Raw genomic sequence first — 57,671 nt, 5'->3', positions numbered from 1 at the left:
AAGTTAATATCGGTCAAGGATAATGAGAGACTACAATGCACGATGAAGAGTTAACACTTTTTCATGGCATATTTGTGGTCTCTTTTTTCTTATTAAAATAAATCACGAGGTGACGAGATATGGCATTTTCAGCGTTCCAACGTTCAGATTTTTTAAAACAAATGGCAAGTCAAAAATTGGATTTATTAGTGATTGGCGGCGGCATTACAGGTGCAGGGATTGCTTTAGATGCCAGTGTTAGAGGCCTTCATACTTGCGTCATTGAAATGCAGGACTTTGCAGCAGGAACGTCAAGTCGTTCGACCAAACTCGTTCATGGCGGTCTGCGCTATTTGAAACAATTCGAAGTCAAGCTTGTTGCAGAAGTGGGAAAAGAAAGAGCCATTGTCTATGAAAATGCACCCCACGTGACGACACCAGAATGGATGCTGCTTCCTTTATATAAAGGCGGAACGTTTGGTAAATTCACAACATCGATCGGACTCAGAGTCTATGATTTTCTAGCCGGTGTCAAACACAGTGAACGCCGATCGATGTTAAGCAAAAAACAAACGTTAGAGAAAGAGCCTCTTCTCGACCCTAATAGCTTAAAGGGCGGCGGATACTACGTTGAATACCGAACGGATGATGCAAGATTAACCATCGAAGTCATGAAAGAAGCCGTCAGCAAAGGAGCTAAAGCGGTAAATTATGCCAAAGCTGAAGATTTAATCTATGACGGTGATCACAAATTAATTGGCGTGAAGGTTATTGATCAAATCACAAACGAAAGTTATCCTATCTATGCTAAAAAAATTGTTAACGCCACAGGACCTTGGGTCGACACACTAAGAGAAAAAGACCACTCAAAAAACAACAAACATTTACACCTAACAAAAGGGATTCACATTGTGATTGACGGCGAACGTTTTCCTATGAAACAAGCCATCTATTTTGATACAACCAATGGGGATAAACGGATGATCTTTGCGATCCCCCGTGATGGAAAAGTGTATATTGGGACGACAGACACCACTTACACCGATGATCCCATTAATCCACGCATGACAGTTGAAGATCGGGATTATTTACTCGAAGCCATAAATGGCATGTTTCCAAGCGCAAAATTGACGCCATCTGACGTTGAATCAAGCTGGGCAGGCGTTAGACCACTCATTCATGAAGAAGGAAAATCACCTTCTGAAATTTCGCGTAAAGATGAAATCTTCTTATCAGATTCTGGACTCATTACCATTGCTGGCGGAAAATTAACAGGTTACCGAAAAATGGCTGAACGTGTGGTTGACCTCGTTGCAAGTGAACTCGAACAAGAAACAGGAACCCATTATCCAGCAAGTACAACGAAAAAAGTCAAGCTTAGCGGAGGACACGTCAATGGTTCTGCTCATTTTCCTAAATATATAGAAGAAAAAGTGAAAGAAGGTGTAAACCTAGGATTATCTTCTGATCAATCTGAGGCACTCGTAAAACGATATGGTTCAAATATCGAAGCACTATATGACATCATTAGAACAGACATAAACGAAGCTCAAAACTATCAACTACCTCTCGATATTTACGCTACGATTAAATATAGTATTGAACATGAAATGACAGCAAAACCCGTCGATTACTTCAATCGACGAACCGGTTCAACTCTATTCTCCATCGAATGGGCTAAAAAATGGAAATCACCGATCATTGACTACATGGCGGATGTATTCAAATGGAGTGATGACGAGAAACATACCTATACACTAGAATTAGAAAAAGCTTTTGAGGAAGCTGTGGAGGCGGAAACAGCAAAAGTAAGGGAGGAATTAAGTAAGGTGGAATGATTATTTAAATGATGTATAAATATGCCCTAAGGTTAGATTCAAATATTTTCTACCTTAGGGCTTAACTTATTTTAAATTTCGTTGATTTTTTCAATTAAAAGTTTTTTTATCTCAATTAACCCAATAATCTCTTATTCCACTAATAATGGAACAAATTCCTGAACATTTACATCTACTAAACCAATGTCTGTCATTCTCGCATTTGGAATAACAGCTAGAGTAATTGGGATAAGTCTAGATATGGGATTATTATCAGGCATAATTGTTTCATTTAATGTTCTTTCAAACAAATCAATTTTCGGGGTTAAATCATATGCTGATTCTAAACTCATAAGTCCGGCCAACGGTAAAGGCAACTCAGCTATTATTTTACCTTTTTCAACAGCTACCATACCGCCATTCAATTCTTTAATACGTTTTGCGGCTATTACCATATCCTTCTTATTGCTACCTAACACAACCAAATTATGGCAATCATGAGCAATTGTCGTTGCTATAGCGCCTCCTATAATCCCAAATCCCGAAAGAACACCAATAGCTTGATTATTGTTTCTTCCATGCCGATGGAATACTCCAATGTAAATAAGAGGATCTTTGGTTCCCTTATCTTGTTCTAAACTAACTTCTCCGTTTTCTACTGGAACTGATACTTTTATAAAGTTTGTAATATTATTTGAATAATCAATGACATTTATTTTAATCTCTTTTGCTGCCGGATCATTCACTTTTATAGAAAAATCTTTCTCGCTAATTTCAGGAATATTGACAGTTTGCAAAAATTCTTGAGGAGGTTCTATTTTAGTCTGTTCTACCTGGAGTTTTCCCTTTTCTACAATGTGCTTACCGGATGTAAAGACATCAGAGATCATCATAGACTCTAAATCATCCAACAATACTATATCGGCAATTCTCCCAGGTGAAATTGCCCCTAAATCTGACCTACTTAATCTTTGGGCTGCATTAATAGTACCAAATCTTATAGCGTTAACTGGGTCTATTCCCTCTTTAATTAATTGCCGAATAACATGACTGATTGTGCCTCTTCTAATTAAATCACTTGCCTTTACATCATCTGAGCAGAGGGTTACATTAGGTACATAATCTTTATCATTAATAGCTTTAGCTAAATCATTAACATTCATTGAAAATGAACTTTCCCTTATTTCTACATACATTCCTGATCTAATTCTTTCAATTGCTTCTTCAGTTGTTCTACATTCATGATCGGAGTCTATCCCAGCAACTATATATGCAGATAAGTCTCTACCCATAACAAATGGTGCATGCCCCTGTATAGTTTTGCCGGTTTTTTTAGCTGCCTCTACTATTTTTAACATTCGATCATCTTGTTCAATCACACCCACGTAATTCATCACTTCTGCCAATCCAGCTATATTCTCCCACTGAATCAGTTTTTGCACTACATCAGGAGTAAAATCTGCCCCAGTAGTTTCTACACCTGGAGCTGATGGTACACATGAAGGTAAAAATGTAAGAATTCTCAAGTCTAAATCTTTACTAGCTTCAATCATAAATTCTATACCTTTTTCTCCTAATACATTTCCAATTTCATGGGGATCAGTCACAATAGTAGTCGTTCCATGTGGAAGGATTGCCTCCGCATAGGCACCAGGTGTAATCATACTACTTTCAATATGAAGATGTGTATCAATCAATCCTGGAATAGCATACTTACCTTTACCATCAACAACTTCCTTTGCTTTTAGATCTTCTTTTCCAGTATGATCAACATGTACGATTTTATCTTGGTAAATCCCAATATTCGCTGGATATATTTCCCCACTAAATACATTTACTAGTTTAATATTTTCTATGGCTAAATCTATCGTTATGTCACCTTTTGCTGCTGAAATATATAAATTTTTATCCATTCAAAATTCCCTCCAATTATATCTAAGTATATGATTATGGCGAATCATAGTATTTTTACTAATGACATCACTTAATAACCATCCTAGAATTCTCTTTTATTATGCTAAAGTTAAATAATAGACAAGAGGAATAGCTAGAAAATACAAACCAATTGGAATTTCTTTAATCTTTCCAGCTATAAGCTTAGTGGTTATATAAGTTAAAACTCCAAATACTATTCCATCAGCAAGATTATTTGAGAAACCAGTAATTAGTAACATAATAAAAGCTGGAGCAAGTTCATCCAATTTATCATATTCTAATTCTTTTAACGTTGAAAGCATTGATAGGCCGATAACAATTAAGGCTGGCGCTGTAGCAATACCGGGAACCATTAAAAATAAAGGCGTTAAAAGGAGACTAATTAGAAAAAAGAATCCAACAGATATTGAAGTTAAACCCGTTCTCCCTCCTGCTTCTACACCACTAGCAGATTCGACATAAGTGGCAACTGTCGTTACTCCCATTAATCCACCACCGATTGTTGCAATTGAATCAACTAGAAAGGGTTTTTGTATATTAGGTAAATTCCCATTTTTATCGAGCAGTCCCGCTTTTCCAGAAACCCCTAATACTGTTCCTAATGTAGAAAAAAATTCTCCTGCGAAAAAAGAAAACATGAGTGGAAAAAAGGATAACTTTAACGCTGAAAGCCAATCCACTTGGAAAATAATACTTGATGGATTTGGTGGCAGTTGTATTAACGAGTGAGGAACCTTGGTAATTCCAAATGGAATACCTAATAGTGTTACTATAGCTATACCAATAAGAATAGCTACTTTAACTTTTCTTACCATTAATCCTAAAATAACTATGACTCCGATAAGTGAGAGAAGGACATTTACACTATTTATATCCCCTAAAGTTAAGCCGCTTTTTTGAGCATTTACGACAATTATCCCTGATTGTGAGAATCCAAGTAATGCAATGAACATACCTACTGCAGCACCAATTGATATCTTTAAACTCTTAGGTATAGAGTTCACAATTGCCTCACGGATTCCAAATAGAGTCAATATTAAGAAGGCAACCCCTGCTATGAATACCATTCCTAATGCAGTCTGCCATGTAGCTAATCCACCTGCAACAATAGTCACCGCAAAAAATGCATTCCCTCCCATTCCAGGTGCCATACCAAATGGTAGGTTAGCATATAACCCCATAAGAATTGAAGATAATGCAGAAATTAATATGGTTGCGACCATGACTGCACCTATCGGCATACCTGACTGGGCTATGATATTTGGATTAACTATTATAATATAAGACATAGTAATAAACGTCGTTAGCCCAGCGATTATCTCAGTCCTTAAATTTGTATTAAGTTTTCTTAAATTGAAATACCTGTCCAAAAAACCTTCTCTTTGGATATCCTCTGACACCTGTAAGTTTTCCATATTATATCTCCTTTTTGACATGAATTTTTATCCCGTAACTGTCTAAGAAGTATGTACTAAGGTGAATTAATTATTATATTGTCTACCTTTTCAGTAATAAATATCTATTAAATTATTAATTTACCACTTTTTTGACTTACTAAGTGCAATAAGAATTTAATCTAGCCCTAACAAAATTGTTTTTTTGTACTTTTTTTTTTTGATATTGTACACATTATATATCTGACTATTTTCAGAACAATTAGTTGCATTATTCTATTATATTTTTCCGAATTTATAAATATGGCCGAATATACAGACATTTTATTTCGCATCGTTTGACATAAATAACTATCAGAACTTATATCCATATCTATACAATCCATATCAAACATCATTTGATCAAGGCTTCAAAACAGGTGGGTTATGATAGTCCTTTTCTAACAGTGATGCTGCTGCGTAGTCTATGATAAATGTAACGTTTGGATGTGCTCTTAAGATAGAAGCCGGACAGTTTACATTGATAGGTCCTTCAAGTGCGGCTTTAACTGCCTTAGCTTTCCTCTCACCTGAAGCAGTCAAAAGTATTTCTTTTGCTTCCATGATATCAGCCAAACCTAATGTAAACATTTTAGTTGGAGCTTCTTTACGAGATAAATGATGGTATCTAATTGTACTCTCAATTGTAGATTCTTCACTATCGGCACAAAATAAGCGAGAATTAAAGGATGTCCCTGGTTCATTAGCACCTAAATGTCCGTTAACCCCTAATCCCAGGATCTGTAAATCTCTCGGAAATTTTTTCAATACCTCATTATAACGGATTATTTCTGATTGTAGGTCTGATACACTACCGTCTAATAATTCCACCAATTTAGGTTGTGTCTTAATCCGGCTATAAAATTTCTCCTGCATATACGTATAGACTGTAAAAGATTTATCTCTATCAGCTATATACTCATCTAAATTCATAACAATTGCATTCTTTATAGAAAGCTTGTTATTATTAATGGATTCAACTAACAAATTAAAAACATCATCATAACTTGCTCCGGTTGTTGTATTAATAACAGCATTCTCATTTTTGTTTATGACATTAAAAATAACATTGAAGGCTTGTTTAGACATTTCTTCATAATCTTTTGTTTGTATAACACGCATATAGGTAATTCTCCCATTATAGTTAAGTATTTTTAATCTTCATTAGATTTTTATTTTTGATGAAACGGATTTATTATTTAGTTCACGCATGGATAAATTGAATATTCTGACAAAGTTATTTGAATGTTTCAAATGTAGGTCTTAAATATTCATTTAAAACAAGAGCACTTGCTCCGATAACACTGCTATTTTTACCAATTTTTGGTTTTATTATTTTAAATGAATCCTTTAAAGGATACCAGACATATTCATTAGATACATCTTCAACCCCATCTATGAGCTCTGGAAATTGTTGAATCATTGGTCCTGCCAGTAAAATAGCTTCAGGGTTATACATACTAACAATATTAGATATGGCTATTCCTAAATAGTCCCTTGCTCTTTTTATAATTCTTATAGCGCTGTATTCTCCTTTATGATAATCCGTATAAATTTCTTGAATTGAAATTTGCATTTGCTTTTCTAGTTCTGATGAGCAAATGAATGTTTGAAGACAACCTAATCTCCCACAATCACACATGGCCCCATGGGGATCTAGGGTAATATGTCCAATTTCCCCAAGTGTATTACGATGGCCTCTTAATATCTCACCATTAATCATAACAGCACTGCCAACTCCACTACCAATATAAAGACAAACAGAATTACCATATTCCCTCATATTTCCAAAAAGACTCTCAGCCAATAATACTGCTCTAACATCATTATCCACGTACACTACAAAATCCAATTTCTGTTCAAGATAGGCCCTAACTTGAACGTTTTTCCAATGGAACTGAGGAACCATAAGAACTTCTCCATCCGGCCATGAAATTGGGCCAGGAATACTAACACCTATAGCCATTATTTTTTCAACAACTTTTGGATCAGCACGGTTAATTATGTCTAAAGTACTATACACTATTTGATCAAGCACATTTTCTGCTTTTTGTTTCATGTCACAAACTATGTTTCTTTGTTCAATTACCTCTCCATTTAAAGTTACAATAGCAATTTGAGCTGAATTTAAATCGATATTGATACCGATTACGTAAGAACCTTCTGGATTAATCTCTAATAGTGTAGCGCTTTTTCCTACCACCCCTTTCAATTTTCCTACTTCAATAACTAACTTATCTTCAATTAATTGCTTAACAATCTTTCCTACACTTGTATTACTCATTTGAGTAATTTTAGCTAACTGAGCTCTAGAAATTTGTTTCCTTTTTTGAATTAAACTAAGAAGCAAAAAGTAATGGTATTTTCGAATAGAATTTTTATATTTCAGATTATAAGACATTAAGCCACTTCCATATTATTAAACTAAATTTAGTTATACATATTATTATCTTGCTTTTTTAAAGTTATTTTTAATTATTACTATTTATTAGGCTGAATTAATAACCTAAGTTTAATAATTATTATATTATTTTTTTAAAAATTTTCAATACTTTTTTATTTTATTTTTCATTAAATTCACATTCTTTTGTTGTTATTGTGATGGATATAATGGACTATTTTGTATATAGAACTTGATTCTTTTTATAAATCCTCCTCATTACAAAAAAAGTACTGTATCTTCTGGAACTTCTATAGGAAGATATAGCACTATTTTCAGTATTAAATTTGACCGATTAATAATGAAACCTAAAGAATGATCAACAAACAATCTTCCCCCTTTCATAATAGGATTGTAATGAAAAATAAGACCTAACAGATCATAATTAATGGAATGAGTAAAATCCATGCCTGCCCTGTTATCCATGACACTTAACACATTAAACCATTTATTATTAGTGTGTTCTAATACTGTCCTTTCAGAGTGAACGTATCAAAGAAAATGTCTTTTTGCGGTGCCTGTCACCGTAAAAAGAGATGCTACCTCTTTTAAATCCTTTGATACATGTGTTAATCGATGAATGTCCAGTGATATATCTTCAACCGTTTGATCCACATGTTCCATAGAAGTCGAAATCTGCAAAAACCCGGCATGGGTTTCCTCAAACATCGCGGCATTTTGTTCTATAGAAGAATTAATGTGTTTTCCATTGAGATTAATATTGATTAGCCGTTTCGTTATGTTCTTTATTTTATCTCCCAAATTGAACATAAATGCTTTAATATCGATAAATTGTTGATTAGTAATCTGCATCTGTTGAGAACTTTCTTTTACATGACGATTCACCCGTTCAAGAGATTGGCTCACTTGATCTACATTCTCTTTCACTCCAAGAATCATGTCGGTTATCATTTTAACATTTAATTGGGATTGCTCGGATAAGGCACGAATTTCGTGTGCAATAACATCAAAACCCTTGCCATCAATTCCTGCTCTAGCTGCTTCAATCGATGCATTTAAAGCTAATAATTTTGTTTTTTCTGAGATATTCTGAATTAAAGACACGAGTTTTGACATATCTTGTGTACGCTGATTCAAATCTATCATTTTAGAAAGAGATTCATCCACTAAATTATCTGTTTCTTTCATATTTTTCATGGCTTGATCAATTAAGAATCCTCCCTTACTTGTAAGTTGAATCACTTGGTGAGAAATATCTTCAACTAGTCTAGCATTTGATGTTTCATTCTCAAGGTCATGCATAAATTGAGACGTCAAGGTAGCCACATTCTGTGTATTTTTCGTTTGATCATTAAGTCCTTTAGATAGTTCATTCATCGTTTCGGTAATATTGTGGCTGTTAAGGGTAACCACTTGAGTGGAATGCAATAAGTGCTCACTATTCTTACTTACTTGATGGGATGATTTTACGATCTCTTGGATTATCCTCTTCATATTTATTCTCATTTTATTGACGGAATCTGCCACTTGTCCAAATTCATCATGACTGTGAATGTTAATAGGTTTTGTATCTAAATCTCCTTCTGCCATTCTATCGGTAACATGCAGTACTTGTTGATAATCTTTTTTCATTAACCGATGAATAATACAAAAGATCATCAGGCTTAAACCTAGTGATACAATAATACCTAATATAATAACGTTAATTGTATTTTGAATATGTCCTTCCGCCGCTTGACTAGATTTCACTGACCTTTTTAATTGATCTAGTAATTGAATAGTCTCATTTCTTAATTGAGCTTCTTGTTCTTTTATTTCTTGTATTTTAACCGTTTTTTTCATGAGAACAGCAGGAACGAACTCATTTTGAAAAAGATTATAGAGACGTGAATCATACTGGATAATTTTATTATATTTGGATTTTTGTAAACTCGTATTCATGTAGGGACCGATTTTTCGTTCTAATTTTGTTAGTTTTGCTTGGTCTTTTGTTAACAATTCAATAATATCATCACTGGGATTGATCAAATAATCAGCCACATACATCCCTTTACTTCTAAAAAGGGCACTCATTTCCGAAATATCATTAGACCTAACACTCTGTCTTCCCATGTTGTCGATACTTTTTTCTACTTGTAGTAATAAAATACAGCTAATCACAGTGGATATAATCCATAAAACAAATATAGCAATAAGGCTAATACTGTATTTTTCATTTAGCTTTAAATGTTTCCATTTCAGACGATTCATGTTAGCTTCACCTCTTAATAGGACATATTATCTATTTGTTTAATCCTATTATCTCGTCGAATCGTTAAGAAAAGAGACGAATATTGTAAAGTAAATGTAAAAAAGTAGTCATCCTAAAATGAATTTTACATAACTCCAACCTTAAGCTTAGGAAAAAAAGAAAAATCCGATCAGTCGTAACCATCGACCCTGATTCAGAGTTAATATCAAAATTGTAACGACTCCACGGGTAATCAGCTAAATCAGATACCATCTTTGCTCGCACTGGATTTAAATGGATATATTTATTCACCTCCAGCTCATAATCTACTGAATCTAATATCTCTGCTCCATAACGACTTTCAAACATGTGGCCTGTATAGTCATACTTTTTATTGAAATACTTTCTATATTTAAAATGAAGATGTTTAAATGATGGGACTTGTTAAATGATTGAGGGTTTCAATTTGAAGTTGGACGTGGTTTGTCATAAGACAAAAGGAGTGAAGATAAAATGGGATTTGGCATTTCGATTATTCTAATGTGATAGATAATGGGGATAATCCAAAAAGGGTGCTATTGGAGAAGTGGATAATAATAGATTCTTGAAATAATTAAGAAACTCCTCCAACTTCTAATAAAAAATTTGGATTCCCCACTGTCCTTTCACCGTGAACAAATCAATCAAAATGTCTTTTTGCGGTACCTGTCACTATTGTTGCGTTTGCTACTTTTTTCTTATCGTTACTCAAGAAGAAGATCGAGAAAATGGTAAAAGCAAAGACGACAGAGCCAATCGTGATGAAAGTAAAATTAAAACCAGATCGATCGTATAAAGAACCTATTAAGGAAGAAAAAGCAATAACGCCGATTTGTCCTGAAATTTGAAACCCAATTAAATAAATGGTGGCAGATAATCTTGAATCAAAATTCCTAGCAATATATTTAAACACTGCAATAACCAAAAGAGGCGTTTCAAATCCATGTAAGAGTTTGATCATTGATAATCCGATTGTACTGTCAACCATGGCTGAACCAACTATACGTGACCCCATAATCATTCCAGCCAAGGCAAGAGACCGCTTTGCACCAAGTTTATTGACGATAAATGGGGCAACAAACATCACCGCAGATTCAAGGAAAACCTGGAAGGAGTTGAGATATCCATAAAAATGATAGCCCGTTTCTGCATCGGGAAAATGTTTTGTGAAAAATATCGGAAATAACTGTTGATCATAGATGGTGTAAATACAAGAAGTTCCAAATAAAAAAACAATAAATAACCAAAATTTTTTAAGTTTAAATGTTTTGACAATGCTTTTTAAATCTAATTCCGATGTTTCCTTTTTTTCTTTTTCACTAATCTCTATTTTATAGAAACAATTGATAATGAAGAATAAAACGCCGGCTGCCGAAGCTAGCCAAAAATTTAAATGTGGATTGATACCTAACGCAATACCTGCAACCAACGCACCAATAGCGTATCCGAGAGACCCCCACATTCGTGAAGTACCGTATTCGAAATGAAATTTACGGCTTAACTTTTCTGTGTATGATTCAAGTAAACCAACCCCTCCAATAAAAGCTGCACCTAAATAAATAGCACCAAGTATAGCTCCAACAATAAAGGTTGAGTTTAACAAAGGTTCATAGACATAAATTAGAAATGGACCCGTACCAATCAGAAGAATATTCTGAAACCATATTAAGTGTTTCCTTGTTCCAAGTTTATCTTCAATCACCCCATAAATGAGCATGAAGATTAAAGCTACCGTTGAATTTATTGAATAAAGGGTTCCTGTTTGAAACCCAGATAAACCAAGACTCTCATTAAGCCAAATTGCATAGAATGCCCACCAAACAGACCAGGAAACAAAAAAGAAAAATAGATATCCAGACGTAAACCAATAGTTTTTACTTCTTATCATATTCATAACATCTTGCTCCTTCCGTTGATTAACCTAAGAGTATTAAATAAAATTGTAATAGCAATAATGAATGCGGTTACAAAAAACTTTAACCTATAATTCTTTTAAAACTCCTTTTCGAAGATTAAATCGGTGGTAAACAATTTTAAATCTCATTTGGTAGCGCTTCCACAAATTTATCATACATTAGCCGCATCAATATGTCAACGGGTTGACACACCATTAAAAAAAAAGAATTTTCTAAGGCAAGTTTTTAGCCTATCAGGGATGCTGATAATAACAGATAATACACGTTAGAACTTAATCCAGCTAACCATCACAATTTGGTTGGACTTCAAGATGTGGTGCCATGCCTTGTACGAATCCATTCAGTTTGTTTATTATTCTTCAAACAAATGTATTAATATAGTATTAAAAGAATTGATTATTCGACAAAAAATGAGACTCCTAATTTAACCGGAGTCCAATTCAGCGCTATCTATTCATTTTTATTTCATCCTTTTGTCCCCGTTTTCCTGCGATAAAGATACTGTTGCCATTGAAAACGGATAAAACACCCAATACAAAAACCTAAAATAGCGATAAAGGCCGCTAAACCCACCATGGCTGTAAAGATAATGGCTACAATGTTCCAGTGTAATAAATAACTAATATATCCGATAGTTAAACAGGAAACTGCAATAACTTGGTTAAATTGTTGTTGATCCCGATCTTCTGGAATATACTCATTCATTGGTCGTTTCAAGAAAACCTTCGCCCATTTCATAATTGGGTTGTAATGAAACAAAAGTCCAAGCAAACCACATATTAAAGGAATAAGCAAAATCCATGACTGCCCTGTTATCCAGGTTGCAACGACACTCAACAAAATAAACCATTGATTCGTTCTAACTAGTGGTCTTGGAATTGACCTTGGATTGTGACCCATTTCAAATCACATCTTTCTGATTGGATTAATCATATTTTACTTTATTTTTCATCATTTGTTAAATATGAAATCCTATGATTGCACTCCAATATCATGTCCTTGTAGCGTGAACGTATTAAAGGAAAATGTCTTTTTGCGGTACCTGTCACTCAAAAAGGAACTTTACATAACTCTCAATCTTCGGCTCAGGGAAGAAAGTTAAAATCCTGTCAGTCGTAACAATTGACTCTGATTCCGGACTAATGTATACGCCATAACTACTCCATGGATAATCACCTAAATCTGACACCATCTTAGCTCGAAGGGGATTAAGATGAATATATCTATTCACCTCCAATTCATAATCCAAAGAATCAATTAACTCTGCTCCATAACGTTTGTCAAAAGCGTGACCTGTGAAATCGTATTTTTTATTAAAATATTTAGCGTATTTGACGTTAAGGTATCTGAAAATAATGCTTGTTGGATGATTGAGGGTTTCAATTTGAAGATGAATGTGGTTTGTCATAAGACAATAGGCATGTAAATAAAATGGGGTTCGACATTTCGTCTCTTCTAATAAACGCAAGTACTCTTTCCTATCTTCATCGTCATAAAACAAGGGCATTTTACGAATACCGCGACTTGTAATATGGTACTTTGCTCCAGGAAACCAAACACGATTCTTTCTTGCCAAATAAGCACCTCCTGTCTTGCTTTAACCTTGATAGATAATAGATAATGGGGATAATCCAAAAAAAGGGAGCTGTCGGAGAATTGGAGAATTAGGATAATAATAAATTCTAGATTAACTAAGAAACTCCTTCAACTTCATAAAAAAATTTGGATTCCCCACTGTCCTTTCCATATGAACAGATCCGACAAAATGTCTTTTTGCGGTGCCTGTCACCGTTATTTCACCCCTATTTAATAACATACCCTCCATCTACAACAAGAGCACTTCCTGTCATGAAGGATGCATCATTACTGCTTAAAAAGAGAATAGGCTTTGCGATTTCTTCTGGCTTTCCTAGTCTTCCTAATGGATGCATAGCCACAAGGTCAGCCATCGTTCCTTGTGGTCCTCGCTTACCATCTTCAAATTGTCTCTGCAACAGTGGTGTGTCAATGGCACCAGGGCAAACCGCATTGACTCTAACGCCATATTTAGCTGTTTCTAAAGCAAGGCTTCTTGTAAAGTTTAAAATAGCTGATTTTGATGATGTATAAGCGATAAAATAAGATGAACCCACTAAAGCCAACTGCGAGGCCGTATTGACAATCACCCCTTTTGTCTCTTTGAGATAGGGAAGAACTGTTTTAGAGACCAAAAATAATCCTTTTAAATTGGTGTCTAATACACGATCCCAATCTTCCTCAGTTGTCTCTTCAATAGGGGCCACAAATTCAATTCCAGCATTGTTTACTAAAATATCAATTTTTCCCCATTCACTCACTAATTGCTCAACCGAAGTTAGAATTTGCTCTGAATGACGGACATCCACTTGATATGATAGATAGTTATTGTATGTATCATCATTATTTAAATGGTAGTCGAAAACGGCGACTTTCGCTCCTTCTTTAAGGAATGCTTCCACTGTTGCTTTTCCGATACCTGAACTCCCACCTGTAATAAGTACGACCTTGTCTCTGAACCTCATCCGGATACCCCTCTTTCATATATTAATTTACTTTTATTAAACTTCTAATGGAATCTGTACCAATTTCTTTACCTTTTTTCCACACACAAAGTCTCTTTGGACGGTCCAATAAGACATTACGAATATCCTTTGAATCAAATAAAACTAAATCCGCATCCTTACCAATTTCTATTCCATAAGACGTTAACCCTAAAGCTCTCGCTGCCCCATATGTCGTCATCTCGAGAAGTATTTTAGCGTCGTCAAAAGTTCCCATTTGTGCTGAATGAGCTAAAAGTAAAGCAATATCTAATGGATTTCCTGTACCAAAAGGAGTAAATGGATTCCGAATATTGTTCGTTCCATAAAGAACATTAACTCCTTCTTCTAACAATAGTTTAACTGGTGTGAGCCCTCTACGAACTCTTTCTGTATCTCCTCGACCATTCAAGTACAAATCGGTGGCTGGAAGTGAGAAGACATGTATATCCTCTTTGGCCATTTTTGAAGCGATCTGTCTCGCTTTTTCATGTTCAACTGAGCCCAATGATGTTAAATGTCCCACCGCAACTCGGCCTTCCATTTGGTAGAGATGGGTGAGCTTGATAATATCTAAAATGGCTAATTGATTCGGATCATCAGAAAAATCAACATGGAAATCTAATGGCTTTCCAAATTCATTGGCTAACTGATATACAAAATTCAGATGTTCAATCGGATCTCGGTCATTATATGGAATACCCCCTACAACATCCGCTCCCATTATCAAAGATTCCCTCATTAAATCCGCTGTTCCTTTTTGCTTAAAAATGCCTTCTTGAGGAAAAACAACAATTTGTATATCGATTAAATCTTTTAATTGCTCCTTTAATTCCAGGTGTACTTCCATACTTTTCATTTGAATAATAGGATCAACTTCAACATGACATCGCATATGTGTCACACCATAATCCACACACCGTTTTAAAACCTTTAATGATCGTTCTCTAATATCTTCTTTTGTGAATCCTTGTTTCAACTGAGCGGTGAGTTTAATAGCTTCATTTAAATTTGTCGCATCTTCATTCATCTTATCTAACAAAAAAGCCTTATCTAAGTGAATATGTGATTCAACGAGTCCAGGGAGTAAGACATTTCCGTTTCCTTCAATTATTTGTTTGGAATTAGGTACCTCACTCTTTGAATGAGATAAATAAACGATTTTTCCATTTTCAATACCTACATCTAATAAAGAATCACAATGTAGGCTTTTAACATTATGTAGTAATAAATCTATCATATGAATCCTTCTCTCTATAATCTATTGATGTTATTGAATGAGATAACTTAATGCAATAGATCACTATTTAGAAAATAGCGATCTATTGTTAACCCTATTAAAAATGTCCCTTTTCATCATTTAATCGATTTCTTTACTATAATGATTGCTTACTCAGAAACAGATTGACGTTCCTCATTTATCTCTACTGATGATGACATCGTATTTTTCATAAGTAGGGTATACACAATGAACCCGGAGATAACACCTAAAAACCAAGAATAGGCATACAGCGAACTTAATGCTGGTACAAACAATCCTATGAGAGAAATGACTGTTCCTATAGCCATCGCATAGAGCGCATTAAGATTCCAACCATCCTTATAGGTATATTGTCCTTGAGTTAAATAAAAACTATCGAGATCATAATTTTGCCGGCGCACAAGATAAAAATCAGCAAACATAATACCAGCAACCGGTCCGAGTGCGCCCCCTACTGCCCCCATAATGGAAAAAATGGTATCTGAGTTATCGAACCAAAGCCAAGGAGCAAAGAACAAAGATAGAACAATAGCGATAACGCCAGCTTTAGTGAAAGTTAATTTTTTTGGAAACAAATTAACCAAGTCGTACGCTGGTGAGACAACATTAGCAGCTATATTTACTGACAATGTAACAATAATGAGAGTTGCCGCTCCTAATACTAAAATGAACGGATTTCCAAACTGTTGGAGAAGTTCCACTGGATCCCATATTGGTCGGCCAAAAGCAATGATCGTACCAGATGTTGTAATAATACTCATAATGGCAAAAAGAATAGCAGTACCTGGTAAACCTATAAATTGACCGATGGATTGGTCTTTTTGACTTCTAGCGAATCGTGTAAAATCCGGAATATTCAGAACCAGCGTGGCCCATATACCTACTAAACCTGTTACAGATACAGGAAAAAGGCCCCAGAATTCCGCATTAGTTAATTTACTATGTTCTGCAAAAAGAGGACCAAAACCATGAGAGACAAATAATGCCCAAACAACCAAACATAACCCTAAAACAATGACTAGTGGACCTGCCCACAATTCGAAAAATTTGAGTCTTTCCATTCCATGTGACGTAATCCATGCATGTAATAACCAGAACAGTGTTACCGCGATCGCACTATTTAATCCCATACCAAGAATATTAATTGAACTTAAGCTATTCCAACCTGGTATCAATGCGCCAAATATAGCATCAATTGCTTTACTCCCTGCATAAGCTTGCACAGCGAACCAAAATATAGCCACAAAAGCTCTCAAAAGAACTGGAATATGTGCTGCTTTATGTCCAAAAGATGCTCTAATTAATACTGGAAAAGGCGTTCCATATTTTGCTCCTGCTGTCCCATTCAACCACATCGCAATGATGAGTACAATATTGGCGACAATAACAGTTAATAACGCCTGCCAAACGCTCATGCCCATTCCGATTAAACTACCTGCACTCTCATAGGCTACGATATTGTGAACCATTCCCATCCAAACGGTCGTAAAATTAAGCCATGTCCAATTCCTCTTTTCTTTCTTAACAGGGGCTAAATCACTATTATAAAGGCCTGCATCATAATTAACGACTTGCTCATTTGCATGTTTTGGGATTGCCACTTCTCTATCACCTCTTGGTTATATTTTGAATTTTCCGTTTTTTAAAGGTATACGTTTACCTTTCACTAAAAAAACAATCTATACAGTTAAGGGTTATGGATGTGAGTCAATTTCAAATATCGTATACACCCCACTTTTTTATATTTTGACAACTTCTAAAAAACGTTCTTACTCAATCACCCCCATCTCTGAAAGCATTTTTTTATAATTTAATTGTACATCTTCAATATGTCTTCTCATGAGAATACTGCTCCTTTCTGAATTCCTATTTTTAACCGCTTTTAAGATTTCCTTATGATAATACAAAGCATGTTCAACATCATCATTAATAGCCATTTCTATTCTTACTTTTTTAAAAAATTCCACTAATGTTGAGTAGACTTGAACAATTAATTCATTCATTGTGGCTTTGGCTAATGTCCCATGAAATAACAAATCAGGTGCAATAATAGATGTTCCATTGTTTATACAATCTTCCAGGTCTAAAATAGATTGTTCTAAAATATGAATACAATCGTCACTTCGATTTTTTGCAGCCAAATAGGCGATTTCTGATTCAGTTCCTATTCTAAATTGGAGTAAATCAAGAGATGAATGAGTATCCATAGATGGCATTAACGACTTAACATTTCCTAAATGATTATGAAAAACATTGCTTTTTAAAAACGCCCCTTTGCCTGGTTGTTTTTCAATGATTCCTCTCTCTGACAGCACCTGCAGAGCCTCTCTGACCGATGATCGTCCAACTTCCAATAATTGAACCAACTCTCGTTCAGAAGGCAATTTGTCACCCGGTTGAAGATCTTTTTTTCTTATATAGTCCAGTAAAAACTTTTGTACTGTTTCGCTAACAACAATCATCACGACTTCTCCTTGATGTTTACTTATGCATTTCAAACTGGTCATACCAGTATGTTTATATATAACCTAACACCTATTTTCTAAATTGTCTAAACAAATGTTATATTTTCTGACATGGTTATTCTGCGTCAATCTAAACCAGTTCATAGACTGAAGTTAAAAACGCAATCAACCCCCTTGCTGATCCCGTTGTCCTTTCACCGTGTACGGATCAATCAATAATGTCTTTTTGCGGTGCCTGTCACCGACATTCTGCGAAGGGTCCATTGATGAAGTAACAGCCAACGAAGAAGTGGCTAGAGTCTACTTGGGTCAGGGGGAAAAACATGTTAACTATTAATCATTTAGAAACAGGCTACAAATCTTCCACCGTTCTAAGAGATCTTAGTTTGAAAATCAAAGAACATCAGGTCGTTGCCATTGTCGGAAGAAATGGAGTAGGTAAAACAACTCTAATGAAATCGATCATTGGCCTCCTCCCTACTTTCTCTGGAGAAATAGCCTATCAAAATCAATCAATCCACCACATGCGCCCTGATCAACGTGTCAGACAAGGAATCGCCTTTGTCCCACAAGGAAGAGAAATCTTTTCTAACCTCTCTGTATTAGATAATCTTCTACTAGGAAACGAAGCTCTTCCCAAAAATAAACGATCTAAAAAAGTCAGCGAAGAGATTCTTTCATTGTTTCCTATTTTAAAAGAAATGCTTTCTCGTAAAGGCGGCGATTTAAGTGGTGGCCAGCAACAACAACTTGCGATTGCACGTGCTCTTATGAGCAATCCGAAACTCTTATTACTTGACGAACCTATGGAAGGGATCCAACCTTCTATCGTCAAACTCATCCAAAGTGTAATCAAACAATTAGTGAAAGAAAAAGGGATCTCAATTATTCTTGTCGAGCATAACCTGGACACAGTTATTGATTGCGCTGACTATGTATACGTGATTGATCGTGGAACGGTTATTACCGAAGGAGAGGCAACAGAGGAGAATAGGAAAACGTTTGAGCGGCATCTTGTTATTTAAACTTTCCTCAGAACTAAACATTTTTCATGACAAAAGACGCTTTTTTCAGCGTCTTTTTTATTTTTTACCAATCTTTTACTTTCGCGTAGAAATATATTGAAAAAATTTTTCAAAAATTTCCCCCTTCCTCTCACCATTTCCCCCTCTTCCCTGCGACTTATAGTATGAGGAGGTTAGAATGATGGATCAATGGATCGCTATGACAAAGGTTGTCGGTTTCCCCATCATGGTGACCTTATATCTGCTTTACCGGATTGAAGGAAAACTTGATGAACTGAACCGCTCTATCCAAGAGCTTGCCACCTACTCCAGAGACTATCAAATGATAAAGTATCATAAATCAAGCCTCACGTTCAAACGTGTGGCTAAAAAATTTTTGTATTAATTCACCATTTTAGGTTGCTTAATGCGATTTATAGATTGAGAGGAAAACGGATCCCTTCCATTATTGTTCTTCATAAAGAATAGAAGCATCAAAAAGAACGACATCTCCTCCTTAGGATAATGTCGTGCTTAGTCATGTATCGACTATTCAAATGTCTTCCTAGAGTGGCCATATCCATCAAAATGTCTTTTTACGGTACCTGTCACCTATTGGATATTCTTAGAGTAAATATCCTCAACCTCTTTTAATGAATTGTCTAGATTCTTATCTGTATTATTTAAAAGTTTTTCTTGGAGATTTGTCACTTGTTTAATTTGTTTTTGATAGTAACTAGATACTTTTTTCGTTAATTTCGTATATTGATCATAAGTAATTTTGTCATCTTTTAGTAAAGATTGTAAGGATCGTTGAATTAAGTTTTGTTCTTTATAGTTTCTTGTTGTCCAACGACTGGTTAATTGGTAGATATGGATTTGTTGGGAAACTGTTTTTTGCAAGAGATGGATGTTTTGATTGCTTTTCCACGCCAACCACTTCATCGAATTTCCTGTAGTTTGATTGAATTCACTTGTCAATTGCTCTTGATTTTTTACATTGACATATTTCCCACCTGCTGCTTGTGCTACTTCTTTTAACTGTGACTGTCCTTTTTGATCAACATCATAGCCAATGATATTTACGACTGGGGAAAGAGTCGAACTTTTAATTCCTTTTGCCGCTTTTACAGGATCTCCCCCACAAGTTTCGATACCATCACTTACAAGATAAATAATATTTTGATTTTTTTCACCAGTATATTTTCTTAAGTCTTTTTTGGCTTCTTTTAAAGATTGGGCTAATGGAGTCCATCCAGCGGGAGCAATTTTATTTAAAGAATCATTTAACTTTTTTTCTTCATAAGGCTGAACATCATACACTAACTCGCTAGATTGACAAGACATTTTCTTATCTGCTTCTGATCCTGTTCCTTTATGTCCATAGACTCTTAAAGCAATATTAGACTCTTTCGGAAGGGATTTCGCAAACTCTTTAATGGCTTCTTTCGCTAAATCCATTCTTGTCTTTGTACCTATTTTATTCGCCATACTTCCACTTGAATCAAGAATGATTTCGACGTTAAATGTATCAGTTTTCATTTTATTAGGTAAATCACCCGGAGATTTTCCAATGGACAACATATCGACAACAATCTTAGGATCTTCGTATTCCATCTTATAAAGAGAATACAAATAATAGAGTAATTGGTTTATGTCATCTTCTCCTGCATTTTTAGGATAAGTGGGAATAGATTCTAAAGTGGTTTGAACTTTTTTATCTGTGATGGAGGTGTCTTTACCAGCTAAATCTCCTACAGGGTACTTGACAATTCCCTCAATGGTTTGGGGCATTTCCTTTTGATGTTGAATGATTCCCGTTTCTTTAACGTCTTCTGTTTCTGTTTCTTTTTCTGTTTCTGTTTCTTCTTGTAGACTTTTTCCTTTATCCGTTTCCTCTGTTATGTCTGTTTTACTGGTACTTTGTTCTTTGTCCTTTTCAGAATTACAGCTTGTTAAAATAATCACGGACGTAACAAGTAAAATAACTTTTAGCAACTTTCGCACAATATTCCTCCCACTTATGTATTGTAGAAAAATACTCAATACACTTCAGTTTATTATAATTTTATTATATAGCTGGTTTTTTTACTTATCACTCCATCTTATTTCATATAACTTTTGTTCTGTTCAAAGAGTAAGCGGGTTTGTTCCCTATTCTATTAATACTAATAATGTGGTAAACTCCGAGTCACTCAAATTTAATACTCTCATATAGGCTACAAAAAAATAAGCCCAATTAAGGGCTATGTGTGGGGGACTACAAATGAACTTACTTAAGTATTACCCCTTTTCTTCTTAATTTATTCTTTTTGTTTATGGTTGGAATTCGTAGATCTCTTACGTAGGGATGCTCTTTGGCATTAATGTCCTTTCCACGTGGAATATGCGATCAAAGTGTCTTTTTGCGGTACCTGACACCGTATTTATTTCACTTTCACATACCTATATTTACTTTTGTTCCCAGCTTTATCTTTTGCATAGATTTTGAGAGTTGAGTTTTTCTTTTGTCTCTTCATCTTAATACTGTAGGTACCTTTTGAGCTGACTGTTGCTTTACCAAGATATTTGCTTCCGTTGTAAAGATAAACAGTGGCGCCTTTTTCTGCTTTTCCTGTCACTTTTGTTGATTTATAGGTTACGTTATTGGCACTTGGTGTACCCGGAGCAGTTTTGTCAGCGACTTTAAATGTTGTTCCAGAGCTTTGATTTTTGGCCTTGTCTGTTGCATAGGCTATTAGTAAAATGCCGGCTTTTTGTTTGGATTTAATCTTGACTGTAAATGTCCCTTTATGACTTGTTGTCGCGTGGCCTAACACTGTTTTCCCTGATTTAATCGTAATACTAGATCCTGCCTCAGCTTTTCCTGAAATGGTCGTTTGATTATCACCAAAGCTATAAACTGTTGGTTTTGATGGGGCTGTATTATCAACAACTTTTACTATCGTTGCTGAACTTGTATTTCCTGCTGAATCAGTGACATAGACAGCGACGGCTACCCCCGCTTTTTGTTTGGCTACTTTTGCTTTGTAGGAACCTTTTGAATCTGCTTTCGCTGAGCCAATAACTTTATTTCCAACTTTCACCGTAATTTTGCCATAGGCTTCCGTTTTACCTGAGAGATACGTATCTTTATTTCCAAATCGATAAACTGTTGGTTTCGATGGGGCTGTTTTATCAATCACTTTAAAAGAGGTGCCTGAACTTTGATTTTTAGCCGCGTCTGTCGCATAAGCTATTAACGTGGTTCCAGCTTTTTGCTTAGATTTAACAGTGACTGTAAATGTCCCTTTGTTACTTGTTGTGCCTTGCCCTATGATGGTATTACCTAATTTAATTGTAATACTAGATCCAACTTCAGCCTTACCTGAAACCGTTGTTTGATTATCTCCAAAGGTATATACTGTTGGTTTCGATGGGGCTGTTTTATCAATCACTTTAAAGGAGGTGCCTGAGCTTTGATTTTTAGCCGCGTCTGTCGCATAAGCTATTAACGTGGTTCCAGCTTTTTGCTTAGATTTAACAGTGACTATAAATGTCCCTTTGTTACTTGTTGTGCCTTTCCCTATGATGGCGTTACCCAATTTAATTGTAATACTAGATCCAGCTTCTGCCTTACCTGAAACAGTCGTTTGATTATCTCCAAAGGTATATACTGTTGGTTTTGATGGGGCTGTTTTATCCCTTACTTTAACATTGACTTCTTCACTTTTATTTTCACTGGCATCTTCGGCATACACGGTTAATGTACTTCCCGCTTTTTGTTTATTTATCGAAACTTTAAATGTGCCTTTTTCATCAGCCGTACCGATTCCGAGCACATCGTTTCCATTTTTCACGATTACTTTTGCGCTCGCTTCAGCGGTTCCGCTAACAACTGTATCTCGATCACTCACACTGTTTACAGTAGGTTTTGCAGGTGCTGTCTTATCTACAACAGTTACGGTCGTCACATCACTTTTATTTCCAAAGGCATCTTCTGCAAAGACATTTAGTACAGTTCCTGCGGATTGAGTTGGAATTGAAACATTGAAATGACCATTTCCATCTGCATAACTATCACCAATCTGACTTCCCTTTACAGAGACAGTGATTTTATCATTAGCATCAGCTGTTCCTGTAACAATTGTATCGTTGTCATCAACAGAATTTACGTTAGGCTTTTTTGGTATAGGTGTGTCAGGATTATTCTGATTTGCTGAAAGCAGCGTGTACGTTACATTTGGGCCTTTATCTACAGGTATCGTAAAATCAGCTGGTGAATTTATAGATTTAACATAGGCCCCTCCGCCTCTGAGTGAAGTTGAAGTGCCACTATAAAGTCTAGCCTTTAATTGATTAAATGCTTGATCCCCTTTAAATCCATATAAACCTGAATTTTGTTTCAAGAGTAATGCTGCTCTAAAATCAGTCATAAATTTTCCAAACGTCAAAGTTGGATCAATATATTTTTTTACGAGATCCTCTACCGCTACATAATCACTATTCGGATCATTGATAAGTTCTGTAAAAATACGATTCCCTTGGCCACATTGAATTTTTAAATACTCCATAAACAAGTAGGATAAAGAATAATTAGCTAATGTATCTCCATTATAATCCCAATAGAGTAGAGAATGACCTGCGGCAATTGATGAATCATAATTGTAGTAATCAATCCGATCATTGAGAACTTGTCCTGAGTAAATTTGTTCGGCCGCCATTGATAACCCTTCATTCATCCATGTATCCATTTCACTATGACCTTGCACAAAAACCTTTTGATTGTAATTAATCATATGTTGAAATTCATGAGCAAGCGTTGAATAGGCAGCAGATACATCTTTTGATGAGCTCGTTCCCATCAATGGGTTCGTATCAATGTAAAATATCTCTGATTGATTGGAGTGAGTGGTCGCATATAAATCTCCTGAATAAAAATAACCTGCTACATAACCACCGCTCCCGCTAAATCCATCTTGGATATCATAACAAAGAATGTTGACTTTACCGTTTCCATCAACGTCAGATTCGTTTCCAAAATTGTCAACGTCTGACGGATGAATTTTATCATCAAATTCTTTACCTAATACTTCAGCTCCCTGTGAAGTAAGTTGGTTATTATTGACCCAAACATTAGTTTTTTCCCCGCTATAAAGTAGTGTGGCATTAATTTGATAATCAGTATTTGTTTCAAGATTAGAAACCCAGAAGTCTTTACTATCACCTAAAACACTTTGCGATTTAATAGATTTTGTATTTCTATTTCTCACTTTACTTTTATCTTTAGCATCAAAAGGTTTAATGTAATCTAACTTATACGCATCTTTCCCTATCTTTTTGTTAAAGGCGTATTTGTTATTATTCAATTCAAAAGTACCCGAACTCTCACTTTGTCCTCCATCTGTTGATTCATTGCTGACAAGAACATAATTACTCGAGGCATCCGTTTCCGTGCTCCCTTTATAAAAAGGATTCGATACCTTAAAATATGTCACATCTGAATAGTAACGATCATCATAATCCGCCAATGTACCAACCCGCATGTAAATATAAGGATCATTTTCATAGATTGATTTATCCATTGGGGTGCCTAGAATCGCATAGGAGGAATTACTGACGTCAAACGTCGAGCTACCTAAATAATCCATCGAGCCATTATTATTAGTGTAAAATTCAATATATAAGTATGGATCTTTATAGTATGTAGCATTCTGATACCCAAGAAGCACCTTCATTTGATCAGTTGAAGACTCAATGGTTGAATTATATGTAATCTGATGACGACTTCCATAACTATCAATCAATGTCCCAGCACTACCTCCAGGACTTATCAATGGATAGTCGTTTGGATTAAGGTAATCCATATCCCCTTTTTTTTCTTTTAATGGCACCGTCTTTTGATTTAAGTTTGACTGTTTTGTAGATTTGTAGACTGAATGGCTTTTAGCAAAAACACCCATTGGAAATGAAAAAACCAATAAAGTAGCTAAGAAAATATATAATATCCTTCTAATGGTAACCAAAACTATTCCCCCCTCTTTAAGAGTCTCCTTTATTTTACCCCTAGCAGGATATATTCACCATCTATTTTTGTATATATTAACATCTATTTTGGAATTAATTAGATAATCTACCTATAAAAATTCTTGATATTGTATCAAAAAAGAAGATAGCATATAAACCCTTGTTAATTATTGAACCTATTAATTAATTCTGGTTCCCGCGTGTCCATATGGAGTGGACTTTGGTGTAAAAATGTCTTTTTACGGTGCCTGTCACCGTAAACTTGTCATCTAAACTATAAAAACTATGTCAGATAATTTAACATATTTCGACAACTATATTGACACATTTAATCGATTAATGTATCTTTTTAGATAAATAGTTTGTTTATACTTCGAACAAACAAACTTCCAAAAAATAAGGAGTTGATGTATCCTATCAATATATATTCTAGAATAATGTGAAAGTAGCGTGGTCTGTGTTGAAGAAAGGTAATTTAGATCTCATTAAAAAAATGAATAGAGCTTTAGTTCTTGAAACGATTCGCCGTGACCAACCCATAAGTAGAGCAAGTATTTCAAAAAAATTAGGGCTCAGTCGATCGACAGTGACTCTCGTTGTAAATGAACTTTTGGAGAAAAAATTTGTTTTCGAACTGGGATTAGGTGATTCGACCGTTGGTGGTGGACGAAAAGGGATGAAACTTGGTTTTAATCCAAAATCTGGTTACGGTGTTGGTGTAGATATTGGTCGATCTAATATCATCATTATTATTACAGATATGGACAGCGACATTGTGTTTAAGGAAATATATCCTTCAACAAAAGATGTTGAAAGAATAGCTGATTATATTTCAACATCAATGAGTAAATCTGGAGTAGACACTAAGAGAATTTTTGGGATCGGGATAGGTGTTCCAGGTCTCGTTAATACAAGATCAGGAGAAATTATTGAATTATCTGCTTTAGGTTGGAAGAATTTCAACTTACTAGAACAAATGCAGCCCTACTTTAAATGTCCTATTTTTATAAATAATGATGTGAATTGTGCAGCACTTGGCGAAAGATCGATTGATAAGACCGATAATATGATATTTCTAGCTATTGGTTCCGGGATTGGGAGTGCCATCATTGCAAACGGTGAGTTGGTTGAAGGGCATCATTTCTCTGCTGGTGAAATCAACTTATTTGTTGATAGAGAAGATACCAAACATGGCAGAGTAAATAATTCTAAAAGTATTGGTGTTTTTGAACAACAAGTTTCAGGTTTGGCATTTGAAAAACTAGGTTATTCTGCGGAATTTGTTCTTTCAAATTATAAAAAAGGTCAGAAAGAAATTGATCAGATCATTGATCAATTTGTCACCTACCTATCTATCACCCTTGCAAACATGACAAGTTTTTTAAATCCTAAAAAAATTGTTATTGGTGGCGGCGTTTCAAAATCGTTAAATATCGTTATAGAAGATATCAAACACAAAGTCGCTTCTTTAACAAGTATTCCAGTAGAAATAGAACTAGCTTGTTTGGGTAGCGATGCGGGGGCACTAGGGGCTATTGCTTACGCTTTTGACAAAATACAGACTGAAGACTTTATGTAATTTATCCATATAAAAATATAAATACGAGGAGAATGACTATGAAAAAGCTTTTAAGCTTACTCTTTGTTTTAGTTCTAATATTCGTAACAACGGGATGCTCATCTGGAAATGGCTCTGATGGGAATGGAAAAGTCACAATACGAGTCATATCAAGCGATGATTTTGCTGATTTTCGAAAAGAAGCCGTAAAAGAATTCGAAAAAGAAAATCCAAACATCAAGGTAAAACTTGAAAGTGTGGCTTATGATCAACTACATGATAAAGAACTTGCCTCATTTAATGCTTCAGGAGATGCTGCTTATGATGTTGTAGATGTTGATGAAATGTGGACTGCAGAATATGCAGATTCAGCCTTTATTCAACCTGTAACGGATAAAATGACTGATACCATAAAAAAAGAACTAGTACCTGCTAGTTTGAATATCACAAAGTATAAGAAAGATTATTATGGCTTTCCGATGTTTAATGACACTTACTTCTTTTACTACAATGTAGATATGTTAAAAAAGGCTGGATATAACGCTCCGCCATCAACATGGGATGAATTTACTGAAATGTCCAAAAAGTTACAAAACAAAGGAATAACAAAAGGTCCAGCAAGTGCTTGGGGCTGGGGTGCAAGCGAAGGATTAGTAGGTTATTTTGGTGAATTTCTTGGATCCTTTGGTGGCCAATTCCTTGATAATAACGGTAAACCCGTTTTCAACAGTAAAGAAGGCGTCCAAGCCCTCCAATATATGAGAGATTCCATTCGAAAAGACAAAATTATTGCCGATGCCTCTACGGGATATAATGATCGACAAATCTTAGATGCATTTAAAAATGGAAAAACAGCTTTCGTTTCAGGTTGGTCATTCTACTGGAATGAATTAAATGCAGATGATTCAGCTGTGAAAGGAAAAGTCAAAGTTGGTCTTGTACCATCTGCAAATGGATCTGAGCACAAAACTGCGACAGGGTCAATGTATTTAGCGGTAACTCCACAATCCGAACATCAAGACGCTGCATGGAAGTTCATTAAGTTCCTCGGCAGCAAAAAAATACAAAAAGAACAATCTTTAAAAGCAGGTGCCTTACCTGTATGGCAAGATCTCTATAAAGACCCAGAGCTAAAGAAAAATCACCCAGCCTTGGAAGATATGGGGAAACAATTACAGTACACAATATCTCGCCCATCTCTTGTTGGCTATAATGAATTTTCAAAAGACTTTCAAATTCTACTACAGCAAGTACTTTTAGGTAAAAAAGATCCAAAAACAGCTCTTGATAACGCTGTAAAAAAAGCAAAATCTGCATCAAAAACCAACTAAGCAGTAAGTCATTATTTTAATCACTCGGAGGATGAAGATGATCAAAAAAATAAGACCCTATGTCTATCTAGTCCCTGCATTCTTAGTGATCCTCTGTGTAACACTGGCACCTATTCTCTACTCTATCTTTATTAGTTTTATTGATCTTACTAAAAATGTCCATAAGTTAGATAACCCTAACTTATGGAGCTTTATCGGTTTTACCAATTATATCAACGTTCTAAAAGATAGTGTTTTTTGGAACAGTTTGGTGAAAACCATTATTTTTACTGTTGTAACAGTAGGATTTGAATTTATTTTAGGGCTTGCCATTGCCCTTATCCTGAACGAAAAGTTTAGAGCAAGAGGTTTAGTTAGAGGATTAATGCTTATCCCATGGGCTCTTCCAACCATTGTTAACGCAGTATTATGGAAATGGTTCTATGATGCAGATCATGGCACGATTACAGGTTTACTAGCCCACTTAGGATTTACTGATGGGTATAGCAATATTTTGAGTCACACAACTTCGGCCTTGATCGCCATTATGACGGCTGACATCTGGAAAAACACAGCCTTTGTTGCTTTAATACTGTTAGCAGCTCTTCAAAGTCTTCCAAAAGATATTTATGAAGCTGCTAAAGTTGACGGAGCAAAGCCTTTCCAAAGATTATTTAGTATTACAATTCCTCTTTTGGCACCAGCTATTCTAGTTGCTTTAATCATAAGAACAATGGAAGCATTTAAAGCATTTGATATTGTTTACATTATGACAGGTGGCGGTCCAGGCGGAGGAACACAATTATTATCTTTTCTTGCTTATCAACAATCTATGGTATTCGGAAATTTTAGTTATGGAGCAGCTCTTGCCCAGATCATGTCCATATTCACCATGATCTTTGCCGTTATCTATATTCGAATTTTTTACAAGGACAGGGGGTAGGCAGGTGGAAAGAACAAAAAACCAGCAGTTTTTTATCTATCTCGGCGTTATAGCTGTAATGATATTCACTCTTGCACCTATTATTCTATTAATCATTGCCACTCTATCTTCGGGACAAGACCTGAATTCTAAAACACTACACTTTCTTCCAAGTCATTGGACTTTGAAGAACTTTACAGATATTTTTACAGCTGGAAGCAATGATGCAAGTGTACCGCCTTTCATGCAGGCATTGAAAAATAGTATTATTGTATCTCTTTCAACAACTGTTTTAACTTTAATTATTGCTATATTAGCGTCATATGCTATCTCGCGTTTTCGTTTTAAAGGTCAAAATGGACTATTGATGTCAACTCTGGGCTTTAGAATGGTGCCAGAAATTGCCCTTCTCATTCCGTTGTTCGTCATCTTTGCACGTTTTGGAGCGATTAACAACTTATCATCCCTTATATTGATTTACACAGCTTTTAATCTACCATTCGCTATTTGGATGTTACAAGGATTTTTTCGCTCAATTCCTAAATCAATGGAAGAATCAGCTTATCTTGATGGCGTGTCTTCTTTAGGGGTTCTCATCCGCTTTATCTTGCCTATTTCCCTTTCAGGGATTATCGCAACTGGAATTTTTGTTCTTCTGGCATCATGGGATGAATTTATGTTTGCAAGTATCTTTACATCAACGTATGACTCAAAAACCATAACTGTAGCCATATCGGAATTCTCAAAACGTGGTATGGTAAACTTCGGCATGCAAATCACCGGTGGTCTCATTGCTTCATTACCACCAATTGTATTAGCTTTACTTTTTCAAAAATTCATAGTAAGCGGACTAAGTGAAGGTTCAGAAAAGGGGTAATCTATCATGAGTAAATTTTATCAAGAAGTGTGTGAACAACCAAAAGCAATAAGAGAAACAGTACAAAAAAATCAAAGTATGGTCATCGAAAAAGACAAACCTTTTCTATTTACAGGAATGGGTAGTTCTCTAGTTGCCTCAAAGTTAGCAGCTGAATATCTAAATGCCAATGGTATTGATGCCATGGCAGTGGATAATTCAGAACTCTTATACTATTATCCAACAAAATTTTTCGAACAATTTCATGTCTTTGTTATCTCACAAAGCGGAGAAAGTTATGAAGCGGTTGAACTAGCAAAAAAATATGACTCTGTGACAGCAGTAACTAGTTCTCCTGATAGCACGTTAGCAAAATTGGTCGAGAGAAACCTATACATTCACTCTCGTAAGGAAGAAGCCATCGCTTCATCAAAATCATTCACATCGACAGCAGTTCTCCTTCTTCTGTTAGCATCAAAGATCGTAGGCACTGACTTAACAAAACAACTCTATGATGCTGCGGATATCTTAGAACAACAATTTAAACAAGCAGATGAATATAAAAGAAAAATCGGCCAATTCCTTGACGCTAATAAACCTCTCATACTTATTGGTCGCGGTCCGAGTGTTTGTACTGCCCAGCAAGGTGCCCTGACATTAAAAGAAACAGCAAGAATGTTCACTGAAGGAACATCAGCGCCACAGTTCCGTCACGGACCTTTTGAACTTATTAAAGAAAATTTGCAAAGCATTTTCTTTAATCCAAAGGGGATAACCTATGAAATTAATAAAAACTACGTCTTGGAAATGGCGAATTTAGGAGCTAAAGTGCTCTATATTTCAGAAGAAGAATTAGTCCATGACAATATACTTTCCATCATCATACCGTCAACTGATGAGTATGCGAGTGTCACTATTTATTCATACATCACTCAACTAGCAGCTGTTGAACTCTCCTCACAAAAGGGTTTGGTCGCAGGAGAAGCTGAACTCATTAGTAAAATCACTGGTAGGGAATAATCATGATTAATTTGATTGGTAACATTAATATAGATATAATAATGGCCCAGGTCTCACATCGTCCGGATTTCAGCGAAGAACATATGGTAGATGAAATGATCTTAAGACCAGGGGGATTAGCCAATGTCGTCTATCCGTTAGCTAAGTTAAATGAAAGACCTCGACTGATCTCAGCAATAGGAAATGACCAATTTGGTGATATGATTGTAAAAGAAATGGGCCCTTTAATTGAAGACAGTCTTATAAGGATTAATACACCTTCTGCTGTCTCCGTCTCGGTTGTTGATCAACTAGGATCTAGATATTTTGTGACTTATAGTGGTCATTTTTATGGAATGACTGATGACATTGTGAAACGATGCATAGATTTTGAGGAAGCTGATGCTTGTTTTTTATACGGTTACTTTCTTATGCCCAACTTCGGAGTTAAGGAAACTCAGGAATGTCTCATGCGTGCCAAAGAAAATGGACAGCTTATCTTTTTTGATGCGAACTCAGCTATCGATGGTTGGAGTGAAAAAAGTTGTAATGAAATTTTCTCTCTATTACCTTACATTGATTATTTCATGCCAAACGATGAAGAACTGCTCCATTTAACAGGAGCTTCCTCTATAGAAGAAGGTGTAAAGATACTTTTTAAAAAAGGGGCAAATAAAATCGTTGTCAAATGCGGGGATAAAGGATCCACCGCTTATTTAAAAAATGACGTTATCCATCACTCAGGATTTCCTACTCAAGCTTACGATACGACAGGAGCTGGTGACAGTTTCAATGCTGGCTTCATGTATAAACTCGTCAATGGCTCGGATATCAAAACAGCACTAGCATTTGGTAATGCAATAGCAAGTATTGTTGTTTCTCGGAAGAACGATCGATATCCTAATATAACAGAAATTGAAGAAGTACTTAATATTAAGTGTTAAAAATCATTGTTCAATTTGTTATAACCTTTGCAAGGTCCGTTCCCTACTCTTTGCAAAGGTTCCAAAATCATTTTTTTGAATTAAATTCACCTATCCACTTAATATGTAGGAGGTAACCGATGGCTAAAATCGTAATGAAAAATATCAAAAAACGTTATAAAAATAGTGAATCATTGACAGTAAAAGATTTTAATTTAAGCATTGATCACAAGGAATTCATTGTATTAGTTGGCCCTTCTGGTTGTGGTAAATCTACAACACTAAGAATGATTGCAGGTCTTGAAGATATTTCAGAAGGCGACTTACTTATCGAAGAAAAGAGAATGAATGATGTAGCTCCTAAAAACCGAGATATCGCCATGGTTTTTCAAAACTACGCCCTCTACCCTCATATGACGGTTTATGATAATATGGCTTTTGCCTTGAAAATAAAAAAAATAAATAAATCCGAGATTGATTTACGCGTGAAAGAAGCAGCTAAGATTCTCGGACTGGAAGAATATCTCAAGCGTAAACCCAAGGCCCTCTCTGGTGGACAGAGACAAAGGGTTGCTTTAGGTCGAGCCATGGTTCGGAATCCGAAAGTATTTCTCATGGATGAGCCTTTATCCAATCTAGATGCTAAACTTCGTTCGCAAATGAGAGCAGAAATTTCAAAACTACACAGGAAATTAGGGGCAACTACCATCTACGTCACCCATGATCAAACTGAAGCCATGACAATGGCATCTAGAATCGTTATTATGAAAGACGGAAAAATCCAACAAATAGGGACTCCTAAAGAGGTTTACGACCATCCAGTCAATCGGTTTGTAGCTGGATTCATTGGTTCACCATCTATGAACTTTATCAGTGCGACTTGTTCAGATACAGCTCTCAAAATTGGTGACTTGACATTTACCATACCCAAAGAAAAAATCGAGATACTAAAAACCACTGGTTACTTAAATAAAAAAATTACTTTAGGAATAAGACCTGAAGATATCCACCATGAACCAAAAGAAGTAAATGATTCAAATACTTTTGAAACAACCATTGATGTATCTGAACTTATGGGTTCAGAAAGTCTCTTGTATACCTCTTTAGGCGATTCTACTCTTATTGCAAAAGTAAATTCTACTAACATCGCAAATGGAGAGAAAATCACGCTTTCAATTGATTTTAATAAAATTCATTTCTTTGATAAAGATACTGAAGAAGTCATCCAATCTACAAATCAATCTAAACTTATTTCAATATCATAGTATTAATGTAAATCTTGATTATATGATCTTTATCACCATCATAAACACTAACCTGAAACTTAAATTCATCGAAAACCCGCTTTTCTCATATAAGTAGAGAACAGCGGGGATTTGTTGATACTTCAAAACCCTATTTTCTTTATTTCAACTCAAATTTCTGCTTAACCAAACGTGATTTATATTATAGGTAAAGAGGAAAAATCAAATCAAAATCTATACCAAAGAACAGCCCCGCATCTCTCCTACTAAAGAGAGACATTGGGCTGTTCTTTGGCATCAATGTCCTCTTCTATGTAGAATATACGATCAAAATGTCTTTTTGCGATGCCTGTCACCCGTATGTCGCTTTCACAAATTCAAGCCCGTCTTTCAACTGCCGGTCCAACTCTATCCTATCAGCCCCGTGACTAAGATCACGCCAGATACGAATGTCTTTCCCAATCGGCCCTTCAGGTTTAACAAACGGTTCAAAAACAATTCGCCCTTGATAATCAGTACTTTTTAATGCTTGTAAGATACCTGTCCAATCCATCTTTTTGGACCCGGCATGCGGCACTTTTCGATTATTTTCTACAACATGAAAATGACCAATAACATCTGCTTCACCAGCACGCCTTATAGCATCTATTGTATCATCTTCTTCAATATTCATATGAAAAGTATCCAATAACAAAGTGCAGTTAGGGTGATTTAATTCTTTTATAAAAGCCATTCCTTCATCCACACTATTCAATAACCACTGTTCAAATCGGTTGACCACTTCTAAGGAACACATAATATCCCTTTCTTCTGCCGTTTTTAAAACTTCCCGGAGCGATGCTTTAACTCGTGCTAGTGTCTGCTTTTTCTCATTCATTGATTTAACCTCTGTGAACAAAGCTGGCCACTCACCATATAAAATGCCACTAAGCTGATTACCACCCATGTAATCAATTGATTGAAGAATTGTCTGAAGGGTGCGAATGCCTTTTTCTCGTGTCGCATCGTCGGATGAATTTAAATTAATATCCGACGATAAACCCATACAATATGTGAGTTCAATATTATTTTCATCCGCTATCCGGTTCACTTCATCCATTTCCTTGTAATCTTGTTGAATCATGGCTGGAAATGGTCCTACTTCTAGCACGTCAAAACCTAGATTAGCTGCCCTTGGTATAAGAGGTTTAATGTCCGTATTCCACTCTTGCGTAAAGTATCCAAAATGAACGCCGTATTTCACTTTTTATCACCTCAACTTGTTAGTTATGTTTTCTCGGTTCACTCTCTTTTCATATTCACAATATATAATTCGATTAAACCCAAAAACATAATTTCACAAACTGTGACACTCCGCATTGTATTTTGGAATCTGGTAGATCAGAGCAGGAATACTTTAAAAATCACAATTACTGTCCATATTGTGTATACACATCTAACAAAAATGTCTTTTTACGGTACCTGTCACCGTAATATCTCTCGAATATCTTCTTCAGTCAGCGTATAAGTTGACTTTTCCTTCGAATCAATAATTTTCTCAATGAGGTGTCTTTTTTTCTCTTGCAGCTCATTCATTTTTTCTTCGATTGTGCCGCGGGCAACGAGTTTAATGACTTGAACGACTTTTTCCTGGCCCATGCGATGGGCACGGTCAGCTGCTTGTGCCTCTACGGCAGGATTCCACCAATTGTCATATAAAATCACAGTATCAGCACCTGTCAGGTTTAGCCCTGTTCCTCCGGCTTTCAAGGAAATGAGAAAGAGATCACGTTCTCCGCTATTAAATTGATGACATATGTTGACTCTTTCTTCTGATGGGGTTCGTCCATCGAGATAGAAAAAAGGTCGTCCTTGACTCACTAACTCTCGACTGATCAATTCAAGCATTTTCGTAAACTGGGAGAAAATCAACACACGTCTTCCAGAAAGTTTGGCTTCCTTTATAAGCTGTTTTAATTGCTCAAATTTAGCTGAGTTTCCTTTATAACCCTCCACAAATAAGGCTGGGTGACAGCAAATCTGTCTCAGACGGGTTAAGCCAGCAAGGATTTTAATACGATTTTTTCTCAAGGTGTCTTTGTCCAGATACTTTAACGTGTCGTGACGTAGTTTTGCTAAATAAGCGGCATAGAGTTTCTTCTGGTCAGGAAGGAGCTCCACCGTCTCGATTGATTCAATTTTTTCAGGGAGCTCGGAAATAACATCCTCTTTTAACCGCCTCAGCATGAATGGGCGAATCCTGCGAGTGATTTGTTTCTTTGTAAGTTCACTAAACTCCTGTAATCCCCGAAACAATTCTGGAAAAACCACATGAAAAATGGACCATAACTCCTCTAGTGAATTCTCTACCGGCGTTCCCGTGAGAGCGAAACGATGATCAGCTTGGATCTTTTTCACTGCTTTTGCCGTTTTGGTCACTGGGTTTTTAAATGCCTGTGCCTCATCAAAAAACACAGTATGAAAAATTTGTTTTTCAAACCAGTGGACATCACTCCGTAACATCGTATAGGAAACAATGATGACCTCGTTCTCCATAACCTCTTTTTGCATCTGGATCCGTTTTGCTTTGTTACCATCCACCACAGCAGCTTGAATGTGTGGTGTAAATTTCATCAATTCGCTCAGCCAGTTATACGTTAGCGATGATGGACAAACAATAAGAACTGGGCGTTTCTTTTTTTGTATCGTAGGAAGCTCGGACAAAATGAACGTGATACTTTGCAGCGTCTTACCAAGCCCCATATCATCGGCAAGAATCCCTCCGAATCCGAAACTTGAAAGCATCTTCATCCATCTGAAACCCTGCTTTTGGTATTCTCGTAAAATCCCATCTAAGCTTTTCGGTACGGCGTGCGTCTGACTGTCCAGATGAACGATTCCATCTAAAAACTCACGGAACGATGTCTCTAAAGTGAAGACATCATCAGCTGTAGAATCAATAAGCTGAAGGCCTTTCGTAAGAGGTACGCTGAATGCGCTATCCAGATCCTCATTCTGAATAGGAGCAGCATTCAAGAACTGCCTAATGTATTCAAACTCTTTTGTTTCCAATGACATTAGTGAGCCATTACGCAGGCGATAATATTTCCGTTTTTCCTCTAAAGCATCTAATATCTCACGTATCTCTTGGTCAGGAATGCCATCCAGTTGAAATTTGAATTCCAGCCAGTTGGTTCTTTCCTTTTGCACCTTTACCCTGATCCGCGGCTTCGAATTTTCTTTGAAAATTCGGTTTCTTACTGCCGTCGTAGCATAGATTTGCACGAGGTCCTGAAGTTTAGGAAGCCTGTGATAGAGAAACTCGTATTCCAACGCTTCATTTTGTAAAAAGTACCCCCCATCTGTTTTGGTGAATAAACTATCCTCCATCAACTTTAGAATCAGTGCCTCTTTCTCTAAATCTCTGACTATCAGGCCACCTGGATTACTGTCACGACTTTCCGAGGGATTAAACACACTTTTTCCATAATGAAATTCTAGACTTGCAAGCAGACGATTCTTGATGCGATCCAAAAATAATTTTGCAACGAGCGGTGTCACCGAAAACTGATCAGAACTCATGCCAGATAGATGAACATCTCCTAATCTTCTCAAACCAGGAAATACTTTTTCCATAAAAAAGTGAATTTGATTTTGGGAAATGGGGATCTGATAAGTACCAGAAGCGTCCAGCATCTTTTTTATATCAGAAAGGTATTTACAATCCTCTTTTTTAAGCTCAAAAATGGTTCCATCCATGAAAACGGAATGATAAGCATCGAGTATAAGGATCTCTTCCAATCCTTTAATTAAAAGTTGATAACCTTTCCCTTCTGTTTCTGAGAGATCGAATTGTAAAGGGAGCTTATCATTTGATAAACGAAGACCTTCAAACGTCTTCCCATTGTAGGCCAATGTCACGCCTGGCGTTTCCTTCAACAGAGATTTCAGCCGCTTCCATGAAGAAGGTGGAATAATCAAAATGTCATGACCAAGGTCAAATGATTCAGATAAACCATCTAGATAAATTCTTTCATCCTCGATCACCTGAATAAGCTGCTGAATAACCGCATCTACTTCTTTGTGAAAACAATGAAGATTTGGATCGTATATCAATGAATCCGATAAAACGCTAGATTGACCGTTTTTAACCTGCCCAAGAAATTCCCGGATATTGTGCACCAATGCCTGACCAACGTTAATCTCGATGCTGAACATGTACTTTTCTTTATTTATAACAATGGGTTTACATGAAAAAAACAACGGAAGAACGTCTCGGTTTTCGAAATGTAACTGGTGACCACTTGAACGGATTGGCGTAGATTTGAAAATACGCATGACTCCTTCGGCTAAATCCTGATCAGTTGATAAGTGTTCTCCATTTTTCTGCTGCCCGCGAATCCATAGTAAAACAGCGGCAATATGCTGACAGTCCTTTTTAACCGAAGCGAGTTTGGGGCAAGTGCATGTCGCATGAAATCCCCCATGATCAACCCGTTCAATGATGACATGAAAATTTTCTTTACCAGCCACAACTGCCTCACAACGGTCAGGAGTATACGATTCACATGTGACTTTATTAGCACGATAAAAAGAGTCCCCTCTTTTCAAGGAGACCTTTCCGCACCTGTCTTCAATTATTTTTTGATTTAATTGGATATTCAACATGTTTCGCCCATTTCACGTGGTAATTTCACTTTATATAATGTTATCACATCATAAATAAAATAAGAAAGGCTACCTTTTATATTATAGAGGTTGTTCAATTTTATGATCTGAATCCCACTAATTGAAGATCTTCCCTTTTTATTATTTGATTCCTCTCCCATTTTCTTCATATAAATATAAATAACTAAATCCTTGACTATTTTATTGCTTGATTCTTTTTTGATATGACGGTTCAATATAAGCGCAACACTTCCTTATCCCTAATGTACACTCGATACGGACATTGATACAGAAAATGTCTTTTTGCGGTACCTGTCACCCTAATACCCTTTCTTAAAATCTACCAAATTAACACTCGGTTTCTTCCCTTGAAGATAATCCCGCAAATTTGGTATAAAGATATCTTTTATCACACGTTTCGTATAATGCTCGGTGGCCCCAGCCGTATGAGGTGTGACAATGACATTCTCCATCTCCCAAAGCGGGCTATCTTCAGGTAATGGTTCAGTAGCAAATACATCAAGCCCGGCACCCGCTATTTCCTTTTGTTCAAGTGCTTTGATCAAATCCTCTTCTTGAACAATCGGACCACGTCCAATATTAATTAAGAAGGCACTTTTTTTCATTTGACTAAATTCCTTAGCCGCAAACATATGCTTTGTTGCTTCTGTTAATGGTAGTGTGATAACAACAAAATCACATTGTGGAAGCACATCTGCTAATTGATCAGATTTATACATTTTGTCTACAAAATCCGTCGGTTTACCAGAATGACGAACCCCAAGGACTTTCATTCCGAATGCCTTCGCAATTTTTGCTGTTTCGAGTCCAATGGCTCCCACACCAATAATGCCAATCGTCTTCTCATGGATCTCCAGCTTAAGATCGGATTCTTCCCACTTTTTTTCTTTTTGCTGACGGACATACGTATGGATTTTTCTTGTTAAACCGAGTAAATGGGCAAAGATCGTCTCAGAAATTGGATAGGTATGTACCCCGTTCGCACTTGTTAGTGAAACACCTTTTTTCTGAAGATCTTGAAGCGGAAGGTCATTCACCCCAGCACTCCATGTTTGCACCCATTTGAGGTTTGTATTTTGTTCAAGAAGGATCGGCTCAATGGCTTTTTTCCAATGAAGCACAATTTCTGCTTCCTTAAGCTGTTCTTTCAAGTCGTCTGGATCTTCTCCTGTTACAATCTCCCAATCAGAGGCTACTTCTTTAATATCATTTAAGTACGTTTCATCAAGATCACGATTGATCACTAATGTTCGTTTTGACATAAGCTCCCCTTTCTTCAGCCGTAAAAGCGCTGACATTCATTCTTTATTTAATTGTATCATTTATAGAAATATCATACCCGTTTTGGGATTGGGATGAGCATGAAGTCGAAGTTTCTTTTTTAATCTTAGTATATTTAAGAATGGAAAATAGATGGTTAAAAAACATGCTATATTCAGTTTTTAACATAAAGGTGAGATGATTCATTATTTTTAATTCTTGCAATATTTTAAGACGGTAATTATAGTAAATGACTCAATCATGGTAATAAAAACAAGACTTGAATAAGTATTTATCATTTATTTTCGAACCATGCTAATTTCTGATATCTTAGAAAAAAATATATAGAGTTCCCTTACTTTTTTTGGTTAATCAATAATTCAACGTAGTAAGACAGCAGTGACTGTTCTTGGTCGATTTGATTAAAAAAGAAACCGAAATACCGGTTCCTTAAAAATAAATCTCTAATCTCTAGTTCAACATCAATTATGAAAATTACTCCCCAACAGCAGATTGATGATCTGACTTGGATACTGATTTATTAACAAATATAGAACCGATAGCGTAGAAAATTACAGCGGCAATAATTCCACAAACTGCAACTGATAATTCTGGTGCCTTAAAATTAATGACAAATGCAACCATTGATGAAAGTACCCAAGTAATAAAAGCTAATGGATTCCATTTTTTTAATTTGTCATTCGATTTACGACGAAGTACAAGTTGATCCATTATAATAATGGCTGCAATTGGTGGAATAACAACCCCCAATAAATTAAGCCAATCTAAGAATACATTCCAAATTCCAGATACAGCAGCAACGATACCAATAATCCCTAAGATCATCGTCAATGTTCTCATTTTTTTACCTGTCATATGCGACCATCCAACCGCACCATTATAAAGACAGTGTGTTGAAACCGCCCCAAGATTAATAAATACAAACAAGATAGAAAGAACCGTAAGTAATGTACCATGCCCAGATAGTACCATCATAAAATTACCACCATTAGTACCTGGATCCTTGATGACACCACTTGCCACAACAATTCCTCCAACTAACTCAGCAAGAAAGTTAGCTATCGGAAAAGCAAACATCGTAGCAATAACCCCTGATCGACCATTTTTAGCCCATCGTGTAAAATCTGCTGTCATCGTTCCAGAATCCGCAAACCCCGCAAAGACTAAAGAAACGGCTGCTCCAAACGAGAGTCCTGCACCTGCAATCGGATGATTCGTAAAACCTGTTGGACTGGTCTTTAATGAGATAACAATAGCTATAATTGCCATAAGAATATACATTGGTGCAGCAATCCAACCCAAAAAGGACAGTGCTTTAATACCGATATAAGTTACAGCAATATATAAAACACCTCCAACAATGGTCATGAGTAACATGTTAGAACCAAAGGATCCATTCATTGTAGCTCCAGTCAGTCCTACCTGAAAGGCAAACCATCCTACGACCATGGCAGAAAGTAATCCAGAAACAATATAATAACCAGATTTACCAAATGTCTTTTGAGCAATTAATGCAAAGTTCAATCCTGTATGACCTGCTTTATAACTCAAAAGTCCTACAATAATAAATAGGAGTAAATTGCCAACAAGCATCGCTTCAACCCCTGTTTTAAATCCAAGAAAAGCCGTGATAACTCCCCCTATAACGGCACTCGTTAAAACCATGGGAAATCCAAACCAAACAGCAGCTACTAAAGCTAAAGACTTTCTATATTCTTTTGGTACTGGAGTATGTTCAAACTCCGGATCTAATAATTTATGTTCACTTTGATTTGGTTGCATTTAGCTACCCCCATATTTTCAATTTTAGTTATTTTTCTGCAATAGATGGCCATTTATTTTTCCAAGGACGGACTTTTTCAAATGCCGCTGAAGCTTGTAAAACAGTGGCATCGTCAAATCGGCGCCCAATAATTTGTAACCCCACCGGGAGTCCTTCTTTTGTAAAGCCAACCGGGATTGACGCAGCTGGTTGTCCTGTCATATTAATAGGAAAAGTAAATGCCAGAACATCATTTAACTCTTCTAGGTTTGTTTTCCCAGCGATATCACTTGGTGTATGCTGTCCAAGTTCAAAAGCTGTGCATGGCATAGTTGGAGTTATAATTAGATCATAATTATCCATAAAAATTCTCATCTTGTTATATACAGTTTGTCTTTCCATAATAGAGTTAGAAAAATCTTCAGCCGTCCATTCTGTTTCTAATATACTAACTAAAGCTTGACTAAATAATCCTGGTTGTTCTTTATTCAATTTTCGAAGAGTAGATAAATCCGACTCGTTTGCGATAATGGAAGAAAATGCTGTGGCTGGATTATTAAATCCTGGATTTGCCTCTTCAACATGGCAGCCCAGTTCTGTACTAAATACACGAACCGCTTTTTCAAGAATTTGCCTTACCTCTGGATCTACAGATGCATATCCCCAGTTTGGGCTCCATGCAATTTTAAGTCCATAAATTCCAACTTGTAAGTTCTGATTAAAATCATAGTTCTTTCCAGGTAGAGAATGACGATCACGTAAATCTTCACCAGCTATGACAGAGAGTAATAAAGCACTATCTTCAACTGTTCGTGTCATCGGTCCTATACATTCAAGAGATTCCCAGCTGCTGCCCCCTGGAATTCGGGGGTCTCGACAACTTGGATACACTGGAACAAGACCAAACGTCGGTTTTATACCATATACACCATTAAAGGATGCTGGCTGTCGAACTGAACCTCCTCCGTCGCTACCTAAAGCAAAAGATCCCATGCCGGCAGCAATGGCAGCACCTGATCCACCACTTGATCCCCCTGCTGTCCGATTGATATTCCAAGGATTACTGGTCTGACCAAATAGGTGATTATCTGTCACACCACTATAACCAAATTCTGATGCATTCGTTTTACCAATAATGATCGCACCAGCGTGACGTAACCTCTCTACAACCACATCATCCTCATCAGGTATGTAATCAGAAAATAAAGATGAACCAAAAGTTGTTCGAAGATCCTTTGTTAAGATTAGATCTTTGATCATTACTGGTACTCCATGTAAAGGGCCAACAGCCTTACCATGAAAGATAGCTTTGTCCGCAGCGTCCGCTTCATTCAAAGCTGTTTTAGATACTTCACAATACGCATTAAGAATTGGATTTAATTCGGTAATTCGATTTAAAACAGCCTGAACCAACTCTCTAGATGAAATCTTTTTCTCTTGAATGACTCTACACTGCTCTGTTCCTGAAAGTAAACATAAGTCATCACCTAAATCCATTCCATCTCCTCCTCGCTTTAATAAGTAGATTTACTGGGTCAACCAAATAAACTTATAAGTGCTGAATAATAATTATCGATATAACTGGTCATACCAGTAAATCTGTTATTCTATTAATTTAGCAACTCGATTCAGAATTGTCTAAAATGTTGTAAGTTTTTCTGACATGGTTAATTAGACGCTTTTTAAACCAGTTAATGGCCGATTAATTTATATAATCAAATAGCGGTTCATTCGGTTATTCGAAATTCATAGATTAGTCCATAAGTAATTCATTTAAGAGATATATAAAATTAAAGTGCAGACTTATTGACCATTTTTAACAAAATATCTATCTAGTTGATTTATTTCGATCTTTTTATATGTATAATTGTCAATAAATAGTCTAATTAGTTTAAATATTCATTAAAAAAATGGAAAGGGATGGGATGCTTGTTCACACATTTCAGTAGTCAAAACCTCTCTCGCGTCAAGAATGTAACGAAAGTAGGTTTCATATTACTCGTCGTCTTAGGTTTACTTCTTACCTTTGTACCTTCTACAAACGCAGCTAAACCTCCTATTTCTGCTAAGTCTGTTGAGGGAATGTCTATTAGTAAGATTGAGTCTGGTATCAAAACTCACAAGTTTTCTTGTCAACAATTGGTATCGGCGTATACAGATCGTATTAAAGCTTACGATAAACAAGGACCAAAACTGAACGCTGTAATTAATATGAATCCGAAAGCTGAATCTCAAGCAGCAGCCTTAGATAAAAAACAACGTTCCGATAAAAAATTAGGCCCAGCTCATTGTGTTCCTGTTGTTGTTAAAGATGTTATCAATACGGATGACATTCCAACCACAAATGGATCAAAGCTATTTGAAAATTGGACTCCTGACAAAAATGCAACCATTATTAATCGTTTAGAAGCCCAAGGCGCTATCATACTGGCGAAGACGAATTTGGATGATTTTGCAGCTGCGGTCTATGGCATATCTAGTCTTGAAGGAGCTATTAAAAATCCATATGATCTCAGTCGAACAGTTGGCGGTTCATCTGGTGGCAGTGCAGCAGCAATAGCTGCTCAATACGCTCCCTTAGCTCTTGGAACAGATACGGGTGGATCCCTTCGTATACCAGCAGCTTTGACTGGAGTGGTGACCATTCGTCCAACTGTAGGATTAGTTAGCCGTCAGGGAATATTCCCAAGGGCTCTTACACAAGATACAGCAGGTCCTCTAGCTGCAGACGTCAAAGACGCAGCGACTGGACTTGATTTAATCGCAGGATATGATTCGAATGATCCTACAACAGCCCGAGGAGTCGGTAAAATTCCTAAACAAGGTTATGCCTCTTTCGCAAAAGGCGGTCGACTCAAAGGGACTAAGATCGGTCTTGTAACCGGCGGATTAGCAATTTGGGGAGATCAACCTAATGGACCAGTCGTTCAGTTGCTTCGAAAAGCAGCTAGTGATCTCGAAGCATTAGGTGCTGAAGTGATTGAAATTAAAGGCCCGGATAAAGATTTACTTGGCGGCTCGTCCGTCATTACTTATGAATCTGCTCATGATGTAAATCAATTTCTCTCTGAGCAAGGTCCTAACGTTCCAGTAAAATCATTCCAAGAGCTCTATGATTCTGGTAACTACAGTCCTTATGCTAAAGAATCCTATGACCGGGAAATCAAAATTGACCCTAATACTCTCTCTGATAACCTGAACTATCAACGTGCACTCTCTATGCGTACACAATTACAGGATTGGACTCTCGATACGATGGCAAAAAACAATTTTTCAGCAATTGCATATCCATCTTCTGCACAACTTGCTGACTTAATTGGAAAAGAGCAAGCTGGCCTTTTTAGTAGATGGAGTGAAAATACTGGTTTCCCAGCCATTAGCGTTCCTATGGGATATGCTATATCTAATACCGGAACATCCTTACCCGCAAACATCGAGTTTTTAGGAAGAGCATTCGAAGAACCAGAAATCATTCATATTGCAAGTGCCTATGAAAACTCTACAAAGAACAGAGTGGCACCACCACTACCTGGGATTACTACATCAACAAATAAAGTCAATCATTCAAAAAAATGATAAAATAATGTAAAAGAACCCGCACAAGGTATTAACCTATACGGGTTCTTTTACTCCCTATTCATTTGCCATCTAACCCCTACCCACACCAAATACCCAACAAAAGCACCCAGCGTATTCAAAATAACATCATCAATATCCGTACATCGATTGGCCATAAATAACTGAATGCACTCTATAGTAATGGATAATAAACAACCAAAGAGGACAACTCTAGATAACTTTAATTGAGGAAATCTAATAGATAAAAAGAAACCAAATGGGACAAATAACAAGATATTACCAAAATCATTTACGACGAGGCTAGAATAAGTTAAACCTTGATTAAAAATCAAGAAAGGGTTTAGATTGATAAATCCTTTACTTACACCGATCCCTAATTCAGAATGAGGAAGGATTGTCATATAGAAAATAAACAATATTGAAAAAATAGTTAAGGCATTGCTAAGCCATCTACTCATATTCACATTTATCATTTAATCAAACCTTTGTTTAATATTTCCTTTACAATACTATAACATAAGATGGTTGACTATATGATTAAAAAAACATTAATAATAGCTATTGATTATTGAGGGTCTACTGAACCTCTCATGACTAAAGTCACGAGTGTTCTCGGCTATTTCATAAATCTTGGTGGTGAGAGGCACTCCGCGTAACCCCAAAAAACATCGTGTCTGGAAGATAGCAGTTGGAAACTCTAAATTTTCCCCTTCTAACATACTTGAGGAACTTCATCTTTGCAACCGAATAAAACATATGTTCTTACATTTATATTAGACAGGATCTATTCTCTTGTTAATATGAATCTTCGATATTATTCGACATATTTCGGGTGGTGACAGGCACGTGTAAGCGTTGCCAAATCAATTTTTTTATCGTATACTATAAGTACAATCTAGTTTACCGATTTACAAAACCGGTTTATACTAAAGGTGGGATAATCATGAAAGAGCAAACAAAGAAGAAATCAATTAAAGAGATGCTTTATGATGATTTAATGAATGGTATTAGGTCCATGATCCCTTTTGTTGCTGGTGGAGGTATTTTAATTGCCGTGTCTTTCTTATTCGGTATTAATGCGACAAAACCTGGCAGCTCAGATTTTAATCAATTTGCAAAAATGTTATACGATATTGGTCATGAACATGCCTTTTTACTTATGCTTCCTGTCTTTGCAGGTTTTATCGCAAGCGCAATTGCAGGAAAAACGGCTTTAGCACCAGGTATGATTGGTGGATTAATTGCTCATACAACAGGGAGTAGTTTTTTCGGAGGAATTATTGCTGGATTCCTTGCTGGCTACAGCATTAGGGCTCTAAACGTTCTATTCAAAAAATTCCCTTCTAGTTTGGAAAGTCTTAAAAATGTCTTGATTTTTCCGGTTATTAGTACCTTTTTCGTCGGAGTCATCATGTTCACTATTATTGCAGGACCAATGAGTTGGTTAAATTCAACATTAACAAGTGGATTAAATAGTCTTGGAACGAGTAATCTAGCTCTAGTTGGTGCCGTGTTTGGTCTGATGATGGCCGTTGACCTTGGTGGTCCCGTTAATAAAATAGCTTACACATTTGGTCTTGCCATGATTGCACAAGGAAACTATTACCCGATGGCAGCCATAATGGCAGCTGGTCTCGTGCCACCACTTGCTGTTGCCCTATCAACAACTCTATTTAAATCAAAATTCACGATTGATGAACGAACACAAGGAAAAACGTATTATTTGCTTGGTGCAAGTTTTATCACGGAATGCTGTATGCCAGTTGCTTTAGCTGATCCACTTCGCATCATTCCGTCAGTCATGATTGGTTCAAGTATCACTGGAGCTTTAACCATGCTCTTCCAAATTAAACTACCTGCTCCTCACGGGGGACTCTTTGTTATTCCTGTCATTGAAGGCGGTCTTATGCCGAAGCTATTATTCTTATCATCTATTTTAATTGGAACTGTTGTAAGCGCTGTATTAATTGGTCTATTAAAAAAAGCCAAACAAACTGAAAAAGATGCGGTAAAAGATGAGTTAATTTTAAAAAAAGCATAAATGAAATGCGGTGTATCATATGAAGAAAAACGAACAACATATCACCATTGCAGATATTGCTAAAAAGGCAAATGTCTCTAAAACAACCATTTCAAGATATTTGAATGAAAAATATGAGTATATGTCGAGTGAGACAAGAGAGAAGATCTCAGCCATTATTAAAGAAACAAATTACCGTCCTAACAAATTTGCTCAAGGCTTGAAATCAAAAAAAAGCCATTTTATAGGCATATCCTTAGCAGATATCGGAAATCCCTACTCCGCACTTATGTTAAAAGGCATCAATGATTATTGTAAAAAGAATCATTTTCAAATGATCATTACGAATGCAGATAACGATCAAGTAACTGAGAAACAGAACATTGAATCTCTCATTGATACAAATGTCGAGGGACTACTTATTAATGCCACGGGTTATAACCAGGCCCTTCTCGACCAATTAATAGATCAAGGAGTCCCTGTCGTTTTACTAGACCGTTCAACCGAAAATAGAATTTGTGATGCAGTAACAACAAATGACGCGGTCATTATGCAATCACTTCTTGAGCATCTTATCACAAATGGGTTTAGATCATTTATTTATATAACCGAAAACATCCAAAAAATCAGTACCCGATTCATTAGACAGTCATGCTTTCATCACTTTATATCTTGCAATGACGAAATTTATGGCAAGACCTATACCGTTGATATCAATAAGAAAGCAGACATCAAAACAATCATTAGGCGTGAATATCAAGATCATATAAATGAACAACCAGTGATTATTGCTGCGAACGGTGAAGTCCTACAGGTTATCTTAGAATGTTTATATGCATTAGACTTATCCATTCCAAATCAAATGGGTCTGTGTGGTTTTGGCGACCCCAACTGGACTAAATTGACCCATCCCAGCATTACGGTTATTGATCAAAATGCCTTTGCCATTGGACAAAAAGCGATGGAATGCCTCGCTCTTCGATTAACAGGCGATAGAGCGCTACCAGAACATTTTGAGATACCAGGAACATTATTAATACGTCAATCAACAAAACGAATGTAAAACTATTTCTTAATATTTGCTATACCCAATATTTCAAGGAGAAGGGAAATGAACGATCATGAGTGAAATTATTACGATGGGTGAAGCGATGGCAATGTTTGTTGCTGATGATGAAGCTCCATTAAGTCAAGTTAATCATTTTACAAAATATCTAGCTGGGGCAGAAGTAAATGTCTCGATCGGAGTCTCAAGATTAGGTCATACCATATCCTACCTCAGTCAAGTCGGTCGTGATCCTTTTGGAGAATATATAAAATGCATGTTAGAAAAAGAGCATATCTCAACAGATTTCATTAAAGTCAACGATGAACACCCAACTGGATTTCAAATAAAAAATAAAACCAGTGCAACAGATCCAGAGGTTGTTTATTTTAGAAAAAACACAGCCGCGTCAACGATTGATCCAGCATTTATAAACCAATTTGATTTCACTGGTGCAAAAATACTTCACGTCACGGGTATTTTTCCCGCATTAAGTGATGAAACGTTTCAAGCAACCCTTCAAGCCATTCAAAAAGCAAAACAAAATCAGATGCTTGTCACATTTGATCCGAATCTTCGACCTTCTTTATGGAAAAGTAAAGAAGACATGGTTCGTAAAATCAATCTTCTCGCTGAAAAATGTGATGTTTTCATGCCGGGTTTTAAAGAGGCAAAACGTCTAACAGGATTAAGCACAAAAGAGGAGATAGCCAATCACTATTTAGCCAAGGGTATTAAAAAAATTATTATAAAATTAGGCACAACAGGTTCCTATATGAAAGAGCAAAAAACACAAGACAGTGAAACATTTGTAAAAAGTTTTACTGTACAGCCAGTTGATACAGTTGGTGCCGGAGATGGTTTTGCTGTGGGGATTCTCACCGGATTACTAGAAGGACTAAGTCCCTCTGCCCTTCTAACACGCGCCAATGCCATCGGGGCTATTCAAGTAACACACATTAGTGATAATGAAGGATTGCCAACGAGAGATGAGCTGGATCACTTTATCGCCTCTCTCTCTAAAAAAGGAGTGAACTCATATGAAGTTACAAGTGGCCATTGATCGTGTAGATCGTGAAAAAGCGTTATCCATGATCAACAAAGTTACACCTCATGCGGATATCATTGAAATAGGTACTTCGTTAATCAAAGATTTTGGATTGAAGCACTTAGACCAGATCATGCATTCAACTCATCAAGCCCTCCTTCTTGGAGATATTAAAACAAATGATGAAGGAGAATATGAATTTATACAAGGTTATCAAGCAGGATTTGATATTCTTACCGTCATGGGCAGTTCATCTTATGAAACATTAACTAAATGCTATCACGTGACCAAAGAATACGGAAAAGACATGATGATCGATCTACTCGAATGCACTGATGAAAAAATTAAAAAAATAGCCTCTTTTCCTGATGCTATTTACTGCTTACACACCTCCATTGATAAAGAAAAGAACCAAAACCCGGCTCAAGACATCAAAGCCTTTAAAGAAAAATACCCACAAATTAAGCGAATGGCCGTTGCTGGGGGGATCACTCTTGAGGAATTGCCCTCTATTAAAGAAGCAGGACCCGAAATTGTGATTGTGGGCTCTGGAATTACGAAGGCCAATGATATAACGAATCAAGTTAAAATTTACAAGGAGGCATTATTATGAGAATGATTGATCAAATTGTAAACGAAATTCAAGGCGTTATGGAAAAGTTTGATGAATCTTCATTAGACGACGTTATGTCCTATCTTTCAAAAGACCGTCGTATTTTTGTAGACGGAGAAGGTCGCAGCGGATTCCAAGCACGAAGTTTTGCCATGCGCTTGATGCATATTGGCTACCAGCCTTATGTCATGGGGGAAACGGTCACACCTTCTCTTAAAGAAAAGGACGTATTTGTGGCTATATCAGGCTCAGGAAAAACAAAAAATACGGTATCCAATGCCGAAGCCGCAAAAAAATTAGGCCTAACTGTAATTGGCGTAACAAGTAAATTAAACTCACCGCTCGCTCAATTATCAGATGCCATCATTTTAGTTCCTGGTGTAACGAAAGGCGATAAAGGTGGTAAATCCATCCAACTTCTCAGTTCCCTGTTCGATCAATCCGTTCATCTTGTACTCGACGACCTTTGCCTACGTCTCAGTCGTCGTGACCATGTATCGAATGAAGAAGCCGCCGCTAATCATATTAATGTTGAGTAAGACTGTAGCGTATCTGAGCTCGAGATCTTTCCCCTAATTGGAGGATGATCTTGAGTTCTTTTTTTACAAATATTTTTTGGCAAATTTCGGGCGGTGACAGGCACCGGCACCACCCTAAGCAAGTTTTTTGCCTTTTGTTTCAGGCGCAAGTGTAATTGAGACGATTGTGCCCAAAAGCAAGACACCCGAAAGAATAAGCATCGTTGGAGATAACCCAAGCCTTGTAATCATAATAGGTAAGAGGAATGTGCCTAGTGCAGAACCAATCCGGCTACAGGCCGTAGCAACACCTACACCTGATGCTCTTAGCTCAGTCGGAAAACTTTCCGCCGGATAAATCCCCACTAAGTTATTAATGGCTGAGATAAATATCGTGTACACAACAAATGCGATAATTAAAAGTATACTAAAGCTTTGAGGGATTATCCCAAGTAAAGCAAGAGAAACAAAACATATAACAAATGAAGAAATAAGGAAACCACGGCGCGAGAGTTTCACTGTCAAATAAGTTCCAAGGAATGCACCCAATAAGAGGAATAAATTTAACACAATATCCGCCGTATGACCTTCTTGCATGTCAAAATAACTTAAGATAGTTGGTAAAAACGTAAATACAGAGAAGTACGGTAAAACAATGCAAGCATAAAACGTCCCATTAAAAATGGTTCGTTTGATATATTTTTTACCAAACAAATGTTTCATACCTAGGTTTTTGGTTTGTTTTTCATGTGGAATATAAACATGCTCACCAAGATTCTCTTTGACAATTTCTTGCGCTTTTTCCTCTTCTCCCTGACTCATCAAATATTTCGGAGATTCAGGAGTACCGATTCTAAGTAGCAGCACGGTAATGGCCGGAATAGTTGATGAAGCTAACATCCAGTTCCATGCTACTCCAGCATCTAGTAAAAACATGCCAATCAGACTTGATACCACATACCCAACGGTAAAGAAAACATTAAATGAGCCTAACAAAGATCCACGATATTTTTTGGGTGAAAATTCTGCCAGCATGGCTTGCCCAACGGTATAGTCTCCACCTAATCCAAATCCTATAAAGAAGCGCAAAATAAATAGAATCCAAACATTCGGTGCGAAAAGTTGTAAGAATGACGCAAGTGTAATCAGAATGAAACTAAATAAGAATATTTTCTGACGACCAATATAGTCTGATGCCCACCCTAACAAGAAACTACCAAAAAACAAACCAATAAGTACAGAACTTCCAAGCAGACCTAATTCAAATGGTGTTAAATCCCAAACTTTTCCTAAAGCAAGTAACGCAAAACTAATAATTCCGATGACATAACCATCTGTAAAATGGGCGCCAAAAGTTAAAGTTGCCATTTTAACATGAAATTTTCTTATTGGAGACTCTTCCATTGGAATTTTCTTTTTCTTTTTTTTCATTAAATCCACCTTCATTTCGTTAGTAACAAGTATTGTGCAATTTTATAATGATAGAATCCTTTTACATAAAGTGGTTTAACTCAGAGGTTGACCTAATCGTTATAAGTGCGTGTTCAAAAAGGTGACAAACGAAAAGGGTTACTGGCTAAGTACGCTGGCATCCTGCCAGAACGCCAGTACTAGCCCGTCCTGGCCGTCGGAAGGCTAAGAGCGGCGCAGTTTTGAGGACCGGCATTCCACATGATGTGGTAGCTTCAGGCGCCCGCCACAGGACGTGAGCGATTTTAGTTGAAGGTCCTCTTGTTTTTGGTACATGAGGACCGGAAAAACAAGCGGGCGCCGAGATTCGTAGCTTATCATTTGGTGACTTTTTGAACAACCTCTATAAGGTAAAAATGACCTAGGATCTTTCTTCATTTAAAGGTCAATCCTAGGCCATTATTAAAATACGGTAATTGATAAAGTATCTTTGATGATTATTGACGTTTTTTTGTTTTCTTATTATTGAACTTTTCAGCGGGTGTTAGCGGTTCATTTGCAAATTCATGATCAAATTGTTTGGACAAACTTTTTCTAACAGCTTGTTCATCACTAAATGAATCGCCTAAATTTTTCTTTTTTCCAGCCATTTGTGGACACCTCCATCAGATATTTTGCCTGTAATGAGTCAAAATATGTATGTGAAGTTGACTTAATTTGACACAACTCGGTCGCACTGACAGGCACCGTGAAATCGTGTCATCCGCCTTACCTTTTGCATATATTGGCTTTGATCAATTATACAAAGGGAGAGATTTTATGGATCCACGTTTAGCTCAACTTCTTCAAAAAACAAGCTTATATGGCACTTTAGCCATGTATTATGAACATATCGATCCAGAAAAACATATTTATTTTTACAAAAAACATCTTAAATATGAGACTCAACTTGTTCAACTTTATTGGACCTTACATGGTACAATGGAAAACTCACCTTGGAGAGAAAATTATCCACTTTAAAAGGGGCCGCCTGGTTCCTTTTCTATTGAATACATGACTTATTTTTACTTACTTTATGACCGAAATAAAATTAAACAATACATAAGACATGTTTGGTCATCCTTATGAGGACTCTAGACAAGTTCAAAAAATTTTGAGCATTGACAGTAGGCGATTCCCCCGTGGTACTTCCCCTAAACACCCGCCTATTTTGTAAATTTTTTAAAAATATTTTGGTCACGTTTCCATTATTGATTTAGTGCGGTTTTCTACGCTACTCTTTTCCGCCATTTTCATCCTAATCCCTCTCATCTTCCTTGAAACGTTTAAACATTCATGCTACGGTTATATTAGTGATTAATAATTCACAATATTAAAAGTTATTTTTCACTCTAAAATTTAAATTTGGAAGGGGATATGTCACTCATATGATTAAAGCGATTATTTTTGATTTTGACGGGACAATTATTGACACGGAAACGGCATGGTATGTTGCATTTAGGGATGCTTATAAGGAACATGGAATTGATTTGACATTAGAAAAATATTCAGAATGCCTCGGTACTAGTCTCCATTCTTTTGATCCATACACATATTTACGTACTCATCACAATATTCCTATTGATCTGGACGAATTCAGAAAATCGATTCAAAACACCCACACAAAAATGATGGAAAGTGAATCCATCAGACCCGGAATTTTAAATCTTTTAGACGAAGCCAAAGAAGCAGGATTAAAAATCGGTCTAGCCACAAGCTCTCATATGGATTGGGTCAAAAAGTTTGTCAATCTGCTTAATATTGATGACTACTTTGACTGTTATTGTACAGCTGACAGTGTTAAAAATGTTAAACCAGATCCCGAACTTTATCATCAAGCTTTAGACCGATTAGGCGTTAAGGCAAGTGAAGCGATTGCCATCGAGGATTCGCCAAATGGATCACGTGCGGCCGTTGCGGCTGGTATTCCTACCATTGTCGCCAAAAATACAATCACAAATCAGTTACCATTTAGCAAAGGTCACCATACAATCGACTCATTAGAAAACTATACACTAACTGATTTAGTGGAGAATTTTATTAAGAAAATAGGGTAACTCATGATCAGATAAAATTTGGTCAATTATTCATCTCGCTTTTTATTTCTTAACAACTGAAATATTATTCAAGAGGAGAGATTGCCTATGAATGCATTACACCATGAATTGAGTGGAAGTCGTGATTCACAGCCCCACAGGCCGAACGCCGTACATTTTGGAGCAGGAAATATTGGCCGAGGATTTATCGGATTACTTCTCACCAAATCCAATTACGACGTTTGCTTTGTCACCCGAAATAAAAAGAAAATCTCCTTACTCAAGCAAAGAAAACAATACCCCGTCTATATTGCTAATGAAACAAACGATAAACAGATCGTTCAAAATATCACTGCCATCTCTTCAAAAAATAAAGAAGCCGTTGCGAGGCGTATTGCAAATACCAACTTGGTAACGACCGCTGTCGGTGTATCTAATTTACCAGATATTGCAGAGAAAATGGCCTTAGGTATCAGGCAAAGATTAGAAAAAAGTCATATAGACCCTCTTCATATCATCGCATGTGAAAATGCAATCGCTGCTAGCTCTAAGCTTAAGAAATACGTTTATGAATATATACCTGAAGAAATGCATGAAAAAGTAGATCGCTATGTCGCCTTCCCGAATGCTGCTGTTGATCGGATTGTTCCAGCACAGCACCACGAGGATCCACTTGAAGTTACCGTAGAACCTTATTTTGAATGGGTGATTGACCGTTCTGCGATGCTTGGAGGACTACCTGAGATACAAGGTGTCAAAATGGTAGATTCCCTTGAAGCGTTCATTGAACGTAAACTATTTACCGTCAATACAGGTCATTGCTGTGCAGCTTATTTGGGTTATCTCAATGGCTATACCACCATACAAGAAGTGATGGCTGACCCAATATTAATAATGGAAATTGAAAATGTCATGCAAGAAACGGGTCATATGTTAATTGAAAAACATGACCTAGATGCATCGAAGCATAAGACATACATTAAAAAGATCTTAAAACGTTTCAAAAACCCTAATTTAACCGATAAAATTGTTCGGGTTGGCCGGTCTCCGATTCGTAAACTTTCTTTGAATGACCGGCTAGTTAAACCTGCTCTGCTGTCACATGACCTTGGTCTAGACGTATCCAACCTGACAAAGGCCATAGCCGCTGGACTACTCTTTGATTACCCCAAAGACCCTGAAGCTAAACAATTAAAACAAGCCATACGAAAAAATGGTGTTCATCAAGTCATCATTAAGTATTTGGGTATTCCACACGCTCACCCCATCCACCAAAAAATCGTAAATAGGTATAATGAGTTTAAAGAAAAATTCCGTCTTGTGAAAGAAGCTTAATCTATCTCTTTTAAAAAATGTAGAAGAAAAATAAATGTTCCCTACACTCTATTAAACATCTTGAATCCACCTCTTCACTATGGAAGAAGGTGGGTTATTTTTTTCTAATCATCTGAACAAACTATGGATTAGTATTTATAAAACAGGCCATAAACTATTTAATAAATATTGGGATCATCACCCTGTAAGAAGCGTTGGCATCGCCATTTCTGACCTACAACCCGACTACTATTATCAACTGGATTTGTTCAGTAATTATGAAAATAAGTTAAAACTGAGCAGCGCCATGGATGATATTAGAAACAAATATGGCACGACAGCCATATTTCGAGCCACCTCTTTAACCGCAGCTAGTCAATTGTTTGAAAGAACACATATGTTTGAAAGAACACATAAGATTGACGGACATTATAAATAACAATTTCACAAAAAATAAACGGCCCAAGCTCCGTATAAGAGCGAAAAGCCGCTTAGAAATTTCTTTATTTCAGCTATTATTTGACGAGGGGGAGTTCATATTGCGGCCCCCCCTCTTCTTTTTCATATAAAACGACTCTAGAATAGACAGAAAGATAACTCAATTTATTCACTTTCAAATCTTAGCTCATCATATGTTAACCCTCTATATATGGAAGCATCAATATGATTTACGGTTCCTATTCTACAAAAAATTAAAGGTAGGAAATTTAGTTAGCAATATTTATTGTTGATAAATTTTATAAATTTTTTCCATTTTCTTTTCCAATTCATCAAAGTGGACAAAACGAGCTTCTCTTAGAAATTCTTTTCCTTCAATAAATAAAAATAAAGAAGGAACAGAAAAAATGGAATATTTGGCCACTACCTCTTCTACATGATACGCATCAACTTGTCCTAATTGAATAAGTGGAAATTTATCCAACAAATGTCTTAAATGAGGTAAGATAGCATGGCATACGCCGCAATCTGGTTTTGAAATATATATAAAGCTTAATTTGTTATCTTTTATAAAGTCTTCTATCATCTCGATAGATGTTAATTGTTCTATTTTTTTCATTTAATATTCCCTTCTTTTTTTATTTACTGTGATGAGCCGATTTTTCAAAAATCCTTATTCGTTAACAGCCACATCATAATTCTAGTGCAAAACATGACATGAATGATCTAGTATACTAAACAAATAAGTTAAGACCGGCATCTTCCGTATCACTCAAGTATGTTGCAACGCCAGCGAAATCAATACCGTTGATTAATTCTTCTTTTTTAATTCCCATCACATTCATACTCATGGTACATGCGACAAGTTTCACTCCTGCTTTTTGTGATGTTTGAATAAGGTCTTACAAAGTATCTACATTTTTCTTTTTCATAACACGCTTCATCATTTTTGTTCCTAAACCGCCCATATTCATTTTAGATAATGGTAGTTCGCTAGGCCCTTTTGGCATCATCATACCAAACATTTTTTCCATAGAATCTTTTTCAACATGTGGAGGATTTTTTTTTCGCAAAACATTCAAGCCCCAAAATGTGAAGAACATCGTTACGTTTTTACCCATCGCCGCGGCGCCATTTGCAATGATAAAAGAGGCTATTGCTTTATCTAAATCACCGCTAAAAACAACCAAGGTTGCTCCATTTTTTGTCTCTACAGTAGCTGAGTCTGCGTTATAATTATCCACATTTCCTTTTTGTATCACAGCTTTTACTACTTTGTTTTCAAACGAAGAAGAAATAAGAGTATTTCCTGTTCTATTAGCCCAGGATTCAACATCACTGGAAAAACCAGGATCCGTGGCGGATACTTCCAATCTATCTCCATCATTTAATTTCTTCATTTGTTCTTTCACTTGTATAATGGGACCTGGGCATTGCAAACCACAAGCATCCAGTTTTACCATTCTTCCAGAATCAATCTGTTCCTTCCTTGGAGAATATGTTTCTGTTTCTTCAGTAAAAGATTGGTCTAGTTTTGACGAATTACTTTCCAGTACTGCTTTATATGTCTTATATCCGCCATCCAAGTTCTTCACGTGAAATCCATTTTGTTTTAAAATACGTTCAGCTAAATACCCCCGTATTCCAACTTGGCATGATACGAATATCGTTTGATCTTTCGGTAATTTATCTAACTGATTCCTTATATCATTTAGCGGTATATTGATCGAACCCGGAATATAACCCATTTCTCGTTCTACTGGTTCTCTAACATCGATAAGGAGTCCTCCGTTTTGTACAATACTATCAATTTCATGCCATTGTACGGTTTCTACCATACCATCCATGATATTGGATGCTGCATAACCAGCCATATTTACTGGATCTTTGGCAGATGAATAAGGAGGCGCATAAGACAGTTCTAGATCCGGTAAATCTTTCACCGTTAATTTTCCTTTTATAGCAGTTGATATGACATCAATTCTTTTATCCACACCATCAGCTCCCACCGCTTGTGCGCCAAATATTATTCCTTTTGTCGGATGGAACAATAATTTAAGGGCAATTGGTGATGCACCAGGATAATAACCTGCATGGGAATTAGGATGAATATGGACTACTTCATAAGGCCATCCTATTCGTTTTAATGTTTTTTCATTATTGCCAGTAGTAGCCACTGTTAGGTTAAATACTTTGGCTATAGATGTTCCCAGCGTTCCATTATACTGTACATCGATTCCGGAAATATGATCAGCAACCAAACGACCTTGACGATTGGCTGGCCAAGCGAGCGGAATCACTGTTGGGTTTCCATTCACATAATCCACGACTTCAATCGCATCCCCAATGGCATATATAGAAGGATCTTCTGTTTGAAGGGTTGGTCCAACTTTAATTGTATTCCGTAATCCAAGCGTTAAACCGGCCTCTTTTGCTAATGTACTTTCTGGCGCCACCCCAATAGATAAGATGATGATATCTGCATTTAATGTAGCACCACTCTTTAACAATACTTTTGCACCGTTATTTTCAAATGCAGTTACACTATCTTCTAAGATCAAACGTACACCTTTTTGCTTAAGATGCTGATGAAGTATGGCCGCCATTTCATAGTCTACAGGCGTCATAACTTGATTTCCTGCTTCTACCAACGATACACGAATACCAAGGGCTGATAAATTCTCAACCATCTCAATCCCTATAAATCCTCCACCAATAACAACAGCCTGTTTCACCTCGTGAGATTCAGCATAACTTTTGATTTTATCTGTATCAGGAATATTCCGTAGCGTAAATAAATTCTCTGCTTCTTCAATGCCTGGGATTCCAGGTTTCAATGGCTGTGCTCCAGGCGACAAAATTAAAACATCATAAGATTCTTCATATACTTTCCCTGTTTCTAAGTGTCTTATTGTAACGCTCTTGTTATCACGATTAATTTTTGTCACTTCACTTAAACGACCACCTGCTAAAGCAGGTGGATTTGGACATAAAATGTCTACGACTAAAGTCGTTCTTAAGACTGAAGTCATCTCAAAGTCCAT

General features: G+C 36.4%; 43 protein-coding genes and 1 pseudogene. 20 read left to right on the top strand and 24 right to left on the bottom strand.

Going from position 1 to position 57,671, the window contains the following annotated elements; translation table 11 throughout:
* The first annotated feature begins 119 nt into the window (after positions 1–119).
* Complete coding sequence (locus FG390_RS11525; RefSeq protein WP_141191185.1) at positions 120–1,817, top strand: glycerol-3-phosphate dehydrogenase/oxidase; 1,698 nt, start codon at positions 120–122, stop codon at positions 1,815–1,817.
* A gap of 131 nt (positions 1,818–1,948) precedes the next feature.
* On the opposite strand, the gene ade is transcribed toward FG390_RS11525, so the two are convergent.
* From ade to FG390_RS11460, 12 genes are all read right to left on the bottom strand, one after another.
* Complete coding sequence (gene ade / locus FG390_RS11520; protein WP_141191184.1) at positions 1,949–3,709, bottom strand: adenine deaminase; 1,761 nt, start codon at positions 3,707–3,709, stop codon at positions 1,949–1,951.
* A 99-nt stretch (positions 3,710–3,808) separates the two neighbouring features.
* Complete coding sequence (locus FG390_RS11515) at positions 3,809–5,146, bottom strand: NCS2 family permease (RefSeq protein WP_141191183.1); 1,338 nt, start codon at positions 5,144–5,146, stop codon at positions 3,809–3,811.
* 381 nt (positions 5,147–5,527) lie between these two features.
* The gene (locus tag FG390_RS11510) at positions 5,528–6,286 is read right to left on the bottom strand and encodes a glucosamine-6-phosphate deaminase (protein WP_141191182.1); all 759 of its coding nucleotides are present in this window, start codon (positions 6,284–6,286) and stop codon (positions 5,528–5,530) included.
* 115 nt (positions 6,287–6,401) lie between these two features.
* Positions 6,402–7,565, bottom strand: coding sequence for an ROK family protein (locus tag FG390_RS11505; RefSeq protein ID WP_141191181.1), 1,164 nt, complete (start codon positions 7,563–7,565; stop codon positions 6,402–6,404).
* A gap of 531 nt (positions 7,566–8,096) precedes the next feature.
* Positions 8,097–9,815 carry a methyl-accepting chemotaxis protein gene (locus tag FG390_RS11495; protein WP_141191179.1) on the bottom strand — a complete coding sequence of 573 codons (1,719 nt, stop codon included), beginning with the start codon at positions 9,813–9,815 and terminating at the stop codon, positions 8,097–8,099.
* Positions 9,816–10,474: 659 nt separating this feature from the next.
* Entirely contained in the window at positions 10,475–11,728 is a 1,254-nt protein-coding gene (locus FG390_RS11490) for an MFS transporter (protein WP_258311661.1), read from the bottom strand.
* 487 nt (positions 11,729–12,215) lie between these two features.
* Complete coding sequence (locus FG390_RS11485) at positions 12,216–12,650, bottom strand: DUF4395 domain-containing protein (RefSeq protein ID WP_141191178.1); 435 nt, start codon at positions 12,648–12,650, stop codon at positions 12,216–12,218.
* 145 nt (positions 12,651–12,795) lie between these two features.
* Positions 12,796–13,326, bottom strand: coding sequence for a transposase (locus FG390_RS11480; protein ID WP_141191177.1), 531 nt, complete (start codon positions 13,324–13,326; stop codon positions 12,796–12,798).
* A 226-nt stretch (positions 13,327–13,552) separates the two neighbouring features.
* Positions 13,553–14,290, bottom strand: a complete 738-nt coding sequence (locus FG390_RS11475; RefSeq protein ID WP_141191176.1) for an SDR family NAD(P)-dependent oxidoreductase — start codon at positions 14,288–14,290, stop codon at positions 13,553–13,555.
* A 22-nt stretch (positions 14,291–14,312) separates the two neighbouring features.
* Positions 14,313–15,548, bottom strand: coding sequence for an amidohydrolase family protein (locus FG390_RS11470; protein WP_141191175.1), 1,236 nt, complete (start codon positions 15,546–15,548; stop codon positions 14,313–14,315).
* A gap of 149 nt (positions 15,549–15,697) precedes the next feature.
* Entirely contained in the window at positions 15,698–17,170 is a 1,473-nt protein-coding gene (locus FG390_RS11465; protein ID WP_258311659.1) for an NCS1 family nucleobase:cation symporter-1, read from the bottom strand.
* Between the two features lie 168 nt (positions 17,171–17,338).
* Positions 17,339–18,031, bottom strand: a complete 693-nt coding sequence (locus FG390_RS11460) for a FadR/GntR family transcriptional regulator (protein WP_246092797.1) — start codon at positions 18,029–18,031, stop codon at positions 17,339–17,341.
* A 326-nt stretch (positions 18,032–18,357) separates the two neighbouring features.
* Between FG390_RS11460 and urtE the strand changes: the two genes are divergently transcribed.
* Positions 18,358–19,059, top strand: a complete 702-nt coding sequence (gene urtE / locus FG390_RS11455; protein WP_141191174.1) for an urea ABC transporter ATP-binding subunit UrtE — start codon at positions 18,358–18,360, stop codon at positions 19,057–19,059.
* Between the two features lie 178 nt (positions 19,060–19,237).
* Entirely contained in the window at positions 19,238–19,444 is a 207-nt protein-coding gene (locus FG390_RS11450) for a YvrJ family protein (protein ID WP_258311658.1), read from the top strand.
* A gap of 206 nt (positions 19,445–19,650) precedes the next feature.
* Here the strand turns inward: FG390_RS11450 and FG390_RS11445 are convergent, their stop codons facing one another.
* Together FG390_RS11445 and FG390_RS11440 are read right to left on the bottom strand one after the other, a co-directional pair.
* The gene (locus FG390_RS11445; protein WP_141191173.1) at positions 19,651–21,045 is read right to left on the bottom strand and encodes a VWA domain-containing protein; all 1,395 of its coding nucleotides are present in this window, start codon (positions 21,043–21,045) and stop codon (positions 19,651–19,653) included.
* A gap of 419 nt (positions 21,046–21,464) precedes the next feature.
* Positions 21,465–25,043, bottom strand: a complete 3,579-nt coding sequence (locus FG390_RS11440) for an Ig-like domain-containing protein (protein WP_246092796.1) — start codon at positions 25,041–25,043, stop codon at positions 21,465–21,467.
* A gap of 461 nt (positions 25,044–25,504) precedes the next feature.
* Here FG390_RS11440 and FG390_RS11435 point away from each other — a divergent pair, with 461 nt between their 5' ends.
* The 7 genes from FG390_RS11435 (at position 25,505) to FG390_RS11405 (ending at position 32,877) form a co-directional block, all read left to right on the top strand.
* Positions 25,505–26,623, top strand: a complete 1,119-nt coding sequence (locus tag FG390_RS11435; protein ID WP_141191172.1) for an ROK family transcriptional regulator — start codon at positions 25,505–25,507, stop codon at positions 26,621–26,623.
* A gap of 38 nt (positions 26,624–26,661) precedes the next feature.
* Positions 26,662–27,933 carry an extracellular solute-binding protein gene (locus FG390_RS11430; protein ID WP_181406480.1) on the top strand — a complete coding sequence of 424 codons (1,272 nt, stop codon included), beginning with the start codon at positions 26,662–26,664 and terminating at the stop codon, positions 27,931–27,933.
* Between the two features lie 37 nt (positions 27,934–27,970).
* Entirely contained in the window at positions 27,971–28,855 is an 885-nt protein-coding gene (locus FG390_RS11425) for a carbohydrate ABC transporter permease (RefSeq protein WP_181406479.1), read from the top strand.
* Positions 28,856–28,859: 4 nt separating this feature from the next.
* Positions 28,860–29,711, top strand: coding sequence for a carbohydrate ABC transporter permease (locus tag FG390_RS11420; RefSeq protein ID WP_141191169.1), 852 nt, complete (start codon positions 28,860–28,862; stop codon positions 29,709–29,711).
* 6 nt (positions 29,712–29,717) lie between these two features.
* Positions 29,718–30,710 (top strand): SIS domain-containing protein, encoded by a 993-nt coding sequence (locus FG390_RS11415; protein ID WP_141191168.1) that lies wholly within the window; start codon positions 29,718–29,720, stop codon positions 30,708–30,710.
* A 2-nt stretch (positions 30,711–30,712) separates the two neighbouring features.
* On the top strand, positions 30,713–31,633 hold the full coding sequence (locus FG390_RS11410) for a carbohydrate kinase family protein (RefSeq protein ID WP_141191167.1): 921 nt from the start codon (positions 30,713–30,715) through the stop codon (positions 31,631–31,633).
* Positions 31,634–31,752: 119 nt separating this feature from the next.
* Positions 31,753–32,877 (top strand): ABC transporter ATP-binding protein, encoded by a 1,125-nt coding sequence (locus FG390_RS11405; protein ID WP_141191166.1) that lies wholly within the window; start codon positions 31,753–31,755, stop codon positions 32,875–32,877.
* A gap of 331 nt (positions 32,878–33,208) precedes the next feature.
* On the opposite strand, the gene FG390_RS11400 is transcribed toward FG390_RS11405, so the two are convergent.
* The 5 genes from FG390_RS11400 to FG390_RS11380 all read right to left on the bottom strand — a co-directional run bounded on the left by FG390_RS11400 (position 33,209) and on the right by FG390_RS11380 (position 42,064).
* Positions 33,209–34,099: a D-psicose 3-epimerase gene (locus FG390_RS11400; protein WP_141191165.1), complete on the bottom strand. Its 891-nt coding sequence runs from the start codon at positions 34,097–34,099 to the stop codon at positions 33,209–33,211.
* A 221-nt stretch (positions 34,100–34,320) separates the two neighbouring features.
* The gene (locus tag FG390_RS11395) at positions 34,321–37,500 is read right to left on the bottom strand and encodes a DEAD/DEAH box helicase (protein WP_141191218.1); all 3,180 of its coding nucleotides are present in this window, start codon (positions 37,498–37,500) and stop codon (positions 34,321–34,323) included.
* 323 nt (positions 37,501–37,823) lie between these two features.
* The gene (locus tag FG390_RS11390) at positions 37,824–38,786 is read right to left on the bottom strand and encodes a D-2-hydroxyacid dehydrogenase (protein ID WP_141191164.1); all 963 of its coding nucleotides are present in this window, start codon (positions 38,784–38,786) and stop codon (positions 37,824–37,826) included.
* Between the two features lie 493 nt (positions 38,787–39,279).
* On the bottom strand, positions 39,280–40,587 hold the full coding sequence (locus tag FG390_RS11385) for a cytosine permease (RefSeq protein ID WP_141191163.1): 1,308 nt from the start codon (positions 40,585–40,587) through the stop codon (positions 39,280–39,282).
* 28 nt (positions 40,588–40,615) lie between these two features.
* Positions 40,616–42,064, bottom strand: coding sequence for an amidase (locus tag FG390_RS11380; RefSeq protein WP_141191162.1), 1,449 nt, complete (start codon positions 42,062–42,064; stop codon positions 40,616–40,618).
* A 432-nt stretch (positions 42,065–42,496) separates the two neighbouring features.
* Between FG390_RS11380 and FG390_RS11375 the strand changes: the two genes are divergently transcribed.
* On the top strand, positions 42,497–44,143 hold the full coding sequence (locus FG390_RS11375; protein ID WP_181406478.1) for an amidase: 1,647 nt from the start codon (positions 42,497–42,499) through the stop codon (positions 44,141–44,143).
* Positions 44,144–44,193: 50 nt separating this feature from the next.
* On the opposite strand, the gene FG390_RS11370 is transcribed toward FG390_RS11375, so the two are convergent.
* On the bottom strand, positions 44,194–44,619 hold the full coding sequence (locus tag FG390_RS11370; RefSeq protein WP_141191160.1) for a VanZ family protein: 426 nt from the start codon (positions 44,617–44,619) through the stop codon (positions 44,194–44,196).
* 470 nt (positions 44,620–45,089) lie between these two features.
* Between FG390_RS11370 and FG390_RS11365 the strand changes: the two genes are divergently transcribed.
* Genes FG390_RS11365 through hxlB form a run of 5 tightly spaced genes read left to right on the top strand, consistent with a single transcriptional unit; the run spans position 45,090 to position 49,411 of the window.
* On the top strand, positions 45,090–46,187 hold the full coding sequence (locus FG390_RS11365; RefSeq protein ID WP_141191159.1) for a PTS fructose transporter subunit IIC: 1,098 nt from the start codon (positions 45,090–45,092) through the stop codon (positions 46,185–46,187).
* Positions 46,188–46,206: 19 nt separating this feature from the next.
* Positions 46,207–47,229, top strand: a complete 1,023-nt coding sequence (locus tag FG390_RS11360) for a LacI family DNA-binding transcriptional regulator (protein WP_141191158.1) — start codon at positions 46,207–46,209, stop codon at positions 47,227–47,229.
* A gap of 58 nt (positions 47,230–47,287) precedes the next feature.
* On the top strand, positions 47,288–48,274 hold the full coding sequence (locus FG390_RS11355; protein WP_141191157.1) for a sugar kinase: 987 nt from the start codon (positions 47,288–47,290) through the stop codon (positions 48,272–48,274).
* Positions 48,252–48,872 (top strand): orotidine 5'-phosphate decarboxylase / HUMPS family protein, encoded by a 621-nt coding sequence (locus FG390_RS11350; RefSeq protein WP_141191156.1) that lies wholly within the window; start codon positions 48,252–48,254, stop codon positions 48,870–48,872. The genes FG390_RS11355 and FG390_RS11350 overlap by 23 nt, the downstream gene beginning before the upstream one ends.
* Entirely contained in the window at positions 48,869–49,411 is a 543-nt protein-coding gene (gene hxlB, locus FG390_RS11345; protein WP_141191155.1) for a 6-phospho-3-hexuloisomerase, read from the top strand. The genes FG390_RS11350 and hxlB overlap by 4 nt, the downstream gene beginning before the upstream one ends.
* Positions 49,412–49,525: 114 nt before the next feature.
* On the opposite strand, the gene FG390_RS11340 is transcribed toward hxlB, so the two are convergent.
* Positions 49,526–50,821: an MFS transporter gene (locus FG390_RS11340; RefSeq protein ID WP_141191154.1), complete on the bottom strand. Its 1,296-nt coding sequence runs from the start codon at positions 50,819–50,821 to the stop codon at positions 49,526–49,528.
* A gap of 476 nt (positions 50,822–51,297) precedes the next feature.
* Positions 51,298–51,450: a small acid-soluble spore protein SspO gene (gene sspO / locus FG390_RS11335; RefSeq protein ID WP_141191153.1), complete on the bottom strand. Its 153-nt coding sequence runs from the start codon at positions 51,448–51,450 to the stop codon at positions 51,298–51,300.
* Between the two features lie 169 nt (positions 51,451–51,619).
* Between sspO and FG390_RS11330 the strand changes: the two genes are divergently transcribed.
* From FG390_RS11330 to FG390_RS11315, 4 genes are all read left to right on the top strand, one after another.
* The gene (locus FG390_RS11330; RefSeq protein WP_141191152.1) at positions 51,620–51,820 is read left to right on the top strand and encodes a hypothetical protein; all 201 of its coding nucleotides are present in this window, start codon (positions 51,620–51,622) and stop codon (positions 51,818–51,820) included.
* Positions 51,821–52,227: 407 nt separating this feature from the next.
* Complete coding sequence (locus FG390_RS11325; RefSeq protein ID WP_141191151.1) at positions 52,228–52,896, top strand: HAD family hydrolase; 669 nt, start codon at positions 52,228–52,230, stop codon at positions 52,894–52,896.
* An 87-nt stretch (positions 52,897–52,983) separates the two neighbouring features.
* Complete coding sequence (locus FG390_RS11320) at positions 52,984–54,210, top strand: mannitol-1-phosphate 5-dehydrogenase (RefSeq protein ID WP_141191150.1); 1,227 nt, start codon at positions 52,984–52,986, stop codon at positions 54,208–54,210.
* 79 nt (positions 54,211–54,289) lie between these two features.
* Positions 54,290–54,628, top strand: a complete 339-nt coding sequence (locus tag FG390_RS11315; protein ID WP_141191149.1) for a DinB/UmuC family translesion DNA polymerase — start codon at positions 54,290–54,292, stop codon at positions 54,626–54,628.
* Between the two features lie 282 nt (positions 54,629–54,910).
* On the opposite strand, the gene FG390_RS11310 is transcribed toward FG390_RS11315, so the two are convergent.
* Positions 54,911–55,246 carry a thioredoxin family protein gene (locus FG390_RS11310; protein ID WP_141191148.1) on the bottom strand — a complete coding sequence of 112 codons (336 nt, stop codon included), beginning with the start codon at positions 55,244–55,246 and terminating at the stop codon, positions 54,911–54,913.
* A 115-nt stretch (positions 55,247–55,361) separates the two neighbouring features.
* A pseudogene (locus tag FG390_RS16070) lies at positions 55,362–57,581 on the bottom strand (DsrE/DsrF/DrsH-like family protein); the annotation flags it as partial.
* Positions 57,582–57,671: the final 90 nt, after the last annotated feature.

The sequence above is a fragment of the Terrilactibacillus laevilacticus genome, from assembly GCF_006517395.1.
Lineage (GTDB): Bacteria > Bacillota > Bacilli > Bacillales > Sporolactobacillaceae > Terrilactibacillus > Terrilactibacillus laevilacticus.
This window is presented reverse-complemented; position numbering and strand designations above follow the sequence as displayed.

Coding starts and splice junctions, on each gene's coding strand:
- FG390_RS11490 (WP_258311661.1), bottom strand. CDS start 11,728: ATGAATATGATAAGAAGTAAAAACTATTGGTTTACGTCTGGATATCTA.
- FG390_RS11340 (WP_141191154.1), bottom strand. CDS start 50,821: ATGAAAAAAAAGAAAAAGAAAATTCCAATGGAAGAGTCTCCAATAAGA.
- FG390_RS11320 (WP_141191150.1), top strand. CDS start 52,984: ATGAATGCATTACACCATGAATTGAGTGGAAGTCGTGATTCACAGCCC.
- FG390_RS11415 (WP_141191168.1), top strand. CDS start 29,718: ATGAGTAAATTTTATCAAGAAGTGTGTGAACAACCAAAAGCAATAAGA.
- urtE (WP_141191174.1), top strand. CDS start 18,358: ATGTTAACTATTAATCATTTAGAAACAGGCTACAAATCTTCCACCGTT.
- FG390_RS11310 (WP_141191148.1), bottom strand. CDS start 55,246: ATGAAAAAAATAGAACAATTAACATCTATCGAGATGATAGAAGACTTT.
- FG390_RS11425 (WP_181406479.1), top strand. CDS start 27,971: ATGATCAAAAAAATAAGACCCTATGTCTATCTAGTCCCTGCATTCTTA.
- FG390_RS11315 (WP_141191149.1), top strand. CDS start 54,290: ATGGAAGAAGGTGGGTTATTTTTTTCTAATCATCTGAACAAACTATGG.
- sspO (WP_141191153.1), bottom strand. CDS start 51,450: ATGGCTGGAAAAAAGAAAAATTTAGGCGATTCATTTAGTGATGAACAA.
- FG390_RS11325 (WP_141191151.1), top strand. CDS start 52,228: ATGATTAAAGCGATTATTTTTGATTTTGACGGGACAATTATTGACACG.
- FG390_RS11485 (WP_141191178.1), bottom strand. CDS start 12,650: ATGGGTCACAATCCAAGGTCAATTCCAAGACCACTAGTTAGAACGAAT.
- FG390_RS11360 (WP_141191158.1), top strand. CDS start 46,207: ATGAAGAAAAACGAACAACATATCACCATTGCAGATATTGCTAAAAAG.
- ade (WP_141191184.1), bottom strand. CDS start 3,709: ATGGATAAAAATTTATATATTTCAGCAGCAAAAGGTGACATAACGATA.
- FG390_RS11475 (WP_141191176.1), bottom strand. CDS start 14,290: ATGAGGTTCAGAGACAAGGTCGTACTTATTACAGGTGGGAGTTCAGGT.
- FG390_RS11370 (WP_141191160.1), bottom strand. CDS start 44,619: ATGATAAATGTGAATATGAGTAGATGGCTTAGCAATGCCTTAACTATT.
- FG390_RS11460 (WP_246092797.1), bottom strand. CDS start 18,031: ATGATTGTTGTTAGCGAAACAGTACAAAAGTTTTTACTGGACTATATA.
- FG390_RS11405 (WP_141191166.1), top strand. CDS start 31,753: ATGGCTAAAATCGTAATGAAAAATATCAAAAAACGTTATAAAAATAGT.
- FG390_RS11470 (WP_141191175.1), bottom strand. CDS start 15,548: ATGATAGATTTATTACTACATAATGTTAAAAGCCTACATTGTGATTCT.
- FG390_RS11430 (WP_181406480.1), top strand. CDS start 26,662: ATGAAAAAGCTTTTAAGCTTACTCTTTGTTTTAGTTCTAATATTCGTA.
- FG390_RS11450 (WP_258311658.1), top strand. CDS start 19,238: ATGATGGATCAATGGATCGCTATGACAAAGGTTGTCGGTTTCCCCATC.
- FG390_RS11330 (WP_141191152.1), top strand. CDS start 51,620: ATGGATCCACGTTTAGCTCAACTTCTTCAAAAAACAAGCTTATATGGC.
- FG390_RS11380 (WP_141191162.1), bottom strand. CDS start 42,064: ATGGATTTAGGTGATGACTTATGTTTACTTTCAGGAACAGAGCAGTGT.
- FG390_RS11350 (WP_141191156.1), top strand. CDS start 48,252: ATGAAGTTACAAGTGGCCATTGATCGTGTAGATCGTGAAAAAGCGTTA.
- FG390_RS11410 (WP_141191167.1), top strand. CDS start 30,713: ATGATTAATTTGATTGGTAACATTAATATAGATATAATAATGGCCCAG.
- FG390_RS11505 (WP_141191181.1), bottom strand. CDS start 7,565: ATGTCTTATAATCTGAAATATAAAAATTCTATTCGAAAATACCATTAC.
- FG390_RS11495 (WP_141191179.1), bottom strand. CDS start 9,815: ATGAATCGTCTGAAATGGAAACATTTAAAGCTAAATGAAAAATACAGT.
- hxlB (WP_141191155.1), top strand. CDS start 48,869: ATGAGAATGATTGATCAAATTGTAAACGAAATTCAAGGCGTTATGGAA.
- FG390_RS11390 (WP_141191164.1), bottom strand. CDS start 38,786: ATGTCAAAACGAACATTAGTGATCAATCGTGATCTTGATGAAACGTAC.
- FG390_RS11365 (WP_141191159.1), top strand. CDS start 45,090: ATGAAAGAGCAAACAAAGAAGAAATCAATTAAAGAGATGCTTTATGAT.
- FG390_RS11510 (WP_141191182.1), bottom strand. CDS start 6,286: ATGCGTGTTATACAAACAAAAGATTATGAAGAAATGTCTAAACAAGCC.
- FG390_RS11355 (WP_141191157.1), top strand. CDS start 47,288: ATGAGTGAAATTATTACGATGGGTGAAGCGATGGCAATGTTTGTTGCT.
- FG390_RS11385 (WP_141191163.1), bottom strand. CDS start 40,587: ATGCAACCAAATCAAAGTGAACATAAATTATTAGATCCGGAGTTTGAA.
- FG390_RS11525 (WP_141191185.1), top strand. CDS start 120: ATGGCATTTTCAGCGTTCCAACGTTCAGATTTTTTAAAACAAATGGCA.
- FG390_RS11515 (WP_141191183.1), bottom strand. CDS start 5,146: ATGGAAAACTTACAGGTGTCAGAGGATATCCAAAGAGAAGGTTTTTTG.